Here is a 50366-nt window from a genome sequence, read left to right as displayed (position 1 = left end):
CGCGCTTTAAAAAGCGCGACCACTTCGTTCCGGCTGGGCCGTACGGGGCACCCACTACGCTTCGCTCCGTTAAGACCCCGCGCCGGCCCGACGCCTCCACTCGTTGCGCCGCGTACGGGCCCCGAGGGGACGAAAGGAAGGCTCGCCGATAAGCGGAAGTATTTTTAGCTTATCGGCTCGAAGGTATCTTTTTTACAACTATACCACCTGAAGTCTCGTAGGATGCGTTAGCATAGCGTAACGCATCGATTGAAAGAAGGGGGGGGGATAACTCAATACGTGGCGTATTGGGGCAGCAACTTAATTGTTTTTAGAAGTGCCTCGCAAGTATCTTCAGCAGCTCTTCATGGATGAGGCCGTTTGAGGCGACGATGTCGCCGCTCATGTGGTCGTACTTTTCGCCGTGAAAGCCGGTGACCTTCCCGCCCGCCTCTTCGACCAGAAGTTTCCCCGCCGCTACGTCCCAGGGCTTTAAATTCACCTCCCAGAAGCCGTCGAGCCTCCCGGCCGCGACGTAGGCGAGGTCTATGGCGGCGGAGCCTAGCCTGCGAAGGCCCCTGGTGGATTTGTGGACGGCGGCGAAGGCCCCGAAGATGTCCTTGGGGTTGGTGCGGTTGTCGTAGGGGAAGCCGGTGGCGAGGAGGGAGTCTTCCATGACGGCGGTTTTAGTCACCGACATTTTGCACCCGCCGAGGCAGGCACCCTTTCCCTTCTCGGCGGTGAAGAGTTCGTCGCGTAGCGGGTCGTAGATGACGCCGACGGTTATCTCGCCCTCTTCTTCAAGGGCCAGAGAGACGCAGAAGATGGGAATGCCGTGGGCGAAGTTGGTGGTTCCGTCGATCGGGTCCACAATCCATTGGGAGGAAACTTTCCTCCCGCCCTTCATCCCTTCCTCCTCGCCGAGAACCGGCACGGAGGGAGTGGCTTTCAGGAGTATCTCGCGGACCCTTTCCTCGCAGGCTATGTCCACGTCGGTGACGAGGTCCACGATCCCCTTCTTGCGTATCTCCTTCTTTCCGCCGAAACGCTCCCTCTGAATCTTTCCGGCGGCCAGCGCGGCGGTTACTGCGATTTCCAGCATTCCCTGTCCATCTTCTTCGCGCGCGGGGGATTGAAAATCCTGTTCAGGAAGGCCGATATGACCACGGGGGCGACCTTGTGGTACTGGAGGAGCAAAAGCCCGGTGGGCCAGTCCAGCTCCTTCTTGTCGCAGAGGGTGGATTCGTCCACGTCGCGGATCTTCGGCCTTACGAGCGCCAGCGCTCTCTCCCTCTCGACCGGGTCGGCGATGGCGAGGGCCTTGTCGATCTCGTGCATCAGGGCGACCGCCCTCTGGTTTCTCTCCTTTACGACCTTCGCGTCGCTCTCGGAGAGGTAGCCGAGCCTGGCCTTGACCTCGTTGAGCTTCATCCCCGCTTCGTAGGTGGTGTAGACGATCTCGTCCCTCGTCATCCACTCGGTCTCGTAGTTGAGGAAGTATTTCCAGCTCGGCATATCGAGCGCCGCGCGCAGTTCGCTCAGCTTCGTGTAGAAGAGCTTGTAGCCGTACCTGTCCGGATGCTGCCAGACCGCGCTGCCGGGATCCACGAAGGGGGCCAGGGGGCTGATGAAGGGGCGGAGCATCCTGCGGCTGCCGAAGCGCTTCATCAGCGTTTCGCAGTAATCGACGGTCTCCAGCACGTTTTTGCTTGTCTGCTTGGGAAGGCCGGTCATGAAGAAGATGTCGAAGCGCCTGCAACCGAATTCCTCGGCGTCGGCGATGAACTCCTCCAGAGACTTGTTGTCGAAGGGGCGGCCGAAGGCGTAGCGCACCTCCTCGTCGTGGCTCTCCGGGGATATCTCTATGTTGAACTTGGGCATCGCGTCGGCCATAGCCGCAACGACCTTTCGCGGCACGGGAGCGAAAAACTCTATGGCGACCTCGTTGCGTATCTTGAGGCGCTTAATCTCGGCGAAGAGTTCCAGCGCGTACTCCTCGCCGAGCTGCATCACGTCTCCTATGATGAAGATGGGGGCGTTGATGAAGGTCTCCGCCACCTTCATGTCCCTTGCCACCAGTTTGGGCGGCTTGAAGGCCGGGGTGGGGCGCTTCATCGTCTCGGAGAAGTAGTGGGTGCCGCCTCCGCAGGTCTTACAGTTGTGTATGCACCCCCGGCAGGTGAAGACGGCGGTTATCGGATACTTCTTCCAGGTCTGGAAGGGCTGGTAGCCGGTGATGTCCAGATGCCTTATCGACTGGCGGATGGCGTGCTCGTAATTGGTGAAGACCTCGCTCAGGTCGGAGGGGCGGTAGTTGAGGGGATTGACCACCGGCTCGCCGTCCTTGCCTCTCCAGGTAAGGTTGTCGATGGAGGAAAAATCCTCTCTGCCGCAGGCGACGGCCTCCATGAAATCGACCATCGGCTTTTCGGTGGAATCGCCGCGCATGACGAAATCGACCGCCGGGTACTCCCGGATGAGTTCCTCGTGGAAGAAGGAGGCCGAAAAACCTCCCATCATCACCGGGGTCTTGGGGTGAAGCTTCTTGAGAAGCTCGGAAACCGCGAGAGCGCCGTTGACGTGGGGGAGCCAGTGCAGGGTGACGCCGAACATCCTCGTATCGAGGGATTTCAGAAATTTCTCGGGGTCGAAATTCGGGTCGTCCAGCATCTTCATCGCGAGATTGACTATGCGCACCTCGAAACCCGCCCTCGTGAGATGCTCAGAGATCGAGATAAGCCCTATCGGGTACATCTCAAAGTAGGGACTCGGCGGTATGACGTCGGAGATGGGGCCGTGGACGGCGGGTTTTTTGCGAAAATCGAAGACGCTGGGGGCGTGAACCAGGACAAGGTCATAGCGCGGCATATGGGGTACCCATCCTTATGAAGAAATGCAAAATAATTAAAATTGAAGCCAGAGAGATATATCAGAAACATCGCGATTCGTAAACGGAAAGGGTGCAGGATTCACACCTCCTTACCCTCTTGCCAAGTGATTGTGAAACCCGTATCATTATTTGGCCGGATCGGTGCGGATCCGTCATATACGATTTTTATGCCGGAGGGTTTTCCTTATGATTCGTTTTTTTAAAAACATCGCATTTCTGGCGATAATTCTGAGCTTTCTGTTTCCGGCTTTTTCCTTTGCCGCAAAGGAATACAAAGAGACCACGCAGTCGGATCTCACCCGCGACATGGAACTCTATCTGGAAAAAAGCGTCTTCGTTGACGGCACCTTCCTCTTTACCGGAAGCGATTTTTGCTACCAGATACAAAAGACGAAGATAAACACCCGCGAATATTTCTGTTTCGCCCTCGGCCCCGTAAACCTCATCCGTTTTTACCTGAAGAAAAATCACCTTCAGGTTCCCGAACTGATGGGGATGAAGAAGGGCTCGACGATACGCGCCTACGGCACCTTCGACGCCATCGGAAGGGATTACAAATACATAGTGGTCGATCACTTTGAAATCATCGACCCCGCCAATCCCCCCAAGGTCCCGGCTCCCGCTCCCGCAGTCGCGCCAGCCGCTCCCGCCCCGGCTCCGGCAACCCCCGCGCCACAGAAGACAAAATGAGAGAAGACGGCCTCACCCACTTCGACAAGTCGGGTGCGGCGCAGATGGTGGACGTAAGCAAGAAGGAGATCACCGAGAGGGTAGCGGTAGCGGGCGCGTCCATAACAATGCTGCCCGAGACCTTCAAACTCATAGTCGCGCGCAAGATGAAAAAGGGCGACGTGCTCGAAGTCGCCCGCCTGGCCGGAATAATGGCCGCCAAGCGCACCGGCGACCTGATCCCCCTCTGCCATCCCCTCAATCTCGATTCCGTAAACGTCGATTTCTCCCTCGAAGAAAAAGCGAGCAAAATCCATATCGAAGCACGGGTGAAGGTCACCGCCCGCACCGGCGTCGAGATGGAAGCCCTCACCGCCGCCAGCGTCGCCGCCCTTACCATCTATGACATGTGCAAGGCGGTTGACAGGGGGATGGAGATAGGGGAGGTAAGGCTGCTCATGAAGGAGGGAGGGAGAAGCGGAAGGTTTGAAAGGAAGTAGGATTTTTTGTTTTTGTTGTGATTAAAGGCCGCTTCCCGGATGGATGCGGCCTTTTTCAGTTGTGCAGTACTGGTTAACAGCTTTGCAGGTCGCGATTGAGCGAAGCGAAAATCCGACAAAACGACAATTATTTTGATACATATGTAGGATGGGCTTTAGCCCATCGGTCTATGGTTGCGAGGCTCTGCCTCGCGCTCCTGGCCACCTTTTGAGTGAGCAAAAGGTGGCCCAAAACTCAGCCCGGACTCGTCGCTCGCGCTTCAAGAAGCGCGACCACTTCGTTCCGGCTGGGCCGTACGGGGCACCCGCTCGCTAAAGCTCGCTAAGACCCCGCGCCGGCCCGACGCCTCCACTCGTTGCGCCGCGTACGGGCCCGAAGGGGAACGAAAAGAGGCTCGAACAAAAGCGAAATCGTTTTGAGCTTTTGTTCTCGAAGGTAGTTTGCTGGTTGCCGGGAGAGCCACGATACAAACCCTTGGCGCGGAACCCGCCTGACGGATGCCAGTTCTAGGAAAAGCCTTCGACATTGACGGGAGTGGGTACTAGAGTTAGGCGAAACCGTTGACGCGGAGGAGAATATGAAGCGCTGGATGATGTTTTTACTTACGATGCTGTTTTTTGCGGGGTGCGGGAAGGACTATCCGGCAAGTCTGGATGGTTTCTGGATCAAGGTTTCGCCGATGGTAACAGGACCGTACACAGTGGATGTGGATGTAACGACCAACTTACCCGGTGAGCCGGTGCTAAGCCTGGGCCTCGATCTCGCAGATGGGCCGCTCGGGATAGCACCGGGAGGAGGGAAAGTCTTTGTCTCCGATGGCAAAGGCCGCGGAACGCTCGACAGTTCCCCATCGGTCACTCCGTTAAATGAAAAAATCCCCTCGGGCAAATACAAAGTAACCGCAACTTATTATCCTAATTGGGAGGAGAATGTAAAAATTACAGGCAAAGAAGTTGCCGAAAAGTCTATTAACGCGGTGCTTACGGGCAAGTCTATTGATGTTGAAGGCTCGGGAACTGTGTTTCTAAAGGGCTCAGGAGAAAAGCTGGAAGATGCAAAAAGGCGGTGGAGCGGCCGCCAATGGGTTGAAGATAAAGTAAAATTTGCGGATTATCCGTGGGAGCCGGACTTATGGAAAAGTAAATTCGGCGAGTGGGAGTTATTAAAGACTGAAAACGGCAATCCCAACATAATAAAAATGTACTATTTCAAGGTCGTAGACATTACGCTAATGGTTAACGTCTTAAAGAATGAGATTGCTACTTACAGGATGGGGCGCTCTAACAAATAAAAAGCCCCGGTTTATGGTCGGGGCTTTAGGGCTTTTTGGTGGGCCGAGCCCACCCATCTACTGTAGACAATCTACCTTCGAGCCCAAAAACATTTCATGATCTCGTTTTTGGACGAGCCATCTTTTCGTCCTCCCCGTGGCCCGCAGGTGACGCAGGGAGCGGAGGCGGAAAGGGCGGCGGGGGGGGTCTTAGTGAGCGCAGCGAACGGGTGCCCCCTCACGCCCCCGCCGCAGCGACCGGTCGCTCAAAGAGCGAGCGGAACCTTCCGGGCCGATTTCTTGGGTACTTCTTTCTAAAAGAAGTACCAAGGGGAGCGGGGCGAAGTCCCGCAAGTGTAAACGTGCGAAGCACACATATAAAGAGCAATGGCAAAAACAAAAAAGGCCGCTCTCCCATAATGGATGCGGCCTTTATTTCGTTTCAGGAAGAGCCGCTTTGACTGGCTATAGGGCCGCCTGTACGCTGAAGGCGTGGATGGCGGCGGAGCGGGTGGCGTCATCCTCGGGGATCATGACGGCGTAGCCGAAGACCAGCCCTTCTTCGTTTTTCCAGCCGATGCCGGTGGAGTAGGAGCGGTTTTCCCCCAGACCCTCGTACATGTAGCCGAGCCGGAAGGCGAAGCCGGAGCCCCTGGGCGACCATTCGAGTCCGATGTGGAGGTCCTGCCCCTCTTCTACGTCCCTTTCGAGATGGCGGACGAAATCGGCGGAGAAGAGCCAGACGGAGGAGAGGTTGAAGGAGAGGCCGAGGGCGGCGCGGGGGTCGAGGAAGTCGAGCTTGCTGGCGAAGAGATCCTGCCCGGTCACGGCGATGCGAAGGCCGCCGGGACGCTCGGCCAGCACGCCAAGATCGCCCACCACTGCGGATTCCCAGCTTTCGCCGCCGGAGTTTCTGCCGTGTATGTAGCGCAGGGTGCCGCCGAAGTAGGTCGTCTGCCCGCCCGCTATCGAGAGCGAGAGGTCTTCGAGCTGAAAGTCGCTGACCCTGCGTGAATACTGAATAGCCCCAGCGAAATTCGAGGTCTGGTTGTCCACGATGGTGACCTGCAGCGCGTCAAAGCCGCCTTCCTCGCGGTTTTGCCCTTCGTAACTGAGGCCGCCGAAAAACCCCCGTATCGGGCCGAGGGCGGCCGGATTTATCCTCGCCGCCATGACGGAGGCGGGGACTGCGCGTATCGCGCCGCCCAGCGCCAGCGCCCGCGCGTTGAAAAGCTCGGGGTGGATTTCCGCCGCCAGCGACAGGGCGGGGAAGAGGAGCGCAAGGGCTGCCGATAAAAAAAGTTTGCGATGATTCGCCATGTTGCTATAATCCCGTATTCTTTTAGAGGGGCTCATGGATAATACACCTTTGGCGGCCCCCGTGCCAATAGCAGTAATAACCGGTAAGTGCGAGTGGAGTCATGCAAAAGAAGCAATTGGAAGAGTTCCGGGAGATCCTCAACGCCAGACTGGCGGAACTTCTGGACGAGGCGCAGACAACCGTCACCGACCTCATAGAGGGCGACGAGAATTTTCCCGATCCCACGGACAGGGCCACGGCCGAGTCCGACCGCAATTTTCTGCTGCGCATCAGGGACCGCGAGAGAAGGCTCATCGTGAAGATTCGCGAGGCTCTCGCCCGCATCGACGACGGCTCCTTCGGCTATTGCGAGCACTGCGGGGAGCAGATCGGCGTGAAGAGGCTTCGCGCCCGCCCCGTCACCACCCTTTGCATCGATTGCAAAACCGAAATGGAGAGCATCGAAAAGAGTGGCAGCTGAGAGCGGTCATTTAAAATCCTCAGGGGGCGCGGAACCTTCGCCCCCCCGGCCATATAAAGAGAAGCGTCGCTTTACCCTCGTAGCGGCGCTGATTTTTTTCACGGTATTTCTCACGGCTTTCGTTCCCTACACCTTTGAAGTCTTTGAAAAGGCCCGCAAGGCCCTTCCTTCCGGCCCCGCCCGTTTCCGCGTTCTCTTCGACTCCAAACCCGGAATCCTTGAAATCTCGACCCCCGGTTCCCACTACTTCCTGCCCGAGCGGGGAGACCCCTTGAAAGACCCCGGCATCGGCGGGGGAGGGGGGCTTCAGGCGCTTTGGCGCGCCCTCGACTTTTTTTCCAGGACCTCCGCTGAGACGCTGGAGGAAAACGCGGCGAACGCGGGTGTGGACCTTAGCCGCCGTGGGCTGGCGAGGCTCGACCGGGCTGGGGACAAGGTGGCCGTCGTGATAGGCGCAAGGGGCGAGGGTGAGCCCGGCCTGTCGCAGCTCTGGTTCGACAGGGACTTCTGGCGCCTTCGCAAGGTCGTCATGGGCGACGGGTCGAGCGCCGAGGTAAAGGGCTATTCCGAAAACGGCTGGCCGAAAACGATCTCCACCCCGGCGGGCGATCTGGAAATACTCGGACCTCCCGAAAAAGCCAACTCCTCCGGCAGGGGAAAATCACGTCCCTGAGGAGATCTTCATGGAACTCTACGCCCGCGTCGCCGTCGAACTCCCCCTTCGCGAAACTTACCACTACCTTATACCGGACGACCTCCTTACCCTCGCGGCGGTCGGCGCGCGTGTGGCGGTCGATTTCGGCGCGCGACGGGTTCAGGGATTTATAGTCGCCCTCGACACGGCCTCCCCCGTCGAAAAAAAGCGCCTGAAACCCCTCCGCGAAATTCTCGACCCCGTCCCTCCGCTGACTCCCGGACTCGTGACCCTCGCCGAATGGGTGTCCTCCTACTATCACCATCCCCTCGGAGAGACCCTCGCGACCTTTCTGCCCCCCGCCGCCAGAGCCGAGACGAGGCCCTCCTATATAGCCTCCGGCGAGGGCGAGGGAGAGGGCGAACTCTCAGAGAGCGGGAAAGCTCTCCTCGGAAAGATAGCCCAAAAGGAGGGGGGAGTACCCCTTCCCGCCTGGAACGCGCAGAGAAAACCCTTCGAGGAACTCCTGAAAAAGGGGTACCTGAAGAGGGTATGGAAGGTGACCGCCCCTGCCGCTCCGAAGGGGGCGCGCTGGTGCCTGCTCTCACCGGGAGCGCCGGACCCGGCAAGTCTCGATGCCCGGAGCGGACGCCTCGCGGCGCTTTTGGACCTCCTGCGGGAAGGCCCCCTCACGGCTGAGGCGGTGCGCGGAGCCTCTATTCCTCCGGGGACGGTGGAACGCGCCGTCAAAAAGGGGTGGGTTTCCCTCCTCGATTCTCCGCCCCTCGCCGAGGAGGCGCACACCCTTGGCTACGGCGGTGAGTCGGCTTTCGAGCCTACCCCCGAGCAGGCCGAGGCGCTCTTGGCCATAGGCGAAGCGCTGGAAAAGGGTGAATATAAAAATTTTCTCCTCTGGGGCATAACGGGAAGCGGAAAGACCGAGGTTTACATAAGGGCCGTGGAAGCCGCGCTGGCCGCGGGGAAGAGCGCGCTGGTGCTGGTGCCGGAGATAGCGCTCACCCCGCAGCTTCTCGGCCGCTTCGCGTCGCGCCTCGGTGACAGGATGGCCCTTTTGCACAGCGGCCTCGGCGAGCGCGAGCGGGGCCTCCAGTGGAAGGCGGTAAGGTCCGGTGCGGCGAAAGTGGTGGTCGGCACGCGCTCGGCGGTCTTCGCCCCCCTCGAAAACCTCGGCCTCATCGTGGTGGACGAAGAGCACGACCCCAGCTACAAGCAGGCGGAAGGGCTTCGCTACAACGCCAAGCACGTTGCGATGGTCCGGGCGAGGGAGGCTGGCGCGGTCGTCCTCCTCGGCTCGGCGACCCCCGACCTTGAAACCTGGCTCGCCGCCCAAGAGGGGCGCTGCCAACCGCTCAGACTGCCGCTCCGGGCCTCGGGCGCGCAGCTTCCTTCGGTCGAACTGGTGGACATAAGGGACGAGGAAAAGCGTCTTGGCAGGAGGGTGCTGGTTTCGGAAAGACTAAAAAACGCGGTCGCGGAGGCTATAGGGCGGGGGGAACAGGCGCTTATCTTCCTCAACCGCAGAGGGTTTTCCTCCTCCCTCTTCTGCCCCGAGTGCGAGGAAGCGGTAAGGTGCAAAAAGTGCTCGGTTCCCATGACCCTTCACCGTAGAGGGAAAACAGGGGCGCTGGTCTGCCACTACTGCGGCAAGACTGCGAGGCCGCCCTCGGTCTGCCCCCATTGCGAGATGTCCGAACTGGTCGCCCTCGGGGCGGGAACGCAGAAGATCGAAGAGGAGATAGCGCTACTTTGGCCGCAGGCGAGGGCACTTCGTCTCGACAGGGATTCGGCGGGCGACAGGGGGGGGCTCGATATACTGCGGAGCTTCATGCGCAGGGAGGCCGACATCCTCGTCGGGACGCAGATGGTGGTCAAGGGCCACCACTTCCCCGGCCTTACCGTTGTCGGGGTCCTCAGCGCCGACGACGCCCTCCACTTCGCCGATTTCCGCGCGGGGGAGCGGACCTTCCAGACCCTCACACAGGTGGCGGGGAGGGCCGGGCGCGACTCCAGGAAGGGGAGCGTCTACATACAGACCCGCAATCCCCATCATCCGGTTCTTCAGGCGGTAAAGAGCGGCGATTACGAAGATTTCGCCTCGGCGGAGCTGGAGATGAGAAAGCTGGCGGGGTTTTCTCCGTACCGCAGGCTCGCGCTGGTGCGGGTGACCGGCCCCGGCGAGAGCGAAACCTTCGCGGCGGCGAAACTTATCGCCGGCTGGCTCGGACGCCACAACACCCGGAGCGGGGTGGACATCCTCGGCCCCGCTCCCGCGCCGGTGGCGATGGTGAGGGGGAGATGGCGCTTCAACATACTCCTGCGCTCTCCCGGCAGGGAGACAGGGGGGCTACAGTCCCTCGTGCGGGCGCTGCTCGGCGACCCGGCGGGAAAACCCGGCGGAGATATTTCCGTTCAGGTGGATATTGATCCTCTGCGCATGGCCTGAAAATTCCATTAAAAAAACCTTCCCTCATTCTTGCATTTTGCATGCGCATGGTAATATGTTATCCCGCCGGTACCGTGGATCGCGGCGGTGAAAGGGGGGAAGATGGACGTTGAGGGCATAATCGAAACCGTGGCCCTTCGGTTCGTCGAGGGGCTTGGCGACAGGAACTTCCGGCTTCTGCTGGACCGCTTCGGCTCGCCGGGCGCTGTGCTTCGCGCCTCGTGGGAAGAAATGCAAAGCACCGGAATCGACCCTCGGATTCCGAAGTTCACCCTGGGCGCGGCCGAGCTGGATTTCGCCGAAAAGCTGGTAACCAGAGTCCGCGAGGCCGGGTACTGGATAGTGCGCTACGGCGGGCCGGGATACCCCGAAAAACTGGGGGAAATTTACGATCCCCCCGCAGTTCTGTACGGGGCTGGTATATTTCCCGAAGACGAGTTCGCCATCGGCGTGGTGGGAAGCCGCAGGGCGACCCCCCACGGACTCTCGGTGGCGAGAAAGCTCGGAGAAGAGCTCGGCCGGGCCGGGGTTACGGTTGTGAGCGGCATGGCCGAGGGGATAGACACCGCCGCCCATCTGGGAGCTCTGGAAGGCGGCGGCAAGACGATTGCTGTTTTCGGCTCCGGAATTGACGTGTACTATCCTTCTTTCAACGCCGGGCTCGCCGAGAGGATTTTTTCCGGGGGCGGCGCGACGATAAGCGAACACCCTCTCGGAGGCGCGCCCGAGGCCAGAAACTTTCCCCGGCGCAACAGGATAATAAGCGGCCTTTGCCAGGGAGTCGTGGTCGTAGAGGCGGCAAAGAGGAGCGGCTCTCTGGTCACCGCGCGGCTCGCGCTGGAGCAGGGCAGGGAGGTTTTCGCCGTTCCCGGTCTCGCCGGGTCCGAATCGGCGAGGGGCGCGAACGACCTTCTCAGAAACGGCGCGAGGCTGGTTGAGAGCGCGAAGGATATCTTCGACGAATTCGGCCTCTGCGTAGCCACCTCCAAAGAAAGAAGGAAAGTCTCCGCCCGTTTTCCCGAAAAGGGAACGAGCGCCGGGAAGATTTACTCCGCCCTGGAAGACGCCCCGGTGGATATCGACACAATAGCCAAAAGAGCCGGGGAATCGCCCGGTGCGACCGCCTCCGCGCTGATGGAATTACTACTTGACGGGCTCGTACGGGAATGGCCCGGAAAACGGTTCAGCCGTTCTGTGAATTAAAGGAATTTTTAAATAATGGGAAAATCTCTTCTAATAGTGGAAAGCCCGGCGAAAGCGCGAACGATAAAGCGCTATCTGGGAAAGAGTTTTGACGTCGAAGCCTCGGTCGGCCACGTAAAGGACCTGCCGAAATCGACGCTCGGAGTGGACATAGAGCACGGCTTCCAGCCCCAGTACGGCGTCATACGCGGCAAGGGGAAGGTAATAGCCACCCTGAAGAAGGCCGCCTCCGAAGCCGACGTAATCTATCTCGCGCCTGACCCCGACCGCGAGGGCGAGGCTATAGCCTGGCACATCTTCGAGGAGATAGCCCCCAAGGAGGGCGGCGCGCCCGTCTACCGGGTGATGATCCACGAGATAACCAAAAAAGGCGTGGAGGAAGCCCTCTCCCACCCCCTGAAGCTTAACGAGGATCGCTACAACGCCCAGCAGGCGCGAAGGATACTCGACAGGCTGGTCGGCTACCAGATAAGCCCGATACTCTGGAGGAAGGTCAAGCGCGGCCTCTCCGCGGGCAGGGTGCAGTCGGTGGCTCTTCGCCTCATCGTCGAGCGCGAGGCCGAGATAAAGGCCTTCGTGCCCGAAGAGTACTGGAACCTGAGGGCCCTTCTCGACGGCGGGATGCCGCCGCAGTTCACGGCGCGGCTCACGAAAATCGACTCCAAAAAGGCGAAAATTGCCGGGGCCGAGGACGCCCGCATCGCCAAAGAGGAGATCGAGAAGCAGAAATTCATCCTCTCCTCGATCGAGAAAAAGAGCCAGAAGCGCAACCCCTCGCCGCCTTTCATCACCTCTACCATACAGCGCGAAGCGTCGCTCAAGCTTCGCTTCTCGACGAAAAAGACGATGATGATCGCCCAGCGCCTTTATGAGGGCGTGGACGTGGAAGGGCAGCCGGTCGGCCTAATCACCTACATGCGTACCGATTCTACCCGCATTTCCAACGACGCGGTAGCCGACTGCCGCGACTATATCAAGTCCGCCTACGGGGAGGCTAACCTGCCCGAAAAACCCCTTGTCTACCAGATACGGAAGGGCGCGCAGGACGCCCACGAGGCGATACGCCCGACCTCGATGAACTACCCGCCGGAGACGGTCAAGCAGTTCCTCGACAAGGACCAGTACCTCCTCTACAAGCTCATCTGGGACCGCTTCGTATCCTGCCAGATGAAGCCCGCCCTCTACGACCGCACCGTCTTCGACATAACGGCCGGGCGTTACGAGCTTCGCGCCACCGGCTCGATCCTTCGCTTCAAGGGGTTTATGTCCCTCTACGTCGAGGGGCTGGAGGGCGGTGCAGAGGAGGACGAATCCGACGAGGGAAGGGTCCTTCCCGACCTCAGGGAAGGGCAGGAACTCCGGCTCGAAAAGGCCGAGACAACGCAGCACTTCACTCAGCCTCCTCCGCGCTTCTCGGAATCCTCGCTGGTCAAGGAGCTTGAGGAGAAGGGTATAGGACGTCCCTCGACCTACGCGGCCATTCTCTCCACCATCCGCGACAAGGGGTACGTGGAGTTTGAGGAAAGGCGCTTTTACCCGACCGATCTGGGGGTGATCGTCTGCGAGCTTCTGGTCGCCAGCTTCCCCAAGGTCTTCGACGCGGGGTTCACCGCCTCGATGGAAGAGGACCTCGACAACGTAGAGGCGGGAAAGCGCGACTGGCGCGAGCTTCTGAAGGATTTCTACGGCCCCTTCAGCAAGTCACTGGCGATAGCCGAAGAGGGGATGGAGAACGTCCGCGCCCGCGCGGAGGTTACCGACATCGCTTGCGACCGCTGCCAGAACCCGATGGTGATAAAGTGGGGCAAGAACGGCTTTTTCCTCGCCTGCTCTAACTACCCCGCCTGCAAGAACGCGAAGGGTTTCACCAGAAAGCCCGACGGCACGATAGAGATCAGCGAGGGCGAAAACCTCGGTGAGCCCTGCCCCGAATGCGGCTCAAACCTCCTGATACGCCAGGGAAGGCGGGGTCGCTTCATCGCCTGCACCAATTATCCCACCTGCCGCTACACCCGTCCTGTGGGCACCGGAGTGCCCTGCCCCGGCGAGGAGGGCGCGGTGTGCGAAGGCGAGCTGGTCGAAAAACAGTCGAAAACCGGGCGAGTCTTTTACGCCTGCAACAAGTGGCCGGGGTGCAAGTACGCCCTCTGGGACCGCCCCATCTCCCGCGAGTGTCCCGACTGCCGGAGCCCCTTCCTCGTCGAAAAGGTCACCCAGCGAGGAACTATGATTCGCTGCCCGAAGAAGGGGTGCGGATATAAGGAAAACCAGGAATAAGACGGCCTCCTCTTTCGGCGAACGGCTGCACCGTTTTTATAAACGGACGCTTCGCAGTTTTAACCAAATAAGAAGGGCGCCCCTTCCGGGACGCCCTTCTTGCATTCGCGGTGAAGATACTAAAGGCCCGTAAGCCCACCGATGCCGCCATTGGCAAGGGTTCCCAGCAGAAGGAAGAGTTCCTCCATCTCCGGGGATTGAGTGGTGGGCATCTGGAGCTCGTCGAGGGTGGACTCGAAGGGCGGAGTGCAGAGGCTGGAGTCGCCGCCGATCGGCAGGACCGATACGTTGACGCCGTCGCTAAGTTCAAGGTAGGTCTGGTTTATCGCGTTATCCCAGCACTCGTACGCATAGCCGCTTCCGACCGCGTCGCCGCCGGTCACCGTCACTTCCGCCCTGCCGTCGGCCTGATTGAGAAAGGCCATGCGGACGTTAAGGGTTTCAAGGGCTGACGTATCGGTAATGATGTCGCCGGCGGTGACGAAGTTGAAGAAAGTGAGGTTCGTTTCGCCGATGAGGTTTCCGTATAGATAATCCACGTCCAGAGGCGCGTCGGCGCTCCCCGCGTCCTTGAAGCCGCGGAAAGCCGACATCACGTATTCCAGCTTTGTGCCGGGGTCGATCGGGTCGGTGAAGCTCCCGTAAGCCGCGACGAAGACGCCCTGGCCGAAGGGGCCGGTCTCACCCAGCGCCGCGCTGGCGGCTGCGTCCGCGTTCAGGTCCATCATGGCGAAGCCGGAGTACCCTTCCGGGGTGTCGGGCTCCGAGAAACCGGCGAGAACCGGGTAGGCGTCGGCGGGCTGTTCCCCGGCGGCTATAGCGGCCGCCAGATCGAAACCGTCCGGCACGCGGAACAATATCCATACGTAAGAGTCGGGCTCCTCGGCGGTGACTTTATCCTGCTTTTCAACCATGAGGACAATTTCGCCGTTGCCCCCGTCGTAGTCGAAGGGTCCCCAGAAAACCTGTCCGTTTTCACGGTCGAAGTAGGTATAGGGGGAATCCACGACATTCTGGAGGGCGGTTACGATAATCTCCACCACCCCGTTTACCGCGACAGCAACCGGCACGGCGACGGCGGGAAAGGTTGCGTCCTGGCCGATTATCGGCGCAGCCCTCCCGTTGGTTCCCGGAATGAGGAGCTTCGAGAGCTGCATCGAGTCGGGAACGGCTTCCTTGTACTCGGCGACCTCCTCGGCGTCGCCTCCGCCGGAGCTTCCGCCGCCGGAGCATCCGGCCAACGCCAGGGTCAACATCAGAAAAAATCCTAGAAGCCTTTTCATATGGCGCTCCTTTCGGTTAAGGGCTGAATGGGACTGCCTGTACGAAACATTCTATAACTCTATTTCATTCTAAAAAAAGCCCTCCTTTTGATTTTTTGCTCCCAAGCGCGGCTTTTTGCTTTCGCGCGGCGAATTAGAGACTATTATTTTTTTCGCCGGTTTCGTATTTCACTCTTTCGGAGGTTTGTCATTTTGAGAAGAGCCAGGATTGCCTGCACCATAGGCCCAGCGTGCAGGGACGGGGGCGTAATAGAGAAAATGGCCCTGGCGGGGATGGACGTGGCGCGAATAAACATGAGCCACGGGAGCCACGAATCCCATGCGGAGGCGATAGCCGAAATCCGGAGCGTCTCCGCCCGCATAGGCAGGGAGATTGCGGTTCTCCTCGATCTTTCAGGCCCAAAGATACGCCTCGGCGAGTTCCCCGAGCCAGTCCTTCTCCACTCAGGCGACGAGATTACCCTTACAACCGAAGAGGTAAAGGGGGAAAGGGGTGTTTTGCCCGTGCGTTACCCCCTCCTCACGAAAGAACTCCGGGAGGGCGACAGCCTAAGCCTCATAGACGGCCTCATACAGCTCAAGGTTCTTGCCGTAGGCGTCATGGAACTTCGCGCGCTGGTGCTCCACGGAGGGACGGTCTCCAGCTTCAAGGGAGTGAATCTGCCCACCGGCGGCGAAGGGTTTCCCGCGCTGACGAAAAAGGATATCGCCGATCTGCGCTTCGGCCTTCGTGAAGGGGTCGACTGGGTCAGCATGAGCTTTGTGCGCGCCGCCGAAGACGCCGGCGAAGCCAGAAAGATAATGGCCGAACAAAAGAGTCAGGCGCGCCTCATGGCCAAGATTGAAAAGCGCCAGGCCCTCAGGAATCTCGACGCGATAATTGAAAAATTCGACGGGATAATGGTGGCCCGCGGGGATTTGGGGGTAGAGGTTCCCCTTGAGGAACTGCCCGGCCATCAGAAGAGGATAATAAAGAAGGCCAACCTCGCGGCGAAGCCGGTGGTGACCGCGACCCAGATGCTTCTTTCGATGGTCGCGAACCCGACCCCCACGAGGGCGGAGGTTACCGACGTGGCAAACGCCATCGCCGACGGAACCGACGCGGTGATGCTCTCGGAGGAGACCGCCGTGGGAAAAGACCCGGTAAAGGCCGTAGAGGTGATGGCGGCGATAGCCGACAAGGCCGAGGAACTGAAAGAATTTGGCGGACAAAAGCCGATCTACGCGGGGGTCAGCGCCAAACCGGCGGAGGCGATAGCCCGCGCCTCCTTCGCCGTCGCCGTCGAGACGGGTGCGAAAATAATCATAACCCCGACAACCAGCGGCTCCACGGCGAGGCTGATTTCCGCCAGCCGTCCCTCCCAGCCCATACTCGCCCTCAGCACCCTTCCCCAGACGGTGCGCGCCCTCGCGCTCTCCTGGGGGGTGACGCCGATGCTCACTCCCGAGCCCGAAGACACCGACGCCCTCTTGGAGCAGTGCCGCGCCAAGGCCCTCGAAAGCGGCCTCGCCGCTCCCGGCGACCTGGCAATAGTCACCGCGGGCCTTCCCCTCAACGAAGCCGGTACGACCAATCTGCTGAAGATTATACGACTCTAGGCATGTTTTATGCGCGCTATCGAACGGGCAGAAATCTTTCGTTACCCAGGCGGTCAGGCGCTTTTCAGGGGGTTGCTGCGCGTTGCTGACTCGCGGCCTTCGCTTTGTTGATGCTGTAGCCGCGTAGGGTGGGCTCGGCCCACCAGTTTACACTTTGCGAGGCTCTGCCTCGCGCTCCTTGTCACTTCTTTTATAAAGAAGTGACCAAGAAATCGGCCCGGACTCGTCGCTCGCGCCTTTGGCGCGACCACTTCGTTCCGGCTGGGCCGTACGGGGCACCCGCTCGCTAAAGCTCGCTAAGACCCCGCGCCGGCCCGACGCCTCCACTCGTTGCGCCGCGTACGGGCCCCGAAAGGGGAACGAAAAGAAGGCTCGCAAATGAGCAAGATTTTACTGGCTCATTTGCTCGAAGGTAATTTGTTTACAACTATTCAAAACATACGTGTAGATAATCTACCTTCGAGGCCAAAAACATTTCATGATCCCGCTTTTGGACGAGCCATCCTTTCGTCCTCCCTCGTGGCCCGTAGGTGAAGCAGGGAGCGGAGGCGGAAAGGGCGGCGGGGGGGTCTTAGTGAGCGAAGCGAACGGGTGCCCCCTCACGCCCCCGCCGCAGCGACCGGTCGCTCGAAGAGCGAGCGGCTCCTTCCGGGCCGATTTTTTGGGTACTTTTTTCTAAAAAAAGTACCAAGGGTGCAGGGCGAAGCCCGGCGAGCTGTAAAAAGGCGGGCTATGCTCGCCTTACACAATCACCCCTCGTCACGGCGTAGCGGAACACCCTTTCAATCCAGATAAAAAAGTCGCATAATGGCCGCAAAATAAATTACGTACAGATTTGGTCATCTTTTTGGCGCGCCACGGTGTCGCAGGTACAAAAGGCCAAGCGATGGTGGGCCGAGCCCACCCTATGCGGCTTGTTGACGGGTGTCCACATAAGAAACAATTAATGAAATGTCGGCTTTCGTGCCTCAAGCCGACCTACACGGCTACACGGCTCATGCAATGGAGACCAACATGAAAGATATTTTTGTCTCTCACGCGCATAAGGATAAACATCTTATCGAACCATTGCTTTCAGCTCTTGAGCGGAACGGTATTACATATTGGTATGATAATTTAGAATTAGTGCCAGGCGATTCTTTTTCGACAAAAATTAATTATGGTCTAAAAAGCTGCAAAATAATTTTACTATGTTTATCTGAGAACTTTGTGAACGGTAATTTTGCTCAAAATGAATTAAATGCCGCATTTGCATTGGCAAAACTACAGAATAACAGTTCTCTTCTTGTTCCTTTAATAATAGGGGACTATAGTAAGGTGCTACTGGAGTACCCGGTACAACTTGCAAATATACTATATTTGAGTTATGACTCTGGCTTTGACTCAATAGTCAGAGAATTAAAGAAAGTATTGTCAAGCGTAAGTGATGTTAGCAAGGAATATTGGTTTGATGAAGGTAGAAAAGCTTTTGAAATGCATCATTACGATAAGGCAACCATTTATTTTGCTAAATCAATTGATATAGAGCCAATGTTTCTCCCGGCTTTAGTTTGCTATGTAAAATTACTTTTAATTGGAAACGAATACGATGTGATTAGACAAATGTTTGAGGAAAGGGATGATAAGTGGGATGCAATTAACGATGTTGGAGTTGATATAAAAATATTAGATTGTGTACAAGATAGCCTGTCAATGCATGTGGATAAATACAATGAGCTAAGCTACAAGTTTAAAAATTCGTTATTAGATTTTATGTTTATCGAAAGAAACAGAGAAAACTCGTGGAAATATCTTTTGAGATTTTTTGGTAATAGTGAATTTTCGGTATTTTCGGAATCAATAATTGGTGCAGTTGTGTCAATTGGAAAAGAAAAAGCAACCGAACCTTTGATAGAAATGGCAAATAAGCCACTTGAGTCTCAATGTAAGAAATTGCTCGCAACTGCCTATTTTATACTTGCCAGTAAATTACCGATGCAAAAACGCAAGATTCTGCGGAGCGTTAATATTTTAATGAAGGACGAAGATGAAGCAGTTAGAATTGCTGCCATGACGCCTTATTATTATTTTGCAGATGATGGAAATATGACAATATTCAAGTGTCTTAATAGCAAAATGCCTGAGATTAGATATACTGCTTTTGTTTTATTGCTTAATAAATATCGACAAAAAGTTGGCGACAATTGGCTGCCTGGGGAAAAGATAGATGGTGAACCTGATTCAAAACTTACAACAGATGTGATAGCTCATTTGTATGCCGATCCTTCAGAGGCAATTCGCCAAGAGGTAAGACAGTCAATTAAAAAGGGGTGGCTTCCAAAACAATTTCTAAAATTGCAGATGGCTTCAGAAGAAGAACTTGAGACAGAGGAAGAAGATAGGATCGACGAACTTTTTGAAGATTTAACTCTTGAAAATGTTGAAATATTAAAGATAATTGCAAAAAATAGTGTATTCACTTCATCAAGGCAAAAAGCTGTTGAAGGATTAGTTAAATTTGAAGGTAGCTTAGATGATGAATGGTTGATATCGCTATTAGAAGAGGAAGAAGCATTGCAAGTCAGGAATGAAATAAAGACATTATTAATTACAAAATTGAGCAACGATAGATGTGATTACATTGCACTTCTTTTGGAAAAAGAAATAATAAACAACAATATAAAGAAGGAAGAAGACATTATAGCTACAGCCTTCGAGCGTATTGCAATTTCTAACTCAAAATAAATTACACGAACTATCAAATTATTGGCAGATAATGATTGTTTTGAGGTGATGGTAGACAAAATAAAATTTCTATCAGACTATAACGATAACGCCATATCAGTAATACTTGGTTGGGCATTTGCAAACAAAAAAACAACTATTGATATTCTGCTTATATCGGGCAAACTTGGAATATACTTGGAACAAATTAAGGCAGAGTACGAAAATTGCAATGACCTATCTACTTGCATCGCAGCAATAAGGGCATTGGCTCACAACTCTTTGTTAGATAATCCTGAAAAAATACTACGTACCAAGATTGATACATTTATTAACAATATATCCGCCAACCCCAAAAGTGACGAACTTTGGGCTACTTTGTTGGCGATTGATGGAATACTTGAGCTTGAGGGCAAAAATAAAGCGTTACAATTGCTAAAAATATTTTACACAAAAATAAATACAAATTGGGTTTTTTTGTTGCGTGAAACTTGGGAGCGAATGAAAATTCTCGGGCACATTGATGAAGGTTCAAGATTTATAAATAGTAACCCTATAACACCATTCCATTGGTACAACAAAACAGAACCGGTATATGGAATTTATGACAATACTATTATTTAATATGATTTAATACATTTATTTTTCAAAAGCCGAGCCAAGTAGCTTTGGTATCACTTCACTCCACCCAACCTGTTTTTAAAGCAAAATAAGGGCGACTCCTTTCGGAGCCGCCCTCTTTATTTCTATGAATTCCCGCGTTCGCGGGAATGACGCCTAACCTTACTGCTTTTTCGCGTACCCGATGTGCTGCAATGCTTCTTCGATCTCGCCGAGTATGGCGGGATCGTCGATGGTGGAGGGGATGGAGTATTCTTTGCCGTCGGCGATCTTTCTCATGGTGCCGCGCAGTATCTTGCCGGAGCGGGTCTTGGGGAGCCTTTTGATGAGGCTGGCCTGCTTGAAGCACGCTATCGCGCCGATTCTCTCGCGGATCATCTTGACGAGCTCGGGGACGATCTCTTCTTCTGTGCGGGTGACGCCCGCCTTGAGGACGAAGAGGCCGACGGGGACCTGGCCCTTGAGGTTGTCGTCGGCTCCGAAGACGGCGCACTCGGCTACGTCGGGGTGGGTGGCGATTATCTCTTCCATCGCGCCGGTGGAGAGGCGGTGGCCCGCTACGTTGATTACGTCGTCTACGCGGCCCATGATGTAGAGGTAGCCGTCGGCGTCTTTGTAGCCGCCGTCGCCGGTGAAGTAGTAGCCGGGGAAGGGATCCATGTAGGATTCCTTGAAGCGCTTGTCGTTGTTCCACAGGGTGGGCAGACAGGCGGGGGGCAGCGGGGTTCTGATGACGACGACGCCCTCTTCGTTGGGGCCAAGCTCTTTGCCTGATTCGTTGACGATCTTTACGTCGAAGCCGGGGACCGCCTTGGTGGGCGAGCCCGCCTTGACGGGAAGCTGCTCTACGCCCATGCAGTTGGCGGCTATGGCCCAGCCGGTCTCTGTCTGCCACCAGTGGTCGATTACGGGGCGCTTGAGAAGGTTGGCGGCCCAGTGGTAGGTGTCGGGGTCGAGGCGCTCTCCCGCGAGGAAGAGGTATTCAAACCTGGAGAGGTCGTACTTCTGTATGTACGAGCCGGTGGGGTCTTCTTTCTTGATGGCGCGAAAGGCGGTGGGCGCGGTGAAGAGCGCCTTTACGCCGTATTCGGAGATCACGCGCCAGAAAGCGCCGGGGTCGGGGGTGCCGATAGGCTTGCCTTCAAAGACAACGGTGGTCGCGCCGATGAGGAGCGGGGCGTAGACGATGTAGGAGTGGCCGACGACCCAGCCCACGTCGGAGGCGGCCCAGAATACGTCGCCGGGGTTTATGTTGTAGATGATCTTCATCGACTGGTAGAGCGCGACGGCGTGGCCGCCGTTGTCGCGGACGATGCCCTTGGGGATGCCGGTGGTGCCGGAGGTGTAGAGGATGTAGAGGGGGTCGGTGGCCTTGACCGTCACGCAGCCCGCGGGCCTGGCGGTGGCCATGATCTCGTTCCAGTCGTGATCCCTTCCGGCTACCATCGAAGCCTTCACCATCGGCCTCTGGAGGATGATGGTGTTCGCGGGCTTGTGGTCGGCCAGCTCGATGGCCTTGTCAAGCAGCGGCTTGTACTCGATTACCTTCTTGCCTTCGATGCCGCAGGAGCTACTGATGATCAGCTTGGGCATGGCGTCGTTGATGCGGATGGCAAGCTCGTTGGGGGCGAAGCCGCCGAAGACGACGGAGTGGATGACGCCGAGGCGGGCGCAGGCCAGCATCGACATTACCGCTTCGGGGACCATCGGCATGTAGATGATGGCGGTGTCGCCCTTCTTCAGGCCGAGGGAGGCGATGCACCCGGCGATCTTCGCCACTTCGTCGCGAAGCTCTTTGTAGGTGTATTTCTTTTTAACTTCCGTGACGGGGCTGTCGAAGATGAGGGCGGTCTGGTCGCCGCGCCCGCCGTCGGCGTGGCGGTCGAGGGCGTTGTAGCAGGTGTTGAGCTCGCCGCCGGTGAACCAGTGGTAGAAGGGCGGGGTGGCGTCGTCGAGGACCTTGTCCCACTTCTTCTCCCAGGTGATGTTCTGGGCGGCTTCGCCCCAGAAGCCTTCCTTGTCGGTCAGACTCCGGCTGAAAACTTCATCGTATCGTCCCATCTAAATCTCCTGCTTTCGGTTATGATTTTTAAAAAAAGACGTATGAAATAAACAAACGCTGTTTAACTTTATCAGCCCCAAAGTTGATTGTCAACGCACAGCCCCCCCTTCGGGGCCTTATTTTTTAGTTTCTCTTTAATTTTTTTACGTGTCCTAAAGGCATTTTGGCCGCTCGGCTAATTTCTGAAAGGGCCGGAACCGGGAGAATCGCGCCGAAAGGTGCCAGCCGCGTGCAGGATACCAGCGTCTCTCCGGGAAATTTGTCGGCTGTTTCTCAGGGCGGTACGGTGTTTGCGGATGGGTCGATCAGGCCGATTCGGACCTGACAAGGAGGCGGGCGCAGAGGAGGGCGAAGACCAGATTGCCCAGCCACGCGGCGAGCATTGGGGGGATGTTTCCGGTCCTGCCGAAGGAGATGCCGAACATCTGAATGAGGTAAAAGCAAAGGCCGATGCCGATCCCCTTGGCTATCCCTCCCCAGAGCCCGGCGCGCTTCGAGACCCTCGCGGCGAAGGGGACCGCGACAAGCGCCATTATCAGGCTGGCGAAGGGGAAGCTGGTCTTGGACCAGTAATCCACCAGAAGGTCGTTCACGCTCAGTCCCTGGGCCCTTTGAGATTCAATGGATTTCCCCAGATCGGCCATGGACAGCTCGGCGGGCAGGTCGCGGGAGACGTATATCTCCTCGGGCATGGGGGCGACGGGGTAGTCCAGCGAAGGAAGCTGCTCGCTCTTCCACCCCTGCCCGGCGTCGATGGCCTTGACCGAGATGTCGGACATGGTCCACTTCTCGCCCGTCCAGGAAGCGCCTTTCGCGTTCATCTGCCGGGCGACCTTGCCCTTTTCAAGCTCGAAGACCTGCAGCCCCTTCATCTCCCTGCGGTCCGGCGAGATGAACTGCGCGTGTACGATGGCGTCTCCCATGCGCAGCCAGACATCGGTAGAGCGGGCGATGTTTTTCGCCGTCATCCCCTTTATCTTTATGTTTTTTATTTCCCGGGAATAGCTGTAGGCGGCCGGGACGACCCGCTCCTGAAGAACGAAGCAAAACACGCTGAGGGAAAGGCCGCAGAGCATGATAGGCCAGGCCAGCCTGCGTATCGGAATGCCGGAGGCGCGAAGGGCGGTTATCTCGCCGTCTTTGGCCATTATCGAAAGGGTCGCCATCGTTCCGATGAGGCAGGAAATCGGGATTACCTGCACCGCCATCCAGGGGATCTGCGAGGCTATCATCCTGACCGAATCGCTCAGGGAGGCGTCGTAGCGAAGGAGGGTGCGGAGGCTCTCGAAGACGGTGATGAGGAGAAAAAGGCCGAGGAGCGCAGCCGCCGCGAGGGCGAAATTACGGAAGAAGGAGGCGGCGAGATAGCGGTTTAATATCTTCATTTCGCGGACTTCCCGGCGAGGGAGGAAAGAGCGGAGTGAATCTTTTCAACGGCTGCTCCCATCGCCCTTTCAAAGGGCAGGGGCTTTTCGCGGTTTTTTCGGAGAAAGGCGTAAAGCGCCAGCGCACCCATGACGAAATTCGGCAGCCACATCGCCAGCCACGGGTCCATGCGCTTGTTCTTCCCCATAGTGAGGCCGAAGGTGTGGAGGGAGTAGTAGACGAAGACCAGCATCAGGCAGAGGACCACGCCGCGCGATTTTCCCGAGCGGTCGTGGTGGAGCCCCAGGGAGGCGCCGAGGAGCCCGAGCACGATGCAGGAGAAGGGAAGGGCTATCCTCTTCTGTAATTCAAGCCGCGAGTCGTTCTCCGAGCCGGTAAGATACCCCTGGCTGAAGAGGGTGGAGGTGGGCAGCTCCTCCTCCTTGAGGGACTGGGGCGCGGGAGAGGGGACCGGAATCGTAATCCTGGATTCGGCGGCGCGGGTGCGCTGAAGGTTTCCCCCCTTCGTGACCTGCTGTATCTCGACTTCCCGGAGATCCAGAGCGAGCCCCGTTCCTACCGACCTGATTATCCCGCTCTCCGCGGTTATCACCGCGTTTTCGAGGGGCTTTTGGGTGGAGTAGAGAAAAATCCCCTTAAGAGCGCCCTCTTTGGAGCCCTTTCCGGCGGCGTAAAGGGTGATGCCGTCGGAGAGCTGGGAGAAGGTTCCCGCCTCCGCCGAGAGGTTTATGCGGTTCATCAGGGTGTCGTAAAGGGCCTGCCGCAGGCGGCGCTCCGAAGTGGGCTGAACCCAGAGCGAGGTGAAAGCGGCGAGGACGAAGACCGCGAGGGAAAAGAGGAACACCGGCTTCATGTTTTTGGAAAGGCCGATGCCGACGGAGCGCATGGCCGTGATTTCCGAATCGGAACTGAGCCTACCCATCGCCAGCAGCACCGACAAAAGGAGGCTTATCGGCAGCAGGAGGGGAAGGAGGGTGGGAAACATCAGGGCCAGAAGCTCCAGCACCGAGGAGACAGGGAGCCCTTTGGTCGCCACCAGGTCGAAAAGCTTCGCCAGCCTCTGCAGCAGGAGGACGAAGGAAAAAACCGCCAGCGAAAGTCCGAAGGTCGGCAGAAATTCCGTTATGAGGTAGCGGTCGAGTTTCTTTAACATCTCTGTAGAATACAGCTTCTGAAACAAAATCGAAACGAGGTTGTTGCGGCTCATCCTTGCGTGCGGTTTTTTAAACAACCTCACTCTTGGCAGCGAGAACTTTGAGTGATAGGTTCCGGTCTGCTCAAAAAATCTGCGGAGATATTTTGATGAACCCTTCCGAGATCAGAAAAACTCTTGAATCCACGCTGCTTGCGCCCACCGCAAGCGGAGCGGGGATCGAAAAACTCTGCGCCGAGGCGATGGCTCTCGGTCTCTACGGGGTCTGCGTCGCCCCTTGCAGGGTCAGGGAAGCGCTGGGCTTTTTAAAGGGTAGCGAGGCGCGGGTGGTCAGCGTCGCGGGGTTTCCACTGGGAAACTCCACGGCGGAAACAAAGGCGGGAGAGGTCGCGGAGCTTGTCCAAATTGGAGCCCACGAGGTCGATATCGTCGCCAACGCCGGGCTCTTTCTCGAAGGGCGGGTCAAAGAGGTCGCGGCGGAATTGAAAATGGCGAGGAAAGCGAGCGAAGGCCGGGTTTTAAAGGTTATCCTCGAAACCGGCTTTCTAACCCCTGCACAGATAGGAGAGCTTGGCGGGATAGCCCTGAGCGAGGGCGCGGATTTCCTGAAGACCTCCACCGGCTACGGCCCGAGGGGGGCGACCGTCGAGGATATAAGGATTCTCGCGGAAATCGAGGGGCCAAGGAGGGGGATAAAGGCCTCCGGCGGGATACGGACTTTAAGTCAGGTTGAGGAGCTTATCGCGGCGGGGGCGACGAGGATAGGAACTTCGAGCGCGGGGGCAATAATGGGGGAGGCGCTTCACGAATAAGTCAGGCGAGCACTTCTTCCACGACGCGGAGGGTTTTTCGATTTCCGGCAAACTATTTCGGCGAAGGGCAAGGAGTCCGCAGGGCGCGAGGTCGCAGGCAGTAGCGTGACTACGACGGGAGCGCCCGAGAAACGACGCAGCCATCCGTCGAAATAGGAAGCCGGTGCTAGTGCTTTTCGCTCTCGATGATCTCCATTGCCGAGAGGAACAGCCTGTCGGCGTTGGGTTTCGCGAAGAGCGAGGCTTCGAGGTGGGGCCTGTAGCGCTCAAGAATCCTGGTGAACCCTTCTCTGGACAGTTTCCCCTTGAGAAAATCGTTTCGCAGCCTCCTCGCCACCTCTCCGGCTGCTTTCAGGGAGTTCTGCCCCGTAGGATCGGCGCAGAAAATCCAGGATTCCTCCATCTCGGAGAGCAGGGAGGTGCAGGCGTTGAAGGAGAGCGCCTTGTAGTGGTCGATTCTCTCAAGGTCGAGGGCGGGGCTTTGGTTTTCCATCGCTTTTTGTACGAGCGATTGCCACTTGCTGGAGCGGCTCAGCAGAACCACGCCCTTGAAGAGGGTCTTGTTGGTCGCGAAGGAAAAGAGCTGGCGCGAAAGGACGCGCTTTAAAAGCTCGTCGTTGTCCAGGTGCATCTCTCTGGAGATGAGCGGCGGTATCTCCCAGACCTTCTGGGGGGCGTAGGAGTCAAAGCGCATCTCCAGAAGGGCGTGGTTGTTGGCCTTCGAGGTGAAGCCGACGATGAGCTTGTAGGGGACGAAGTAGTTGTGGGCTACCACGTCCGCCGCGAGGTGGGTCATGTAGCCCAGAGCGAACGCCTTCTGGCTCGGCTTTTCGGAGTTCTCCAGAACGTCCAGACCGACCGTCCACCTATGGCAGTGGTGGAGGTAGGGGGCCATCTTCTTGGCGACGACGATGTCGGCGGCTATAGAGCCGTAGTAAAAATCAAAGGGGTAGGCGCTGATGAGCTGGGCCGTCGCCGCGGGTATCAGCGATAGGTTAGCCAGAATCTGGCCGGAGAGTTCGAGATGCGTCGCCGGGCCGAAAGCGTGAGCCGTTCCGGCGGCGAAAAACACCCCTATTACCGCGAGAAGAAGGGTTAACCCGTTAAAGCCTTTAAACATATATTCAGTATAAGCATCGTCTGGCCGGTGTCAACGTCCCGGCGCGTTGACTGTTGTTCCCCGGCGGAGTATAAAACCGGGAAATTCACGAAGTTATAAAGGGATGGAGAGTATTTGAAACCGGTTTTACTTTACGGCCTCGACAGGGAATCGCTGGAGAACTTTATCGCCGGGCTCGACGAGAAACCCTTTCGCGCCCGCCAGATACTCAGCAACATCTACCGTCGCGGAGTGCTCTCCTTCGCCGGGATGACCGAGCTTTCGGTAACTCTCAGGGAAAAGCTCGCCGTCGAGGCGTCGCTGGAGTTGCCCGCGCTGGTGGAAAAGCAGGTCAGCCGGGACGGTACCGAGAAGCTTCTCCTCGAACTTTCCGACGGCGAGAGGATAGAGACGGTGCTCATTCCCGAGGAGGGCCGCCTTACCCAGTGCGTCTCCACGCAGGTGGGTTGCGCTATGGGGTGCCGCTTTTGCCGGACGGCGGGCGGCGGACTTGTCCGCAACCTCGAAGCGGGTGAGATCGTCGCCCAGATAATCGCCGCTCAAAAATACTGCCCGGAGCTTGGAAGGGTGACAAACGTGGTCTTCATGGGGATGGGCGAGCCCCTCCACAATTACGACGCGGTGGTGCGGGCCTTTTCCATAATCACCTCGGACTGGGGAATCTCGATTTCGAGAAGGAAGGTGACGGTATCTACCTCGGGGCTGGTGGACGCGATACAAAAACTCCCCCACTCCATGCTCATGAATCTCGCCGTCTCTCTCAACGCCACCACCGACGAGCAGCGCAGCGCCATCATGCCGGTCAACCTCCGCTGGCCCATCGCGGAACTTTTAAAAACCCTCGCCACATTGGAACTTCCCGACAGGGAGCACTTCACTATAGAATACGTCCTTCTCGGAGGGTTCAACGACACCCTCGAAGATGCGAAAAGGCTGGCGAAACTTCTTGCGCCCATAAAGTGCAAGATAAACCTCATACCCTACAATCCCCACGAGGGCAGCCACTTCAAGGCTCCCTCGCAGGAAGACGTGAGGAAGTTCCAGGAGTATCTTTTAGAGAAGAATTTCGTCGCGATGGTGAGAAAGAGCCGCGGCGATGACATTTTGGCGGCCTGCGGCCAGCTACGCGCAGAGCGGGCGGAGTGCCCGGCCGCGCCTGAAAAGGAGTCCTGAAGGATGGAAAAGGCTATAGGAATAATAGGCGGAAGCGGCCTTTACGAGATGGAAGGCCTTGAAAGGATAGCCGAGGTGGAGGTTCCCACCCCCTTCGGCATGCCCTCGGACAAACTTGTCACGGGGTATTACGCCGGAAGAAAGCTGGTCTTTTTGCCCCGCCACGGCAGGGGCCACCGCTACCTGCCCTCCGAGGTGCCCTACAGGGCGAACATTTACGCCTTGAAGTCCCTCGGCGTCGAGTGGGTGGTCTCCCTCTCCGCCGTCGGCAGCCTGCAGCCCGAGGCCAAACCCGGCGAGGTGGTCATTCCCGACCAGTTCATCGACCGCGCCCTCGCCCGTCCCAACACCTTTTTCGGAAACGGCCTCGCAGGTCACGTAGGCATGGCCGATCCGGTCTGTTCGCTCCTTGGCGACGCGGTTTTCAAGGCCGGAGAGGGGCTGGGGCCGAAGTTTCATCGGGGCGGCACCTACGTCTGCATACAGGGGCCGACCTTCGGGACGAGGGCCGAATCCCATCTCTACCGCCAGTGGGGCGCCACCATAGTCGGGATGACCAACGCCACCGAGGCGAAGCTGGCGAGGGAAGCGGAGCTTTGCTACGCCACCGTCGCGACGGTCACCGATTTCGACTGCTGGCACGAAGAAGCGGTCAGCATCGAGGCGATACTCGAAGTGCTCGGAAAGAACGTCAACAACTCAAAGGAACTGGTGCGGAGGGTCGTCTCACTGATTCCCGCCGAGAGGACGTGCGCGTGCAAGGAGGCGGCGAAGTACGCGATAATGACCGCCCCCGACGCCGTTCCCGAGAACACCCGGCAGGCGGTGAGCCTCCTCTACGGCAAGTATCTGAAAGGAGCGTAAAGGTGTCAGATCTTCTTGTAGTAGGCTCCGTCGCCATAGATTCGGTGGAAACACCCTTCGGCCGCGAAGAGGACTCCATCGGAGGAAGCGCCCTTTACTTCTCGGCGGCCGCCAGCCTTTTCGCCCCGGTAAAGCTGGTCGCGGTGGTAGGAGAAGACTTTCCGCCGGACGCGCTTGATTTTCTCTCCGTTCGGGGCGCGGATCTCTCCGGCCTCACCACAGTTCCGGGCAGGACCTTCAGGTGGAAGGGGCGCTACGGCTTCGATCTCAACGAGGCCCTCACCCTTGAGACCCACCTCAACGTCTTCGAGGGGTTCGACCCGGTTCTCACCTCCGAACAGCGTGCCGCCGAATACCTCTTTCTGGCCAACATTGACCCCGAGCTTCAGTTAAAGGTGCTCGATCAGGTGGATTCCCCGGCGCTGGTCGCCGCCGACACCATGAATTTCTGGATCGAGGGAAAGCGGGCGGCGCTTCAGAAGGTCATCGAGCGTGTAGACATTCTGGTGCTGAACGAGGCCGAGGCGAGAATGCTCGCCGAGGAATCCAACCTCGTCAAGGCGGGCAAGAAGATTCTCGACTGGGGGCCGGGAGGGGTGGTCGTCAAGCGCGGAGAGTACGGCGTTATCTATTTCGCCCCTAACCACGTCTTCAGCGCCCCGGCCTACCCCCTCGAATCCATCTTCGACCCCACCGGGGCGGGAGATACCTTCGCCGGGGGGTTCATGGGCCAGATTGCCCTGACGGGAGACATCTCCTTCGAGGGAATACGAAGGGCGATTGTCTACGGAAGCGCCGTGGCAAGCTTCAACGTCGAGAGTTTCAGCTTCAAGAGGCTTCTGTACCTAGAAAGGGAGGACCTCCGGGCTCGCTTCGAGGAGTTTCGCCGGATGACCTTCTTCGAGGCCGACATATAGGAATGTTGCCAAAAAAGCTCATATACGGCATCCTGTCGGTAAACCCGGCAAAAAGGAATCGGCACGATTGAAAACGCCAAACGTTAAAGCGGTATTTTTGGTATTTCTGGTTTTGTCCCTCTGCCTGGCGGCGGGGTGCTCGAACGATAGCGAGACCCGCAAGAACGACGCCCTGGCATCGCAGCAGCTCGCCTACGCCTTCATGAAGGAGGGGCGTCCCGCGAGGGCGCTGCAGGAATTGGCCAAGGCGGAGGCGCTAACCCCGGACGACCCCGAGATACACAACATGATGGGGCTGGCCTACTGGGCTCACAAGGAGTACGGACTGGCCGAAATGCACTTCAAGCGGGCGCTGGAACTCAAGCCCGAGTTTTCCGAGGGCGCCAACAACCTCGGGACTCTCTACATGTCCCAGGCGCGCTATACCGACGCGGTCGCCGCCCTTGAAAAAGCGCTTAAAAATGTCTATTACAACTCTTACGAGGCCGCACTTTCAAATCTCGGCTGGGCCTACTACAAGCTCGGCAGGATAGACGACGCCAGAAAAAGGCTCGAAGAGTCGATAGAGGTAAATCCCTCCGTCCCCCAGGCCCGCCTGAACCTCGGCATAGTGCTTTTCGACATGGGAAAGGATAACGACGCCCTGGAGCAGGTTAATCAGGCGCTACGCATCTACCCGGATTTCGCCGAGGCGCACCTCCAGAAGGGCATTATCCTCAACCGGAAAAAAGACCGTGAGGGCGCGGCGGAGTCCTTCAGGCAGGCCTGGAAGCTCGGCGCATCGTCCGAGACGGGCAAGACGGCGAAAACCTATCTGGATTTTCTGGAGAAATAATAGATGAACTCTGTTTCGCACAAGACCGGCGGTTTCGGTGAAGCCCTAAAGGAAGCCCGCTTAAAGGCCGGCTTCGATCTTCGCCGCCTGAGCGACATCACCCGGATTCAGATCCGCTACATTGAGGCTCTGGAAGAAGAAGACTGGGGAAGCGTTCCCAAGGGCGTCATCGGAAGGGGTTTCGTACGGCTCCTCTGCCGCGAGATAGGGGCTGATTGCGCCGGTCTCCTCGAAAAGTACAGAATCTCGCGCGGCGAGGACCCTCTCGCCCATCTGGCGCAGTACTCCGCCAACGATGGCGATATGGACATGACCTACGGGAAGGAAAAGCTTCCCGCCTTCGGGAAGATGTTCAATCAGGGAGCGCTCTACCTCGTGGGAATCGCCGCGGGCCTCCTCGTCATAATCGGCGTGGTCCTCTGGATCTGGAGCCCCTGGTCGAAGAAGGAGCCGGCGGAGCAGAAGGGTGCGAAGGTTGCCGCCGAAGCAGCAGCCCCCTCGGAGGTTTCGGCCAAACAGGAGACCCCCGCCGCGGTCCAGAAGGAGGCGGCCCAGCCCGCAACGCCCGCCCCCGGCGTCCTTGAGATTACCGCCTCTGCGAAAACCTGGCTTGTCATCGAGGGCGACGGGCTGGAAAACCAGAAGATCGAACTCGGAGAGAACGAGACCAGGAAGTTCGACTTAGCCAGAGTGAAGCTGACCTTCCCCGACGACGGCGCTCTCCAGCTTCGCTGGAACGGCGCGGCGCTCCGGACCCCGCAGAAGACGGGGGGCGAGGTGCAGGTAAGGTTCCCCGAAGATCTGGAGACCCTCAAGCCTTGACGGGTTTTTTCGAGGATTTTGAAGCCGAAGGAGCGGCGAGGGAGCTTGGGAGGGAATTCTCGGGGGTAGAGGCCTGCGCGGTGCTCGGCTCCGGCCTTTCGGGCGCGGCCGAGGTTCTGGGGGTCGAATTTCCCAGGGATTACCTCGGGCTGGCGGGAAAGAAAGCCTCAGCCCCCGGACACCCCGGAACCGCCGGAATAGCGCGTGTGGGAGGGGTAAAGCTCCTTCTTTTCATGGGCAGGCCCCATTATTACGAAGAGGGGTCGATGCGCACTGCGGCCTTTCCGGTACGGCTGGCAAAGGCGCTCGGGGCGCGCTTTTGCATGCTTTTTTCCGCCGTCGGCGGCATCGGGAAAGATATAGCGGTCGGAGACTGGATTTTCGTAGACGACCACGTGAACCTTATGGGCCAAAACCCCCTCCTCGGAGTCAAAACCTCCGGCGGCCCCCCCTTTGTGGACCTTTCCAGCCTTTACCGGCGCGACCTTTTCGAGCCCGTGCGCTCCTCCCTTCCCGGCATCTCCGTAAAGAGCGGAACCCTCGCGGGCTTTTCCGGCCCCACCTACGAGACCCCTGCGGAGATACGCATGGCGGCAACGCTCGGCTGCTCCACCGCCGGGATGTCCACCGTGCCGGAGAGCGTCTGGGCGAAATTCCTTGGCCTGGACACGGTAGCCTTCGGCAGGGTGTCGAACCCGGCGGCGGGGCTCGGCTCCGGCGGACTTAGCCACGAGGACGTTCTCCGCGAGACGCGGGCGGGCGGGCCGGAGGCGGCGAAACTCATAGAGGCCGCGCTTGCGGCGTGGGCGGCGGTTAAAAATGAGCGGGGTTAAGGCGGTAAGCCTCCTTTCGGGGGGACTCGATTCCATCCTCGCCACGAGGGTGGTGCAGGATCAGGGGGTGGAGGTAAAGGCGCTCCACTTCATAAGCCCCTTTTTTTGCGCCAGCGTAAAGGGGCGGGAAGAGGCGACCATCCGCCATTACCGGGAAAAGTTCTCCATCGACACGGAAATAATCGACGTTTCGAGAGAATTCCTGGAGATAGTGGACCACCCGCGCTACGGCTACGGCAAGAACTTCAACCCCTGCATAGACTGCAAGATATTCCTCTTCAAAAAGGCCCTTAAGCGGATGGAGGAATCCGGCGCGAAGTTCCTCATCACCGGCGAGGTTGTCGGCCAGCGCCCGATGAGCCAGCGGCGCGGTACGATGGACCTTATCGCCGCGAAGATGGGCGCGAAGGACATCCTTCTTCGCCCCCTCTGCGCAAAAATACTTCCGCTGACCCTGCCCGAGAGGGAAGGATGGGTTGACCGCGAAAAACTCCACTCCTTTTCGGGGCGCGGCAGGAAAGCCCAGATTGCGCTCGCCGAAGAGCTTGGCATCTCCGGCTATCCCACTCCCGCCGGGGGGTGCTCCCTCACCGATCCGATAAAAGCGGTCCGGGTGAGGAAATATTTCGACAAGACCGACCGGGCGCTGCGGAATCCCGACGAAATCCGCCTCCTTCTCTCGGGCAGGCCCTTTTGTTTTCCCGGCGGGAGCATCCTCACGATGGGGCGGAGCGAAGGGGAGAACAACGCCCTCAAGACCCTCTTTCGGGAGGGGGACGAGCTGGTCAAGGTCCCGGTGCATCCCGGACCTCTCGGCATCTTCCGGCCCGGCCCCGGCGGGGACGAGAGGGCGCTTGCCGCCTCGGTCCTTCTTCGTTACTGTCCCCGCGCTCCGGAAGAGTGCGAGGTCGGCTTCGGGGTCGTCGAGGACGAGCCGGAGAGAATGATAAAAGTCCGCCGGGCGAGCGACGAAGACCTCGACCCTTTCAGGGTGTAAGAGATGTGCGGCGTCCCGGTTTTGGCCGAGTTTCGCCGGATGCAGTCCGTACTCGGAACCCCCCTTACGCTCATCAAGGGCGTCGGCCCAAAGATAGGCGAGAAATTCGCCAAAAAGGGGCTCCTCACCGTCGAAGACGCCCTCTTTTTTCTCCCCATACGCTACGAAGACCGCACCCGCCTCGCCCCCATAAGAGAGCTGCACCACGGCCAGAGCGCCACCTTTCAGGGCGAACTGATTAGCCTCGAAGTGCGCTTCTACCGGAGAAGGAGGGCGCTGGAGGGGCTGCTAGCCGACTCCACCGGCGTCGCGGTGCTCAAGTGGTTTCACGGAAACTTCGACTGGCTGCGAAAGCGCTACCCGGTCGGCTCGACCCTCATCGCCTACGGGCAGGTGAGCGATTTCGGGGGCAGGCACGAGGTAATCCACCCCGACCTCGAAACTCTCGACGGCTCGAACGACGGGGAGATGGAAACCGTCACCCCGGTCTACTCCGAGGTGGAGGGAGTCCATCCCCGCGCCCTTCGCAAGATAATGAAAAAGGCGGTGGAGGCGGGAGCCTCGGTCTTCCTGAACGCCGTCCCCCCGGAGGCGGCGGCGCTCTCCGGGCTGGAGGGAGCCGCGTGGGTTGACATGGGCAAAGTCTTTCGAGAGCTCCATTTTCCCCCGAAGGGCGGAGAGGAGCTTGAAAAGATTGTCGCCTCCTCCCGCCAGGTACTCGTCCTCTCCGAATTTTTCCTCCTCCAGCTCGCTCTCCTTCGCAAGCGCGAGGGCGTCAGGGTCGCGCCGGGCATCTCCTTTCACCCTGATTTCGGCAGGATAAAGCCGCTCCTCCGCTCTCTTCCCTGGGAGCTTACCGGGGCGCAGAGACGGGTCTTGGGGGAGATACGCAGGGACATGGAGTCGGAGAGTCCCATGCACCGGCTCCTGCAAGGAGACGTGGGCAGCGGAAAGACCCTCGTGGCCCTCCTCTCCTCGCTGATGGCGGTGGAGAGCGGCTACCAGAGCGCTATCATGGCTCCCACCGAGGTGCTGGCGGAGCAGCATTACGCGAATATCTCGGCGCTTCTTAAGGGATTTCCCGTCAGGACGGCCCTTCTCACCGGCTCGGCGCCCGCCGGGGAGAGGGAGAGGATGCTCGGCGAACTCGCCTCCGGGGAGATCGACGTAATCATCGGCACCCACGCCCTCATCCAGCCCGACGTAGAGTTTAAATCCCTCGGCCTCGCCATCGTGGACGAGCAGCACCGCTTCGGCGTTATGCAGCGGGCTCTTCTCGCCTCGAAGAGGAGGGACGGGCGCACTCCGGACATGCTTGTGATGACCGCCACGCCCATTCCCAGAAGCCTCTCGATGACGGTTTACGGCGATCTCGATCTCAGCGTGATAGACGAGATGCCGCCCGGCCGCAAACCCGTCAAGACGAAGGTGGTCAGGCTGGAAAACCGGCAGAAAGCCTACGATTTCATCAGGGGCGAGATAGCGAAGGGGCGGCAGGCCTATATCGTCTGCCCGCTCGTGGAGGAGAGCGACAAGGTGGACCTTAGGGCCGCCGTAGAGACCTCCCTCCACTTTTCGGAGGAGGTCTTCCCCGAGCTTCGGGTCGGGCTGCTCCACGGCAGGATGAAAGCCGGAGAGAAGGAAATGGCCCTCGGCGCTTTTTACGGGGGAGAGATAGACATCCTTGTCTCGACTACGGTTATCGAGGTGGGCATCGACGTTAAGAACGCCTCCGTGATGGCGGTCGAGCACGCCGAAAGGTTCGGCCTCTCCCAACTCCACCAGCTTCGCGGAAGGGTGGGGCGGGGCGAGCACGACTCCTGGTGTTTTTTGATGGTCGGGGGGCCGGTCTCAGGCGACGCGAGGGAGCGGCTTTCGATAATGGAAAAGACCTGCGACGGCTTTCGGATATCAGAGGAAGATCTCAAGATACGCGGCCCCGGCGACATGCTGGGCACCCGCCAGTCCGGGCTGCCGGAGCTTCGCGTTGGGAACATCCTCACCGACGGCCCCCTGCTGGAGCGGGCCCGCAGGATGGCGCAGGCGGTCCTTCAAGCCGACCCCTCCCTCGAAAGCGAGGGAAACCGGGTCCTTGCCGCGATGCTCACCGAGGGGCTGCAGAGGAAACTGGCTATCCTGCGGGCAGGTTAGAGTCTCGGCTTCCTCTTTCGACGAATGGCTGCGTCGTTTCTCGGGCGCGGGTCTTGGCGTATTAACCGATACTGCCTTCGACCGCGCGCCCTGCGGACTCCTTGCCCTTCGCCGAAATAGTTTGCCGAAAGTTCGGAATAAATACTTCGTGCCCTTAGGAACCGGGGACTTCTCGTGTCTCTCTAGATTAAACGCCGTTACATTCAAAAAAGTCCCTCGAAAAGAGGGGATTCACGCCTAAAAAAATTGACAATCTTCCCCTTGTGTGGTTTTACTAACAGGGTTTGTCAACCAGCCCGTAAACTGAAATTATTTGCAACGGAGGGAGTCATGTCGGCCAAGATAATCAAAGGTGCCCCCATCGCTGAGGAGATCCGCGTAGAACTAGCCAAGGAGATCGAGGGGCTCAAAGCCAAGGGTTTCACGCCCAAGCTTTCCGTCGTTCTCGTCGGCGACGACCCCGGCAGCGTCTGGTACGCGAGAAACAAGGTCTCCGTCGGAGAGAAGATGGGCGTCGTCGTCGAAGTCACCGAGCTTCCCAAGGACACCCCCGAGAGCGACGTGGTCGCCCTCGTGAAGAAGCTGAACGCGGACGACAAGGTCCACGGCATCCTCGTAGAGCTTCCCCTTCCCAAGCACATCAACAAGGCCAACGTAATGAACGCCATCCTGCCCGCCAAGGACGTTGACGGCGTCACCGCCGAGCAGCGCGGCTACATCCTGGGCGACATGGAAGCCCTCGCCCTCGTTCCCGCCACTCCGCTGGCCTGCATCGAGCTGGTCAATCGCGCGGGCGTGGACATCAAGGGCAAGAAGGTCACCGTCGTCGGCAGAGGCGACACCGTGGGCCGCCCCCTCGCGATGCTCCTTCTCTCCAAGGGCCGCGACGCCACCGTCACCATCTGCCACTCCAGGACCGTTGACCTCGCCGGAGCCATCAAGGACGCCGACATCGTCTTCGCCGCCGCCGGAGCGGGCGCGAACCACCTCATCAAGGCCAGCATGATCAAGCCCGGCGCGACGGTCATCGACGCCGCGATCAACCAGAAGGAAGACGGCTCCATCACCGGAGACGTTGAACCCGCCGCCGCAGAGGTGGCCGGAGTCATCACCCCCGTCCCGGGCGGCGTCGGCAGCCTGACCACCACCATCATCGTCGGCAACACCGTCAAGGCGCTTAAACTCCAGAAGTCAATCAAGTAAGGAGGCGACCATGTCAATATATGAAAAGTCAATCAACGAGTACCTTGAAGTAGCCGCTTCCTCCAGCCCCACCCCCGGTGGAGGCTCCGTAAGCGCCATAGCGGCCACCAACGCCGCCGCAATGGTCAGCATGGTCGCCAACCTGACGATAGGAAAGAAGGGCTACGAAGAGCATCAGGGTGCGGCCACCGAAATCGCAGCCGCCGCCGTTAAGCTCATCGACCAGCTAAAGGCGCTTACCGCCCGCGACATGGAAGCCTTCGACCTCTTCGTCAAGGCTTGGCGCATGCCCAAGGACACCCCCGAGCAGAAGGCCGTCAAGGACGAGGCCAACGAAAAGGCCGCGCAGAACGCTTCTACGGTTCCGCTTGAGATCTCCAAGGTCTGCCTTGAGATTATAAAGCTCTCCGTGCAGCTTGCGCCCTTCGGCAACAAGTCCGCCATCTCCGACGTGGGCGTCGCGGCCTACATAGCCGAGGCGGCGATGAAGGCGGCTATGCTCAGCGTCGACATCAACATCCCCGGTCTCAAGACCAAGTCCTTCGCCGACATGCTCATCTGTGAGCGCGCCCGCCTCTTCGCCGAAGCCGAAGACCTCAAGGTCCTCGCCCTCGCCGACGTGAAGAAGAGAATGGCGGCCCACTAAAAGCGTATAACATCCGAACTCAGGACCGGGCGCTTCGCATCAGCAAAGCGCCCGGTTTTTTTGTTTATGCATCGCCTCCCTTTGGGGAGGCTTTTTTGTGTGCTTCGCACGTTTATGATTGACGGGTCTGGCCGACCCGTACCCGGCCCCACTTTTCATCGGAAAAGTGGGCAAAACTCGGCCCGGGGCACTACGCTCGCGCTTCAAAGAAGCGCGACCACTTCGTTCCGGCTGGGCCGTACGGGGCACCCACTACGCTTCGCTCCGTTAAGACCCCGCGCCGGCCCGACGCCTCCGCTCGTTGCTACGTGCACGGGCCATTCGTGGGGAACGAAATGAAGGCTCGCAAACGGGCTGGATCATTTTTAGCCCGTTTGCTCGAAGGTATTCTTTTTACAACTATCAAAAAAACTACATCCGAGGCCAAAAGCCTTCTGCTATCCGGGCTTTTGGCCGAGCCTTCCTTTCGTCTTCCCTTCGGGCCCGTAGGTGACGCAGGGAGCGGAGGCGGATAGGGCGGCGGGGGGTCTTAACGGAGCGAAGCGTAGTGGGTGCCCCCTCACGCCCCCGCCGTAGCGACCGGTCGCTCGAAGAGCGAGCGGAACCTTTCGGGCCGATTTCTTGGGTACTTCTTTCTAAAAGAAGTACCAAGGAGCGCGAGGCAGAGCCTCGCTAGTTGTAAACGTGCGAAGCACACAAAAGTCACTGGATTCCCGCGCTTCGCGCGAGAATGACGATGGGGAATTGGTGCGTTACGCCGCTTCGCGGCTAACAGCACCCTACACAACTATCCTCTGAATTCGCGCTTTCGCGGGAATGACGGGTAAGGGGGCATTAGCCTCTTATTGGGCCTCAGCGGGTTCTTCGGGAGGGGGAGTCCTTGACTTGTCGAGCTGCTCCCAGAGGGGCACTCCCAGCACGTCATGGAGGAGGTAGTAGGCTACCGGCACTCCGAGGATCATGCCCCAGACTCCGAAGGAGTGGTGGCCCACGTAGAGGATTATGAGGACGAGGGCGGGGTTGAGCTTCATGTGGCGGCCGTAGATGAGCGGGTTTAGCACGTAGGCCTCGATGAGATGGATGATTACGACCATCGTCACCACGCCCAGCGCCGTTCCCACTCCTCCGGCGTTAAGTGCGACAAGGACGATGGGAGTGGTGGAAATGAACACTCCGAGAACCGGGATGAAGCTGAGCAAAAAGACTATCAGGGACAAAAAGGCTACCGAGGGGACTCCCAGAAAGATCAGCCCTCCCGCCGTCAATATCGTGTTGAGTATGGCGATTATGAACTGGGCCTGAAACGCCCGCCCGACGACGTAAGCGAAGCGCACCACGGGCTGCGCGGTCTGCTCGTAGAAGTCGCGGAGCCTGGAAAGGCGAAGGCTCGAAATGCTCTGCATGAGGCGGACGGCGTCTATCGATATCAGGAAGCTGAAAAGAAGGGCGAGCAGCAGCGTCGCCGACCCTTGCCAGAGCAGTTTGAAATATTCGGGGGCTTTCTCCCGGATAAGGTTTATTTCTCTGGCGAGGAAGAGTTTTATCAGCTTTTCGTCCGACAAACTTACCCTGCCGCTCTTGCCCTGCGCCAACGGAACCGGAGGCAATTCGCCTCGGGCCGCTTCCTCCTGCATCTCCTCGATCGCCACGTCTTCGGGTATGTTCCCTCTGAGGTAATCGGTAAGGGCCGAGTCGATGGAGGGGTATTTGACGGCCAGCTTCGACTTGTAGTCCAGAATCGTCGATTCTATCTGGCCCAGCCTGCCGATGAGCGTCTCGGCTTCCGTCGAGATGCGCGGAGTCGCGTATCTCACGAAGGTGACGATAGCGGTGAGAAACATGAGGTGGACCACGGTAATTGCCAGCCAGTTGGGCAGGCGCAGGTATCTCACCCCGAGGCGGGCGAAGCGGGCGCTCATGAAGGATATTATGAATATTATGAAAATGAGGCCGAAGAAATCCCGAAGGAGCCAGACGAAGGCGAAGAAGGCGATCCAGATCAGGATGCGCTGGTTGAGCCGGTAAAATCTGTCGAAACTTAGTTCCACACCTGACTCCGGTTCTTTTGGGGGCGCTTTGCGAGCAGCCTTTTATTGATTCTACCTTTGCGCGCTTTGCAAGTCCATTGAAGGATTTGAAAGGGAATATTCAACCGGTGTGGACTCGCCGCCGCGGCGGCTGTATAAGTGGATTTTGCGGAAGGATGCTAAGGGAATGAAACCGTCATACAGACTCAAATCTCTTTTTGTGCTTTTAGCGCTTCCGGGTTTTCTTTTTCTGTCCTCGCCTTCTTTCGCCAAAACCATCCACAGGGCCGGAGACATGAGGGTTTTGACCCTCTCCGAGCTTCTCTTCGAGCTCTCCGAGGCGAAGGTCATAACCTTCGGCGAGCGCCACGACCGCGCCGACGACCACGTCGCCCAGCGCACCCTCATACAGTCGTTGAGCGACTCCGGCGTGAAACTCGCCATAGGACTTGAAATGTTCAGGGCCGACGCGCAGGAAGGTCTCGACGCCTGGATAGCGGGAACGCTGGACGAAAAGGGAATGGAGGCGCTCTTCGCGTCAAACTGGGGGACGGAACTTTACCCGGTCTATCACCACATCCTCTACTACGCGAGACAGGAGAAAATCCCCCTCGTCGGCCTGAACGTGAGGCGGGAGATGGTGGCGGAGGTTTCGAGATCCGGGGTTGAGTCCCTGGAGGGCGAGGAGTTCAAACGCTTCGGAAGGCTGGCCTGCGACGTGGACGAGCGGTACATCGAGGAGCTTACCGGGGCCATGTCCCCCCACGGGAAGGGGAAAACCTTCGAGGAGATCGACAAGCTTTGCCAGGCGCAGATAGCCTGGGACTACGCGATGGCAAAAAACTCCGTCGAATACCTGAAAAAGAACCCCGAAACCGTACTGGTTATACTGGCGGGCAGCTTCCATGCCTGGAAGCACGGGATACCGGAGCAAATAGACCGCATCTCCGACATCCCGGTAAAGGTCGTCGTCATGGCCTCGGGCGACTCCTACCCGCGCTTCAAGCTTACCGACAACGATGCGGATTTTATCTGGAGGACGGAGGATTATCCGGCCGACAGGTTATTTACCCGGCCCCGCTGACCCGGCGAATTCGCCAATCTAATTCGGCGAAGGCTACCACTGAGGTTTAATTGAACTGATTCAGATAATTTATAAGCGACTCGCGTTCGGTTTGGGAGATCAATCCATCCTTAGCTTGCCAATCAATTGCCATCAAGATGTCTTTCTCGCCGAGACCGTTCCAGTCCAGAAGGTTTTTCTCGAAATTCAGCCAACCCGCCGTGCGCCATGCGAAGATTCTCATCTCTTTGATCTGGTCGTCGGTCAGATTTCGCCTGTGAAGCTCGCAGACAACCCGGTCATAGTATCGTTGTTCATAGGTGGTATCGACGATCTCCTCACAAATAAGACTCCACGTACTCATATTTGGAAGAGGCTCAAGCCCTTTACAGTTGTGTTTTTTCAACCGGACGCACGCCTTTGCCAGTGCCCCATCACAAGCTACATTGCGCAAAAACCTGCCCGACAGGATTCCCTCGGTTTCCTTCTCGGAACTGAAAATGCGGCTGAATAACGCACTGAAAAACCCTGCCAAAGGATACCCTCCTCACAAAGGGGCGTCGTTCTATGTCAGACTCGAAGATAATAACGAGTTCTTAACGCTTTTTAAACCCCCTCCATCCGTATCGGCAGAACTATCGTCTGCAGCCCCGAGAACTGGAGCCGCCGCTGTATGGCGTGGGCGGTGTCGTTGTGCAGTATCTTGTTGGTGAGTTTCTCTTTCCTGAAAACCAGCTTCCCGAGGTAGAAGGTCGCCTTCGGGTACTGGCGCATTACGTCGTGGCAAAGCTCTTCCGCCTCGTCGAGGACGTCGGTGCCGACGCTGAAGCGGTAATCAGCCCGAAAGCCGAGCCCCCTCGCGCTTTCTACGTAGTGCGTGAGGCTCTCTTCGGTTCCGCGCCGGAGCGCCGCCATCTCCTCCTGCCCCTTGAAGTGCCCGGAATCCACCGCCCCTACCGAGAGAAAGAGCATGTCCTTGTAAAAACCGGGGAAGAGCCTGTGTATGGAGAGAAGCGAGTGGATGCCGAGCCCGCCGTAGCCGGAGACCAGCAGCGCCGCCACCGGCCTGGCCGGATCGAGCGGCTCCGGGGGAACTTCCGTTCCCTCGGGTATGACGCAGAGGATGTCGTCCAGCTTCTTTATCTCGTTTCGGACCTTTTCGTAGTGGCGGTGGATGAGGACGCAGAGAACTATGAAAGAAGAGGTTACGACGAGCGTCAGCCAGCCGCCTTCGGAAAATTTTTCGTAGGTCGTCACGAAGAGGATGGAGAGGCAGAGCACCAGACCCATCATGTGGACGCACAGGTTCCGAAACCAGTTTTTGTGATGCTTCCTTCCCTCGGTCATCCAGAACCGCGACATTCCCATTTCGGTCAGACTGAAGGTCAGAAAGACGTTTATCGAGTACAGAACCACGATGAAAGAGACGCTTCCGCCGGTGTACAGGAGCAGGATCGCCGAACATATCCCCATGACGAAAATTCCGTTTTTCGTCACGAGGCGTTCGGAGAGGTTGGCGAACCTGTGGGGGACCCAGCTGTCGAGCGCCATGTTGGAGAGGATTCTCGGACCGTCGATAAAACCGGCCTGCGCGGCGACGAAGAGGAGGGCGCCCTCCGAGAACAGCGTCAGGATCACCAGCCACGGCCCGAAGCGCCAGGATCCGATCGACCAGGAGGAGAACACCCTGTCTAGAAGGACTGCGTTCATCGTCTTGCCTTCTTCCGGGGTGGCGTGCCACAGAAGGTAGCAAAGCAGGATTCCGCCTGCGGTGAAGGCGAGGGAGAGCGCCATGTAGAGCATCGTGCGCTTGCCCGTGGCGACGCGGGGCTCGCGTAATATCTGGAGGCCGTTCGAGACCGATTCGATGCCGGTGTAAGTGCCGCCTCCCAGAGAGTAAGCCCGCATGAAAATGAAGAGAAGCGGAGCGAAGCCGAGCGCCTTCATGTCGGAGGAGCCTCTGGCCTGCGCCGTGCTGAATACTTCCGGCAAGGCCCAGAACTGCGAACCAACGCCGTAGACGATGAGCAGAAAATGAGTCAGCACGAAGACCATGAATATGGGCATCAGGATTTTAACGGATTCTTTTACTCCGCGCAGATTGAGCACCGTAAGGATTATCAGCCCCGCGAAAGCAGCCAGTATCTTGTAGGGATGCCAGGCAAGCGGCAGAAAGCTAAAAATGGCGTCAGCCCCCGAAGCCACCGATATCGTTATCGTCAGTATGTAATCGACGACGAGCGCCGCGCCCGAAACCACACCCGCCTTCGGGCCGAGCAGTTTCGTGGCGACTACGTAGCCGCCTCCGCCGGAGGGAAAATGCTCGATAAGGAGGCTGTAGGCGAAGGAAATGATGCCTACCGTGATGGCGGTCATAAGCGCCAGGTAAAGCGCGAGATATTCGTGGCCAAGAACCTGGCGGAACGCCTCTTCCGGGCCGTAAGCCGAGGAGGAGAGGCCGTCCGCGCCGAGACCGACCCAGGCGAGAAAGGCGATAAGCGAGATGTTGTGAAACACCGTCGGATCGGTGGGGTCGCGGGGCTTTCCGAAGAGGATATTTTTCAGTTTTCTGGCGAAACCGTGCTGTCCGTTGCCGTTCGGCCCTCCGGCGACGGGAGGGGGCGGGGGAATCTCTTCGACACTGTGTACGGTTTTAGGTGCGGGAGCGCTTTCTCCCACCGGGGAAGACGAAGGTTTTTCGTCTTTGGGACCTTCCATATTAACCTCCAAAAGATAGTCTTTCGGAGGACTCCTCAAGCTTTAGCGAGGGGTCCTGTCCGACGCCTGCGGGGTTAGCTGACGGGCTCGGGCAGGAAAGATTGCCCTACGCGGTTAGGCGATTAGCCCCGAAAAAACGGGTCCCCCGTTCCCGCGGTCTGCGGGACTCGGCGATTGAATGGCGGGAGAATACTCTTTTGGTTTGGCGGTTTCAAGGGGTGTAAAGGTGGTAAATGCATGGTTTCGCCCCTCGGTTTAAAATAGCCTTTACGATTTTGTAACAGGAGACGAGCCTCATTTGCCTTTTTTAGATTTTATCATCAGATTCAGCACCCGTTCGTAATACCCCATGAGGCTGTTGTCGGGCTTGCTTCCGCATTCCTTGCAGAATTTCAGGTAGGCGGAGGTCAGGGTGGCGAGGAGAGGAATGGCTCCGTCAGGGTTTTTCTCCACGGGGTTCTTGAGGATTTCAAGGCCCTTGCAGTAGTAGATGTCAACCAGATTCGTCTCTCCGGCGGCCTTCGCCGTCTCGGCGGCATGTCCGCACGCCGCGGCGTAGTCAAGGTCGTAGACGCCCGGTTTTTCGTCGCAGAGCTTCGAGTAGCCGTCCAGCGCCTGCTTGGCGACAGGCAATCCCTTGTCTCCCATGCCGACGTCGCCGAGAACCCTCGCCAGTATTATCTTTACCGCCGCGTTTCTGTCCGTGTAGCCTTCGGGCCGCATCGAAGAAAGCTGTTCGTGTATCTCGGCGCTCTTGGTCGCCGACGAGAGCGCCTGTTCCGGCGACATCCTGCGGTTGCTGGCTGCGGCAAGGGTCGAAAGCGCCACCGCGTAAGGGGGGGCGAAGCGCATCTTTCTGGTGGTGAGCAGCTTTGCATAAATCTCGACGCTTCTTTTAGCGGCTTTTTCGGCGCGCAAAAAATTGCCGGAGCGCAGCAGTTCGGCGGCGAGGTTGTTCTGGGTGAGGGCGAGGTCTTCGCCGTAGGTCTCCGGGTTTCTAAGGTGCAGCCGCTCGATTATCTCGGCGGCCTCCTCCGCGTAGATGAGGGCTTTTTGCCTTTTGCCGAGAGCGCCGTAAAAACCGGCCAGGTTCGCCAGCGCGCAGGCAAGCTCCGAATCGAAGGCGTCCGGGTTCCTTTCCGCCAGATCCCTCAAAAAGCCGGTCGCCCGGTCTCCCATCCGCAGCGCCTCGTCGTAGCGGCCCGCCCGGGCGTTTGCTATGGAGAGGTTGACGAGGCTCTGCGTCAGCCCCGGTGTGAAGGCCTGGGGACTCTTTCTGACGAGGTCCTCCCAGAGGGCGAGCCCCTGTTTCGCGGATTCAGCGGCTTTTTCATAATAGCCGGAGCGGATGAAATAGGCGGCGAGATTGGTCCACGCTCCGGCGAGTTCCGCCCGGGCAGGTCCCGTATCCCCCTTGGCAAGAAGCTTTCTGCGGATGTCCACCACCCGCGCGCCCGAATTCGCCGCCTCCACCGGGCGGCCGTATATCGCGTAAAAGGCGGAGAGGTTGTTCAGGCAGTTGGCGAGCCTTCCGAGATAGGCGGGGTTCTCGGCCGTCAGTTTTTCATAGGCGTCAACCGCTCTTTTAGCTATTTCGGTTGCGGCGCTCACCGCCCCGAGCTCGAAGTTGGAGACGCTGAGGCGGTTCATCGTGTCGGCGCGGACGGGGGCGTAGGCGGGGCTCTGGGGGAGCTTTAGCACCAGAGTCTCGTGGAGAGCGACGCCGAAGGCCGCGAGGTTGGAGTTTTTCATCGAGGTGTGGCGCGAAACCCAGATGAGCTCTTCCACCGGCCTTTCTGCGATGACCAGGTCCAGCCAGTCCCTGACGGTCTCGAAGCCGTCCACGCCGGAAAGGTCGCCGGTAGTCCTTATGAGCTGAAGCCAGGTCTGCTCCGGGTCGAGGTCCAGCGCGGCTCCGAGGGATTTTTCCATAACCTCGCGATACTCGGAGAGCACGTGAACCCCGAAGGCGCCGTTGACGAGGTCGTGGGCTATGGGTACGAAGATCGTCCGGCCGCCTTCGCCGGTTTTTCCCGCCACCACGGCGAGTCCGGTGATGGTGTTCTCGACCGAGGAGGCGGAAGCGCCCATGGTTTCGGCGTCGCGCCGCAGGAGCTGCCAGAATTTCTCGTCGCTGGAGTCTCTGGCTCCGCAAAAGGCGAGGTTGGCGACGGCGCGTTCGACCAGTATGTGGTCGGAGGTCCTGGGGCAGTTTGCGCGGATGTAAGCCTTTTCGCGGTTGGCCGCCCAGAGGAGCAGCTGGCCCTTCGGCCAGTCCGGTATGTTGGTCGCGCTGCCTTGTTCGCAGGCCCGCAGGCTGGCAAGCTGCAGGTAGACGGGGTTGTAGTCGGTGTTGCGGCGCAAGCTGAGGAGGGCGTCGCGGCCAAGCTGGGGCATATCCGGCGCGGGTTTGCCGCAGAGGCGGGACCAGCTTGCCATCGCCGTTTTCAGGATGGCTACCATCGTCCCGTCGGGGTCGTCCCTGCCGGGAAAGCCGAGGCGAAGCGGAACCTCCATCGAGCGGTGAACGTTTTCCCAGTTCTCGTTGCCGACGCTCGAAAGCAGTTCCCCGAGCCACCCCGCCTCCACGGCGGCGCGCCTTTCAAGCAGAATGACCCGGATCTTTCTGGTGTTGAAATTCGCTGGCCCTTTGCCCCACTTCGCGAAGCGGGTAAGGAGTTTCCCGAGAATCTCGCTCTTTCGCGCCGCGTTATCGACGATTATCAGGGTATCCTGGGAAGGCACCCAGGTTTCAAATTCGGGAGAGAGCACCCAGCGGTCGAGGGCGTCACCCGGCACGAAACCGGCAAGCCAGCCCTTATTGCTGCACTTGTGGGCGATTTCGAGGGCCAGCCTGGTCTTGCCGACGCCCCCGTTGCCGAAGATCGAAAGCCAGGTAAACTGCTCCTTGCCGGTAATGAAGCGAAGGAGGCCGTCCACCTCGTACTTTCTTCCCACCAGTTCGGAAAAACCCGCCGAGGGATGAAGCAGGCTCCCCGGCCGGTTCGGGTCGAGTTCCCTTTGGGTTTCGGTCAGAAATATCGGAGCATTCATGGATAACCTCGCTCAGTGATCACCTGAACAGAATACAACACTGGGCCTTTTCTGTCATGGGAAACCACTTTTCAAGCTTTTAAGGCTGCGCAAAAATTCACAAAGCCGGCCGGGAATGAATTCGAGGGACTTTTACTTGACGGGCCGGTTTTGACGGCAGAAAATGTAAACATTATTTTGCTTATCATCGGCAATAACTTGAGAGTTCTGAAACACAGGGGAGAGAATCGATGAAAAAGAATCTGCTGCCGGTTTTGTTCTTGCTGGTTTTGCTTTTTGCTTCCGCCACCTTCGCGGCGGGACCAAGAATCGCGGTTCTCAAGTTTACGGAAAAATCCAGCGGAAACTGGTCCGGACACGTCGGCACAGCCTCCGAGGACTGGTTCGTGGACGCCCTGGTGAACACCAAAAAATTCAGCGTCATGGAGCGCCAGCAGCTCGAAGCCCTGCTGAGGGAACAGAAATTCCAGGTCAGCGACGATGTGAGCCAGTCCACCGCCGTCCAGGCGGGCAAGATGGCCGGGGTGCAGTTCATGGTCTTCGGGAACATCGATTTTTCGCAAAAGAAACAGCAGGTGCACAGCGGCGGAGGTCTCAGCGGCCTGGTCGGCGGACTCTGGGGCTCGGCGGGGAAAAAGACCTCGGAGGGCAACCTCACCGCCCGCGTGGTCAACGTCCAGACCGGCGAGATAGTCTTCAGCAAGAGCGAGACGGTATCGACCTCAAACTACTCGATTGACGTTATGGGCACCGGCGCCGGGACCGACTGGGACGAGACGGTCGCCAAAAAGGTTTTCATGCCCGCAGTCGAAGAGATCACCGAGGAGATGACGGATAAACTCTCGGATTTCACCGCCAGCGCCGGCGGCGCGCCCCCCTCCGACGACTGCAGCGTCGTCTCCTCGAAGGACGGGAAGGTCTACCTCAACAAGGGCAAGGCCGACGGCGTCAAGACCGGGGACAAGTACGACATCTACAGGGTGGAGATTATCCGCGACCCCGGTAACGGGCAGGAGCTCGGAAGGGACGAGACGCAGCTCGGAACGGTCGTAGTCGAAAAGATCGGCGGAGACCACCTTGCCATCACCAGCGTCGAAAAGGGCGAGGGGTTTCAGCAGGGAGACGTGGGCAAGCGCAGAAAATAACTTGGACCGGCTTCCTCTTTCGGCGAATGGACTGTGTCGTTTCTCGGGCGCGGGTCTTGGCGTAGTAACGCTACTGCCTGCGACCGCGCGCCCTGCGGACTCCTTGCCCTTCGCCGAAATAGATTGCCGGAAAGGCGAGGTTCCTCGAAGTTTTTAAAAGCCTTAAATAACTTATTTCTTTTTGCTGAATAAAAAAAAGGCCCGCGCCATGACGCGGGCCTTTTGTCGTTGATAACTACGGGTTCAGCCGCAGCCGCAGCCGCCTCCGCAGGAGGAGGGGGAACAGCCGCTGTCGCCTTCTCCGCAAGAGGAGCCGCAACCGCAGCCCTCGCCATCGTCGTTTGCTTCGCCCTTCATCAGGAGAAGCTCGGCGGGGCTGAGCTCCTCGACCTGCGCGATCTCAACGTCGAAAGTGAGGGTCTTCCCTGCGAGAGGATGGCTGAAATCGGCCACGACGGTGTCTCCCTTGACTTCGACCACGAAGAAGGAGACGGGGCCGTGGGGACCTTCCGCCGTGAATCCCATTCCCGGCTCCAGAATCAGGTCGTCCGGGAAGTTTTCCCTGGGGAGGTCGCGGTACATCTCGTCCGTGGTGAGGCCGTAGGCCTCTTCCGGGGGGACGGTGACTACGAACTTGTCGCCGATGCTCTTTCCTTCAAGGGCTTTTTCAAGCCCGGGGATTATCTGACCGCAGCCGTGAACGAAGCTGAGCGGAGTCCCGCCGCTCGTGGTGTCGGCTACTTCTCCGTCGTCAAGGGTGAGGGTGTAGTGGATCGAAACGTATTTATCAGGCGAAATGACCATTTTTTCCTTTCGGTTTGAATGCCCTGAGAAGAATTCCGACTCGGGGCAGTGGACTGGATGAAGATAAGTTCTAAAGGCGGCGAGGTCAAGGCGGGGAGGCGAAAAAAAAGTTTGTCGGCATCTGTCATACCCCGAGCTTTTGCCTCTCGGCGGCGTCGGCCACAATAGCCAGCATGAGCCCTTCGTCGTCCTCCTCGGAGGTGGAAAGGGAGAGGACTATCGGGAAGATGATGCCGTTGCTTCTCATGCCGCTGCACGCCATGACAAGGCCTTTTTGCGATTTTGATTTTTTCAGGTGCTCCACCACGCCCAGAAAGTCCGGGCGCGAGGGTTTCGACACCAGATCGTCGAACTTCCTGCCGAGCGCCTCGCTCTCGGTCAGCCCGAAGAGCTTTTCGGCGGTCCTGTTGAAGATTACGATGTTGCGGCTTTGGTCCATCGCGATGATGCCGTCGTTGGCGAATTTCAGGAGGTTCCGGAAACGCGCCTCGGAGCGCTCGATCTTCACCCTCTGGTTTTCGATGCGCCTGGAGGCCCTTACGAACATCGGGGTGAGCGCGACGATCAGGAGCACTATCCCGGCGATATTTCCGGCCCAGAGTATCTTCCTCATGGCCGCCATGTCCCGCACGAGGGGGGCCACGTCGCTGTAGACCTCGAAGACAACGTCCGGTTTTTCGCCCTTGCCGAAGGATACGGGCACGTAAATCTCAAGGAGCCTCTGCCCCTTCGGATCGAGGCGGTTTTCGCTTTTCAGAAGGTCGGTGTAGTTGCTCGCCACCTTTCCCGAAAGGGCCTCGTCCAGCTCCGGGTCGTCGAGAAAGCGCGATCCGACGAGCTTTTCCTCGCTGGCCCAGAGGACTTCGTGATCGGTAGACCAGACCTTCCGGCTAACCGTGTCCGGGCCGAAGTAAAAAGACGCCAGCTTCGCGCGCACCGCAGCTTTCTGTTCCGCTGAAAGGGAGGGCGAAAAATCCGCTTTGGTGAAAGCAAAGAGCGCTCCCTCCTCCACTATGGCCACGTAAGTTCTCGTGGTTCGTTCGAGGTGCGATTTTTCGATAAAATGGGTGAGGGCGTAGCCGAGGACTATGCCGAAGACCAGCACGGTGCCGAAAATAATCAGTAAAAAGCGCTTTACAAGGCCCATGGGCTCCACATTCGACAGGCGAAAATTCCGGGTTCCGGTTTTCCTTTTTTCAAAAATAACCGGAAACCGGGAGGAGTTCAATCTAATGTTGACATATACGAACATGCAGCTAGGGATTTACCGGAATTTATCCTATCGAACCGCTCGAAAATAGCCGGACGGAAAATTTGCCGTTTCCCGCTGGCGGAAGGCGGGCGCGGTGTGGTGTACTGGCGAAAAAGAAACGATGCCGGACAGTGAGGTTAGAGGGTTGAAGCGTTTTTTGGCGATGTTGCTTGTCCTTCTCGCGGCCTTTCCCGCCCTGGCCGGTGAAAACGGCGAAGCGGCGGGCGAGAGCTCATACCTCTCATGGTTTTACAAGGATACCGCCGCCATGCTCTCCTCCCCGGCAAGCGGTGACGGGGCTTACTGGGGGAAGGCGGCTCTGACCGTCGTCGCCGCCGCCGCGTTCTACAACAGCGACGAAGAGATACGGGAGCGCTTCTCGGCTAAACACTCGCGCCGATTGGACGAACTGGCGAAGGCCGGTGAACTCATGGGAAACGGAAGATTCCTTCTTCCTGCGATGGGAGCGGTCTGGGCCGGGGGCTGGGCTTTCGAGAGCGACTACACCACGGAGACGGTGAAACTCGCCTTCGAGGCGGCGGTTATTTCCGCAGTCGGCGTCCAGGTTGTAAAGCTCTCCACCCACCGCCACCGCCCCTTTAACGAAGACGGCCCCTACGAATGGGACGGCCCTGATTTCGCGAACAGCTCGAAGGATTCCTTCCCCTCGGGACACTCGGCGGGGGCTTTTTCCGTCGCCGCCGTTATCGCCAACAGGTACGGGACCGATAACTGGTGGACGGCTCCGCTAATCTACTCGGTAGCCCTCATCACCCCCCTTTCGCGGGTTTACGACGACAAACACTGGGCCTCCGACGCCTTCGCCGGAGCCGCCATAGGCTATTTCACCGGAAAGGCGATAGCCTCCTATCACCCCGGAGGTGAGGGTATAACCTTCCACCCGCAGCTTACGGAACAAGGGCCGATGCTGGCGTTCACGGCGAGGTTCTGAGAGAACGCAGGCCGGCTTGAGGAACGAAAGCCGGCAATACCTACTCGTCATTCTCGCGCGAAGCGCGGGAATCCAGTGACTTTTGTGTGCTTCGCACGTTTACACTAGCGGGGCTTGGCGCGCCCCGCACCCGCGCCCCACTTTTGTCGAAAAAGTGGGACAAAACTCGGCCCGGAAGGTTCCGCTCGCGCTTTCAGCGCGACCACTTCGTTCCGGCTGGGCCGTACGGGGCACTCGCTCCGCTAAGACCCCGCGCCGGCCCGACGCCTCCACTCGTTGCGCCGCGTACGGGCCAGAATGGGAGACGAAAAGAAGGCTCGCCGATAAGAGGAGGGGGTTTTTCTCTTATCGGCTCGAAGGTAAATTTTTACAGGTATGTGTCATGTAGGTTGGCGTTGAGCGACCATGACCACGAAGCGGAGAGCGGCAGCAAAACCTGGGCCTTGCGAGAAGACCTTAATAAGGAAACCTTTAAGCGAAACCCAACAATACCGCCAGCATAG

The 50366-nt window shown here is 58.4% G+C and carries 38 protein-coding genes and 1 pseudogene; 25 read left to right on the top strand and 14 right to left on the bottom strand.

Going from position 1 to position 50366, the window contains the following annotated elements:
• Positions 1-310: 310 nt before the first annotated feature.
• Together EPN96_03290 and EPN96_03285 are read right to left on the bottom strand one after the other, a co-directional pair.
• A complete protein-coding gene (locus tag EPN96_03290; protein TAL18057.1) occupies positions 311-1081 on the bottom strand; it encodes an inositol monophosphatase in 771 nt (256 codons plus the stop codon).
• A complete protein-coding gene (locus EPN96_03285) occupies positions 1063-2847 on the bottom strand; it encodes a TIGR04190 family B12-binding domain/radical SAM domain protein (protein ID TAL18056.1) in 1785 nt (594 codons plus the stop codon). The genes EPN96_03290 and EPN96_03285 overlap by 19 nt, the downstream gene beginning before the upstream one ends.
• A 613-nt stretch (positions 2848-3460) precedes the next feature.
• Here EPN96_03285 and EPN96_03280 point away from each other — a divergent pair.
• The 3 genes and pseudogenes from EPN96_03280 (at position 3461) to EPN96_03270 (ending at position 5330) form a co-directional block, all read left to right on the top strand.
• Positions 3461-3544 (top strand): annotated as a pseudogene (locus EPN96_03280) (excalibur domain-containing protein).
• 11 nt (positions 3545-3555) lie between these two features.
• Positions 3556-4038, top strand: coding sequence for a cyclic pyranopterin monophosphate synthase MoaC (moaC, locus tag EPN96_03275; GenBank protein ID TAL18055.1), 483 nt, complete (start codon positions 3556-3558; stop codon positions 4036-4038).
• A gap of 578 nt (positions 4039-4616) precedes the next feature.
• Positions 4617-5330 (top strand): hypothetical protein, encoded by a 714-nt coding sequence (locus EPN96_03270; GenBank protein TAL18054.1) that lies wholly within the window; start codon positions 4617-4619, stop codon positions 5328-5330.
• A gap of 444 nt (positions 5331-5774) precedes the next feature.
• Here the strand turns inward: EPN96_03270 and EPN96_03265 are convergent, their stop codons facing one another.
• Entirely contained in the window at positions 5775-6629 is an 855-nt protein-coding gene (locus EPN96_03265) for a hypothetical protein (protein TAL18053.1), read from the bottom strand.
• Between the two features lie 101 nt (positions 6630-6730).
• On the opposite strand from EPN96_03265, the gene dksA reads away from it, so the two are divergent.
• From dksA to topA, 5 genes are all read left to right on the top strand, one after another.
• Complete coding sequence (dksA, locus tag EPN96_03260) at positions 6731-7090, top strand: RNA polymerase-binding protein DksA (protein ID TAL18052.1); 360 nt, start codon at positions 6731-6733, stop codon at positions 7088-7090.
• Positions 7080-7763, top strand: a complete 684-nt coding sequence (locus EPN96_03255) for a hypothetical protein (GenBank protein TAL18051.1) — start codon at positions 7080-7082, stop codon at positions 7761-7763. Before dksA ends, EPN96_03255 begins: the two co-directional genes overlap by 11 nt.
• Positions 7764-7773: 10 nt before the next feature.
• A complete protein-coding gene (gene priA, locus EPN96_03250; protein TAL18050.1) occupies positions 7774-10188 on the top strand; it encodes a primosomal protein N' in 2415 nt (804 codons plus the stop codon).
• Between the two features lie 102 nt (positions 10189-10290).
• A complete protein-coding gene (gene dprA, locus EPN96_03245) occupies positions 10291-11391 on the top strand; it encodes a DNA-protecting protein DprA (GenBank protein ID TAL18049.1) in 1101 nt (366 codons plus the stop codon).
• Positions 11392-11406: 15 nt separating this feature from the next.
• Positions 11407-13668, top strand: coding sequence for a type I DNA topoisomerase (topA, locus tag EPN96_03240; protein ID TAL18048.1), 2262 nt, complete (start codon positions 11407-11409; stop codon positions 13666-13668).
• A gap of 119 nt (positions 13669-13787) precedes the next feature.
• Here the strand turns inward: topA and EPN96_03235 are convergent, their stop codons facing one another.
• Positions 13788-14951: a hypothetical protein gene (locus EPN96_03235; protein ID TAL18047.1), complete on the bottom strand. Its 1164-nt coding sequence runs from the start codon at positions 14949-14951 to the stop codon at positions 13788-13790.
• Between the two features lie 66 nt (positions 14952-15017).
• On the opposite strand from EPN96_03235, the gene pyk reads away from it, so the two are divergent.
• From pyk to EPN96_03220, 3 genes are all read left to right on the top strand, one after another.
• Positions 15018-16550 carry a pyruvate kinase gene (gene pyk / locus EPN96_03230; protein TAL18046.1) on the top strand — a complete coding sequence of 511 codons (1533 nt, stop codon included), beginning with the start codon at positions 15018-15020 and terminating at the stop codon, positions 16548-16550.
• 951 nt (positions 16551-17501) lie between these two features.
• The gene (locus tag EPN96_03225) at positions 17502-19274 is read left to right on the top strand and encodes a toll/interleukin-1 receptor domain-containing protein (GenBank protein ID TAL18045.1); all 1773 of its coding nucleotides are present in this window, start codon (positions 17502-17504) and stop codon (positions 19272-19274) included.
• A gap of 21 nt (positions 19275-19295) precedes the next feature.
• Entirely contained in the window at positions 19296-19877 is a 582-nt protein-coding gene (locus EPN96_03220) for a hypothetical protein (protein TAL18044.1), read from the top strand.
• A gap of 159 nt (positions 19878-20036) precedes the next feature.
• Here EPN96_03220 and EPN96_03215 read toward each other — a convergent pair whose 3' ends face one another.
• The 3 genes from EPN96_03215 to lptF form a co-directional block, all read right to left on the bottom strand.
• The gene (locus tag EPN96_03215; GenBank protein ID TAL18043.1) at positions 20037-21935 is read right to left on the bottom strand and encodes a propionyl-CoA synthetase; all 1899 of its coding nucleotides are present in this window, start codon (positions 21933-21935) and stop codon (positions 20037-20039) included.
• 306 nt (positions 21936-22241) lie between these two features.
• Positions 22242-23321, bottom strand: a complete 1080-nt coding sequence (lptG, locus tag EPN96_03210; protein ID TAL18042.1) for an LPS export ABC transporter permease LptG — start codon at positions 23319-23321, stop codon at positions 22242-22244.
• Positions 23318-24553 carry an LPS export ABC transporter permease LptF gene (gene lptF, locus EPN96_03205; protein TAL18041.1) on the bottom strand — a complete coding sequence of 412 codons (1236 nt, stop codon included), beginning with the start codon at positions 24551-24553 and terminating at the stop codon, positions 23318-23320. The genes lptG and lptF overlap by 4 nt, the downstream gene beginning before the upstream one ends.
• Before the next feature lie 71 nt (positions 24554-24624).
• On the opposite strand from lptF, the gene deoC reads away from it, so the two are divergent.
• Positions 24625-25287 (top strand): deoxyribose-phosphate aldolase, encoded by a 663-nt coding sequence (gene deoC / locus EPN96_03200; protein TAL18040.1) that lies wholly within the window; start codon positions 24625-24627, stop codon positions 25285-25287.
• Between the two features lie 166 nt (positions 25288-25453).
• On the opposite strand, the gene EPN96_03195 is transcribed toward deoC, so the two are convergent.
• Positions 25454-26407 (bottom strand): hypothetical protein, encoded by a 954-nt coding sequence (locus tag EPN96_03195; protein TAL18039.1) that lies wholly within the window; start codon positions 26405-26407, stop codon positions 25454-25456.
• Between the two features lie 114 nt (positions 26408-26521).
• On the opposite strand from EPN96_03195, the gene rlmN reads away from it, so the two are divergent.
• From rlmN to EPN96_03145, 10 genes are all read left to right on the top strand, one after another.
• On the top strand, positions 26522-27580 hold the full coding sequence (rlmN, locus tag EPN96_03190) for a 23S rRNA (adenine(2503)-C(2))-methyltransferase RlmN (GenBank protein ID TAL18038.1): 1059 nt from the start codon (positions 26522-26524) through the stop codon (positions 27578-27580).
• A 3-nt stretch (positions 27581-27583) separates the two neighbouring features.
• Positions 27584-28444, top strand: a complete 861-nt coding sequence (gene mtnP, locus EPN96_03185) for an S-methyl-5'-thioadenosine phosphorylase (protein TAL18037.1) — start codon at positions 27584-27586, stop codon at positions 28442-28444.
• 2 nt (positions 28445-28446) lie between these two features.
• The gene (locus EPN96_03180) at positions 28447-29361 is read left to right on the top strand and encodes a sugar kinase (GenBank protein ID TAL18036.1); all 915 of its coding nucleotides are present in this window, start codon (positions 28447-28449) and stop codon (positions 29359-29361) included.
• Positions 29362-29428: 67 nt separating this feature from the next.
• Entirely contained in the window at positions 29429-30196 is a 768-nt protein-coding gene (locus EPN96_03175) for a tetratricopeptide repeat protein (GenBank protein TAL18035.1), read from the top strand.
• A 3-nt stretch (positions 30197-30199) separates the two neighbouring features.
• Positions 30200-31018: a helix-turn-helix domain-containing protein gene (locus EPN96_03170; GenBank protein ID TAL18034.1), complete on the top strand. Its 819-nt coding sequence runs from the start codon at positions 30200-30202 to the stop codon at positions 31016-31018.
• Positions 31015-31851, top strand: coding sequence for a purine-nucleoside phosphorylase (locus EPN96_03165; protein ID TAL18033.1), 837 nt, complete (start codon positions 31015-31017; stop codon positions 31849-31851). The genes EPN96_03170 and EPN96_03165 overlap by 4 nt, the downstream gene beginning before the upstream one ends.
• A complete protein-coding gene (locus EPN96_03160; protein ID TAL18032.1) occupies positions 31838-32848 on the top strand; it encodes a thiamine biosynthesis protein in 1011 nt (336 codons plus the stop codon). The genes EPN96_03165 and EPN96_03160 overlap by 14 nt, the downstream gene beginning before the upstream one ends.
• Positions 32849-32851: 3 nt before the next feature.
• Positions 32852-34999: an ATP-dependent DNA helicase RecG gene (gene recG / locus EPN96_03155; GenBank protein ID TAL18031.1), complete on the top strand. Its 2148-nt coding sequence runs from the start codon at positions 32852-32854 to the stop codon at positions 34997-34999.
• A 330-nt stretch (positions 35000-35329) separates the two neighbouring features.
• Positions 35330-36202 (top strand): bifunctional 5,10-methylenetetrahydrofolate dehydrogenase/5,10-methenyltetrahydrofolate cyclohydrolase, encoded by an 873-nt coding sequence (locus EPN96_03150; GenBank protein TAL18030.1) that lies wholly within the window; start codon positions 35330-35332, stop codon positions 36200-36202.
• 10 nt (positions 36203-36212) lie between these two features.
• Positions 36213-36848: a formimidoyltetrahydrofolate cyclodeaminase gene (locus EPN96_03145; protein ID TAL18029.1), complete on the top strand. Its 636-nt coding sequence runs from the start codon at positions 36213-36215 to the stop codon at positions 36846-36848.
• An 842-nt stretch (positions 36849-37690) separates the two neighbouring features.
• Here EPN96_03145 and EPN96_03140 read toward each other — a convergent pair.
• Positions 37691-38896, bottom strand: coding sequence for an AI-2E family transporter (locus tag EPN96_03140; GenBank protein TAL18028.1), 1206 nt, complete (start codon positions 38894-38896; stop codon positions 37691-37693).
• A 166-nt stretch (positions 38897-39062) separates the two neighbouring features.
• Here EPN96_03140 and EPN96_03135 point away from each other — a divergent pair, with 166 nt between their 5' ends.
• Positions 39063-39959: a hypothetical protein gene (locus EPN96_03135; protein ID TAL18027.1), complete on the top strand. Its 897-nt coding sequence runs from the start codon at positions 39063-39065 to the stop codon at positions 39957-39959.
• Between the two features lie 46 nt (positions 39960-40005).
• Here the strand turns inward: EPN96_03135 and EPN96_03130 are convergent, their stop codons facing one another.
• From EPN96_03130 to EPN96_03120, 3 genes are all read right to left on the bottom strand, one after another.
• The gene (locus EPN96_03130; GenBank protein ID TAL18026.1) at positions 40006-40473 is read right to left on the bottom strand and encodes a hypothetical protein; all 468 of its coding nucleotides are present in this window, start codon (positions 40471-40473) and stop codon (positions 40006-40008) included.
• A 71-nt stretch (positions 40474-40544) separates the two neighbouring features.
• A complete protein-coding gene (locus EPN96_03125) occupies positions 40545-42656 on the bottom strand; it encodes an APC family permease (GenBank protein TAL18025.1) in 2112 nt (703 codons plus the stop codon).
• Positions 42657-42950: 294 nt separating this feature from the next.
• Complete coding sequence (locus EPN96_03120; protein ID TAL18024.1) at positions 42951-45710, bottom strand: tetratricopeptide repeat protein; 2760 nt, start codon at positions 45708-45710, stop codon at positions 42951-42953.
• A gap of 230 nt (positions 45711-45940) precedes the next feature.
• On the opposite strand from EPN96_03120, the gene EPN96_03115 reads away from it, so the two are divergent.
• On the top strand, positions 45941-46855 hold the full coding sequence (locus tag EPN96_03115) for a hypothetical protein (GenBank protein TAL18023.1): 915 nt from the start codon (positions 45941-45943) through the stop codon (positions 46853-46855).
• Positions 46856-47098: 243 nt separating this feature from the next.
• Here EPN96_03115 and EPN96_03110 read toward each other — a convergent pair whose 3' ends face one another.
• Together EPN96_03110 and EPN96_03105 are read right to left on the bottom strand one after the other, a co-directional pair.
• Positions 47099-47659 carry a peptidylprolyl isomerase gene (locus tag EPN96_03110; GenBank protein ID TAL18022.1) on the bottom strand — a complete coding sequence of 187 codons (561 nt, stop codon included), beginning with the start codon at positions 47657-47659 and terminating at the stop codon, positions 47099-47101.
• Between the two features lie 124 nt (positions 47660-47783).
• Positions 47784-48911 (bottom strand): PAS domain S-box protein, encoded by a 1128-nt coding sequence (locus EPN96_03105; GenBank protein ID TAL18021.1) that lies wholly within the window; start codon positions 48909-48911, stop codon positions 47784-47786.
• Positions 48912-49032: 121 nt separating this feature from the next.
• On the opposite strand from EPN96_03105, the gene EPN96_03100 reads away from it, so the two are divergent.
• The gene (locus EPN96_03100; GenBank protein ID TAL18020.1) at positions 49033-49863 is read left to right on the top strand and encodes a phosphatase PAP2 family protein; all 831 of its coding nucleotides are present in this window, start codon (positions 49033-49035) and stop codon (positions 49861-49863) included.
• The last annotated feature ends 503 nt before the right edge of the window (positions 49864-50366 follow it).

The sequence above is a fragment of the bacterium genome (assembly GCA_004322275.1).
GTDB lineage: Bacteria > Desulfobacterota > Deferrisomatia > Deferrisomatales > BM512 > SCTA01.
Note: the sequence above shows the minus strand (reverse complement) of the source record. Positions and strands in the feature narration are given on the sequence as shown.

Bases quoted from the DNA above. Each gene is read 5' to 3' on its own strand.
- moaC (TAL18055.1), top strand. From the start codon at position 3,556: ATGAGAGAAGACGGCCTCACCCACTTCGACAAGTCGGGTGCGGCGCAG.
- EPN96_03105 (TAL18021.1), bottom strand. From the start codon at position 48,911: ATGTTCGTATATGTCAACATTAGATTGAACTCCTCCCGGTTTCCGGTT.
- EPN96_03135 (TAL18027.1), top strand. From the start codon at position 39,063: ATGAAACCGTCATACAGACTCAAATCTCTTTTTGTGCTTTTAGCGCTT.
- EPN96_03270 (TAL18054.1), top strand. From the start codon at position 4,617: ATGAAGCGCTGGATGATGTTTTTACTTACGATGCTGTTTTTTGCGGGG.
- EPN96_03150 (TAL18030.1), top strand. From the start codon at position 35,330: ATGTCGGCCAAGATAATCAAAGGTGCCCCCATCGCTGAGGAGATCCGC.
- priA (TAL18050.1), top strand. From the start codon at position 7,774: ATGGAACTCTACGCCCGCGTCGCCGTCGAACTCCCCCTTCGCGAAACT.
- EPN96_03215 (TAL18043.1), bottom strand. From the start codon at position 21,935: ATGGGACGATACGATGAAGTTTTCAGCCGGAGTCTGACCGACAAGGAA.
- EPN96_03100 (TAL18020.1), top strand. From the start codon at position 49,033: ATGCCGGACAGTGAGGTTAGAGGGTTGAAGCGTTTTTTGGCGATGTTG.
- EPN96_03160 (TAL18032.1), top strand. From the start codon at position 31,838: ATGAGCGGGGTTAAGGCGGTAAGCCTCCTTTCGGGGGGACTCGATTCC.
- dksA (TAL18052.1), top strand. From the start codon at position 6,731: ATGCAAAAGAAGCAATTGGAAGAGTTCCGGGAGATCCTCAACGCCAGA.
- EPN96_03235 (TAL18047.1), bottom strand. From the start codon at position 14,951: ATGAAAAGGCTTCTAGGATTTTTTCTGATGTTGACCCTGGCGTTGGCC.
- EPN96_03125 (TAL18025.1), bottom strand. From the start codon at position 42,656: ATGGAAGGTCCCAAAGACGAAAAACCTTCGTCTTCCCCGGTGGGAGAA.
- EPN96_03115 (TAL18023.1), top strand. From the start codon at position 45,941: ATGAAAAAGAATCTGCTGCCGGTTTTGTTCTTGCTGGTTTTGCTTTTT.
- EPN96_03110 (TAL18022.1), bottom strand. From the start codon at position 47,659: ATGGTCATTTCGCCTGATAAATACGTTTCGATCCACTACACCCTCACC.
- EPN96_03285 (TAL18056.1), bottom strand. From the start codon at position 2,847: ATGCCGCGCTATGACCTTGTCCTGGTTCACGCCCCCAGCGTCTTCGAT.
- EPN96_03290 (TAL18057.1), bottom strand. From the start codon at position 1,081: ATGCTGGAAATCGCAGTAACCGCCGCGCTGGCCGCCGGAAAGATTCAG.
- recG (TAL18031.1), top strand. From the start codon at position 32,852: ATGTGCGGCGTCCCGGTTTTGGCCGAGTTTCGCCGGATGCAGTCCGTA.
- EPN96_03195 (TAL18039.1), bottom strand. From the start codon at position 26,407: ATGTTTAAAGGCTTTAACGGGTTAACCCTTCTTCTCGCGGTAATAGGG.
- mtnP (TAL18037.1), top strand. From the start codon at position 27,584: ATGGAAAAGGCTATAGGAATAATAGGCGGAAGCGGCCTTTACGAGATG.
- lptG (TAL18042.1), bottom strand. From the start codon at position 23,321: ATGAAGATATTAAACCGCTATCTCGCCGCCTCCTTCTTCCGTAATTTC.
- EPN96_03225 (TAL18045.1), top strand. From the start codon at position 17,502: ATGTCGGCTTTCGTGCCTCAAGCCGACCTACACGGCTACACGGCTCAT.
- dprA (TAL18049.1), top strand. From the start codon at position 10,291: ATGGACGTTGAGGGCATAATCGAAACCGTGGCCCTTCGGTTCGTCGAG.
- EPN96_03145 (TAL18029.1), top strand. From the start codon at position 36,213: ATGTCAATATATGAAAAGTCAATCAACGAGTACCTTGAAGTAGCCGCT.
- EPN96_03170 (TAL18034.1), top strand. From the start codon at position 30,200: ATGAACTCTGTTTCGCACAAGACCGGCGGTTTCGGTGAAGCCCTAAAG.
- EPN96_03120 (TAL18024.1), bottom strand. From the start codon at position 45,710: ATGAATGCTCCGATATTTCTGACCGAAACCCAAAGGGAACTCGACCCG.
- EPN96_03265 (TAL18053.1), bottom strand. From the start codon at position 6,629: ATGGCGAATCATCGCAAACTTTTTTTATCGGCAGCCCTTGCGCTCCTC.
- deoC (TAL18040.1), top strand. From the start codon at position 24,625: ATGAACCCTTCCGAGATCAGAAAAACTCTTGAATCCACGCTGCTTGCG.
- topA (TAL18048.1), top strand. From the start codon at position 11,407: ATGGGAAAATCTCTTCTAATAGTGGAAAGCCCGGCGAAAGCGCGAACG.